The organism is Lachnospiraceae bacterium JLR.KK008 (genome assembly GCA_037015955.1).
GTDB lineage: Bacteria > Bacillota > Clostridia > Lachnospirales > Lachnospiraceae > VSOB01.
In genome coordinates, this window is record CP143548.1 from 578872 (window position 1) to 634477 (window position 55606).

65 protein-coding genes (2 of these 65 running past the window's edge) are annotated in these 55606 nt (G+C 49.3%); 57 read left to right on the forward strand and 8 right to left on the reverse strand.

Features of this window, described 5'->3' with window-relative positions; all coding sequences use genetic code 11:
• The 4 genes from V1224_02835 to V1224_02850 all read left to right on the forward strand — a co-directional run.
• A protein-coding gene (locus V1224_02835; GenBank protein ID WWR16409.1) for a beta-galactosidase crosses the window boundary here: on the forward strand, positions 1 to 1153 show its 3' portion. 848 nt of this gene lie to the left of the window's left edge; 1153 of the gene's 2001 nt are visible here — the last part of the coding sequence; its start codon lies off the left edge, out of view; it ends in the stop codon at positions 1151 to 1153.
• 151 nt (positions 1154 to 1304) lie between these two features.
• Positions 1305 to 2438, forward strand: a complete 1134-nt coding sequence (locus tag V1224_02840; protein ID WWR16410.1) for an aldo/keto reductase — start codon at positions 1305 to 1307, stop codon at positions 2436 to 2438.
• A gap of 70 nt (positions 2439 to 2508) precedes the next feature.
• Positions 2509 to 3417 (forward strand): hypothetical protein, encoded by a 909-nt coding sequence (locus tag V1224_02845; protein ID WWR16411.1) that lies wholly within the window; start codon positions 2509 to 2511, stop codon positions 3415 to 3417.
• Positions 3418 to 3460: 43 nt separating this feature from the next.
• On the forward strand, positions 3461 to 4087 hold the full coding sequence (locus tag V1224_02850; GenBank protein WWR16412.1) for a hypothetical protein: 627 nt from the start codon (positions 3461 to 3463) through the stop codon (positions 4085 to 4087).
• A 205-nt stretch (positions 4088 to 4292) separates the two neighbouring features.
• Here the strand turns inward: V1224_02850 and V1224_02855 are convergent, their stop codons facing one another.
• On the reverse strand, positions 4293 to 4919 hold the full coding sequence (locus V1224_02855) for a Crp/Fnr family transcriptional regulator (protein WWR16413.1): 627 nt from the start codon (positions 4917 to 4919) through the stop codon (positions 4293 to 4295).
• Between the two features lie 130 nt (positions 4920 to 5049).
• Here V1224_02855 and nrdD point away from each other — a divergent pair, with 130 nt between their 5' ends.
• Positions 5050 to 7206, forward strand: a complete 2157-nt coding sequence (nrdD, locus tag V1224_02860) for an anaerobic ribonucleoside-triphosphate reductase (protein ID WWR16414.1) — start codon at positions 5050 to 5052, stop codon at positions 7204 to 7206.
• Between the two features lie 12 nt (positions 7207 to 7218).
• Entirely contained in the window at positions 7219 to 7752 is a 534-nt protein-coding gene (gene nrdG / locus V1224_02865; GenBank protein ID WWR16415.1) for an anaerobic ribonucleoside-triphosphate reductase activating protein, read from the forward strand.
• Here nrdG and V1224_02870 read toward each other — a convergent pair.
• Positions 7718 to 10459, reverse strand: a complete 2742-nt coding sequence (locus V1224_02870) for a cation-translocating P-type ATPase (protein WWR16416.1) — start codon at positions 10457 to 10459, stop codon at positions 7718 to 7720. The genes nrdG and V1224_02870 overlap by 35 nt on opposite strands.
• A 153-nt stretch (positions 10460 to 10612) precedes the next feature.
• Here V1224_02870 and V1224_02875 point away from each other — a divergent pair, with 153 nt between their 5' ends.
• From V1224_02875 to V1224_02885, 3 genes are all read left to right on the forward strand, one after another.
• Positions 10613 to 11272 carry a hypothetical protein gene (locus V1224_02875; protein ID WWR16417.1) on the forward strand — a complete coding sequence of 220 codons (660 nt, stop codon included), beginning with the start codon at positions 10613 to 10615 and terminating at the stop codon, positions 11270 to 11272.
• Positions 11269 to 11760 (forward strand): DUF2752 domain-containing protein, encoded by a 492-nt coding sequence (locus V1224_02880; protein ID WWR16418.1) that lies wholly within the window; start codon positions 11269 to 11271, stop codon positions 11758 to 11760. The genes V1224_02875 and V1224_02880 overlap by 4 nt, the downstream gene beginning before the upstream one ends.
• Before the next feature lie 73 nt (positions 11761 to 11833).
• Positions 11834 to 12193 carry a hypothetical protein gene (locus tag V1224_02885; GenBank protein ID WWR16419.1) on the forward strand — a complete coding sequence of 120 codons (360 nt, stop codon included), beginning with the start codon at positions 11834 to 11836 and terminating at the stop codon, positions 12191 to 12193.
• Between the two features lie 11 nt (positions 12194 to 12204).
• On the opposite strand, the gene V1224_02890 is transcribed toward V1224_02885, so the two are convergent.
• Positions 12205 to 13065, reverse strand: a complete 861-nt coding sequence (locus V1224_02890) for a class I SAM-dependent methyltransferase (GenBank protein ID WWR16420.1) — start codon at positions 13063 to 13065, stop codon at positions 12205 to 12207.
• Positions 13066 to 13256: 191 nt separating this feature from the next.
• On the opposite strand from V1224_02890, the gene putP reads away from it, so the two are divergent.
• The 35 genes from putP (at position 13257) to V1224_03065 (ending at position 37566) form a co-directional block, all read left to right on the forward strand.
• A complete protein-coding gene (gene putP / locus V1224_02895) occupies positions 13257 to 14798 on the forward strand; it encodes a sodium/proline symporter PutP (GenBank protein ID WWR16421.1) in 1542 nt (513 codons plus the stop codon).
• 405 nt (positions 14799 to 15203) lie between these two features.
• Positions 15204 to 15521 (forward strand): 30S ribosomal protein S10, encoded by a 318-nt coding sequence (gene rpsJ / locus V1224_02900; GenBank protein ID WWR16422.1) that lies wholly within the window; start codon positions 15204 to 15206, stop codon positions 15519 to 15521.
• 61 nt (positions 15522 to 15582) lie between these two features.
• The gene (gene rplC, locus V1224_02905) at positions 15583 to 16266 is read left to right on the forward strand and encodes a 50S ribosomal protein L3 (protein WWR16423.1); all 684 of its coding nucleotides are present in this window, start codon (positions 15583 to 15585) and stop codon (positions 16264 to 16266) included.
• A 26-nt stretch (positions 16267 to 16292) separates the two neighbouring features.
• Positions 16293 to 16913, forward strand: a complete 621-nt coding sequence (rplD, locus tag V1224_02910) for a 50S ribosomal protein L4 (protein WWR16424.1) — start codon at positions 16293 to 16295, stop codon at positions 16911 to 16913.
• The gene (gene rplW, locus V1224_02915; GenBank protein WWR16425.1) at positions 16913 to 17212 is read left to right on the forward strand and encodes a 50S ribosomal protein L23; all 300 of its coding nucleotides are present in this window, start codon (positions 16913 to 16915) and stop codon (positions 17210 to 17212) included. The genes rplD and rplW overlap by 1 nt, the downstream gene beginning before the upstream one ends.
• Positions 17213 to 17488: 276 nt before the next feature.
• Positions 17489 to 18331 carry a 50S ribosomal protein L2 gene (rplB, locus tag V1224_02920; protein ID WWR16426.1) on the forward strand — a complete coding sequence of 281 codons (843 nt, stop codon included), beginning with the start codon at positions 17489 to 17491 and terminating at the stop codon, positions 18329 to 18331.
• Positions 18332 to 18356: 25 nt separating this feature from the next.
• Positions 18357 to 18638: a 30S ribosomal protein S19 gene (rpsS, locus tag V1224_02925; protein ID WWR16427.1), complete on the forward strand. Its 282-nt coding sequence runs from the start codon at positions 18357 to 18359 to the stop codon at positions 18636 to 18638.
• Between the two features lie 22 nt (positions 18639 to 18660).
• Positions 18661 to 19047 carry a 50S ribosomal protein L22 gene (rplV, locus tag V1224_02930; GenBank protein ID WWR16428.1) on the forward strand — a complete coding sequence of 129 codons (387 nt, stop codon included), beginning with the start codon at positions 18661 to 18663 and terminating at the stop codon, positions 19045 to 19047.
• Between the two features lie 11 nt (positions 19048 to 19058).
• Positions 19059 to 19718, forward strand: a complete 660-nt coding sequence (gene rpsC, locus V1224_02935; protein ID WWR16429.1) for a 30S ribosomal protein S3 — start codon at positions 19059 to 19061, stop codon at positions 19716 to 19718.
• Positions 19718 to 20158: a 50S ribosomal protein L16 gene (gene rplP, locus V1224_02940; protein ID WWR16430.1), complete on the forward strand. Its 441-nt coding sequence runs from the start codon at positions 19718 to 19720 to the stop codon at positions 20156 to 20158. The genes rpsC and rplP overlap by 1 nt, the downstream gene beginning before the upstream one ends.
• Positions 20145 to 20354 carry a 50S ribosomal protein L29 gene (gene rpmC, locus V1224_02945; protein WWR16431.1) on the forward strand — a complete coding sequence of 70 codons (210 nt, stop codon included), beginning with the start codon at positions 20145 to 20147 and terminating at the stop codon, positions 20352 to 20354. The genes rplP and rpmC overlap by 14 nt, the downstream gene beginning before the upstream one ends.
• Positions 20355 to 20391: 37 nt before the next feature.
• The gene (rpsQ, locus tag V1224_02950; protein ID WWR16432.1) at positions 20392 to 20646 is read left to right on the forward strand and encodes a 30S ribosomal protein S17; all 255 of its coding nucleotides are present in this window, start codon (positions 20392 to 20394) and stop codon (positions 20644 to 20646) included.
• A 38-nt stretch (positions 20647 to 20684) separates the two neighbouring features.
• The gene (gene rplN / locus V1224_02955; GenBank protein WWR16433.1) at positions 20685 to 21053 is read left to right on the forward strand and encodes a 50S ribosomal protein L14; all 369 of its coding nucleotides are present in this window, start codon (positions 20685 to 20687) and stop codon (positions 21051 to 21053) included.
• A gap of 12 nt (positions 21054 to 21065) precedes the next feature.
• Entirely contained in the window at positions 21066 to 21377 is a 312-nt protein-coding gene (gene rplX / locus V1224_02960; protein ID WWR16434.1) for a 50S ribosomal protein L24, read from the forward strand.
• Between the two features lie 24 nt (positions 21378 to 21401).
• On the forward strand, positions 21402 to 21941 hold the full coding sequence (gene rplE, locus V1224_02965; GenBank protein ID WWR16435.1) for a 50S ribosomal protein L5: 540 nt from the start codon (positions 21402 to 21404) through the stop codon (positions 21939 to 21941).
• Positions 21942 to 21955: 14 nt separating this feature from the next.
• Positions 21956 to 22141, forward strand: coding sequence for a type Z 30S ribosomal protein S14 (locus V1224_02970; GenBank protein WWR16436.1), 186 nt, complete (start codon positions 21956 to 21958; stop codon positions 22139 to 22141).
• Positions 22142 to 22529: 388 nt separating this feature from the next.
• On the forward strand, positions 22530 to 22931 hold the full coding sequence (gene rpsH, locus V1224_02975) for a 30S ribosomal protein S8 (GenBank protein WWR16437.1): 402 nt from the start codon (positions 22530 to 22532) through the stop codon (positions 22929 to 22931).
• 220 nt (positions 22932 to 23151) lie between these two features.
• Complete coding sequence (gene rplF / locus V1224_02980) at positions 23152 to 23694, forward strand: 50S ribosomal protein L6 (protein WWR16438.1); 543 nt, start codon at positions 23152 to 23154, stop codon at positions 23692 to 23694.
• Positions 23695 to 23714: 20 nt separating this feature from the next.
• Positions 23715 to 24083: a 50S ribosomal protein L18 gene (gene rplR, locus V1224_02985; protein WWR16439.1), complete on the forward strand. Its 369-nt coding sequence runs from the start codon at positions 23715 to 23717 to the stop codon at positions 24081 to 24083.
• Positions 24084 to 24100: 17 nt separating this feature from the next.
• Positions 24101 to 24610, forward strand: a complete 510-nt coding sequence (rpsE, locus tag V1224_02990; protein WWR16440.1) for a 30S ribosomal protein S5 — start codon at positions 24101 to 24103, stop codon at positions 24608 to 24610.
• Positions 24611 to 24623: 13 nt separating this feature from the next.
• Positions 24624 to 24806: a 50S ribosomal protein L30 gene (rpmD, locus tag V1224_02995; protein WWR16441.1), complete on the forward strand. Its 183-nt coding sequence runs from the start codon at positions 24624 to 24626 to the stop codon at positions 24804 to 24806.
• A 22-nt stretch (positions 24807 to 24828) separates the two neighbouring features.
• Positions 24829 to 25269, forward strand: a complete 441-nt coding sequence (gene rplO, locus V1224_03000) for a 50S ribosomal protein L15 (protein WWR16442.1) — start codon at positions 24829 to 24831, stop codon at positions 25267 to 25269.
• The gene (secY, locus tag V1224_03005; protein ID WWR16443.1) at positions 25269 to 26588 is read left to right on the forward strand and encodes a preprotein translocase subunit SecY; all 1320 of its coding nucleotides are present in this window, start codon (positions 25269 to 25271) and stop codon (positions 26586 to 26588) included. Before rplO ends, secY begins: the two co-directional genes overlap by 1 nt.
• 75 nt (positions 26589 to 26663) lie before the next feature.
• Positions 26664 to 27308 (forward strand): adenylate kinase, encoded by a 645-nt coding sequence (locus tag V1224_03010; protein ID WWR16444.1) that lies wholly within the window; start codon positions 26664 to 26666, stop codon positions 27306 to 27308.
• 2 nt (positions 27309 to 27310) lie between these two features.
• Positions 27311 to 28075 (forward strand): type I methionyl aminopeptidase, encoded by a 765-nt coding sequence (gene map / locus V1224_03015; protein WWR16445.1) that lies wholly within the window; start codon positions 27311 to 27313, stop codon positions 28073 to 28075.
• An 11-nt stretch (positions 28076 to 28086) separates the two neighbouring features.
• Positions 28087 to 28347, forward strand: a complete 261-nt coding sequence (locus V1224_03020; GenBank protein WWR16446.1) for a hypothetical protein — start codon at positions 28087 to 28089, stop codon at positions 28345 to 28347.
• Positions 28348 to 28357: 10 nt separating this feature from the next.
• A complete protein-coding gene (infA, locus tag V1224_03025) occupies positions 28358 to 28576 on the forward strand; it encodes a translation initiation factor IF-1 (GenBank protein ID WWR16447.1) in 219 nt (72 codons plus the stop codon).
• A 335-nt stretch (positions 28577 to 28911) separates the two neighbouring features.
• Entirely contained in the window at positions 28912 to 29025 is a 114-nt protein-coding gene (rpmJ, locus tag V1224_03030) for a 50S ribosomal protein L36 (GenBank protein ID WWR16448.1), read from the forward strand.
• Between the two features lie 333 nt (positions 29026 to 29358).
• A complete protein-coding gene (gene rpsM, locus V1224_03035) occupies positions 29359 to 29727 on the forward strand; it encodes a 30S ribosomal protein S13 (GenBank protein WWR16449.1) in 369 nt (122 codons plus the stop codon).
• Between the two features lie 394 nt (positions 29728 to 30121).
• Positions 30122 to 30517 carry a 30S ribosomal protein S11 gene (gene rpsK, locus V1224_03040; GenBank protein WWR16450.1) on the forward strand — a complete coding sequence of 132 codons (396 nt, stop codon included), beginning with the start codon at positions 30122 to 30124 and terminating at the stop codon, positions 30515 to 30517.
• A 263-nt stretch (positions 30518 to 30780) separates the two neighbouring features.
• Entirely contained in the window at positions 30781 to 31374 is a 594-nt protein-coding gene (gene rpsD, locus V1224_03045; GenBank protein ID WWR16451.1) for a 30S ribosomal protein S4, read from the forward strand.
• A gap of 34 nt (positions 31375 to 31408) precedes the next feature.
• Positions 31409 to 32368 (forward strand): DNA-directed RNA polymerase subunit alpha, encoded by a 960-nt coding sequence (locus V1224_03050; protein WWR16452.1) that lies wholly within the window; start codon positions 31409 to 31411, stop codon positions 32366 to 32368.
• Between the two features lie 132 nt (positions 32369 to 32500).
• Complete coding sequence (locus V1224_03055; protein WWR16453.1) at positions 32501 to 33037, forward strand: bL17 family ribosomal protein; 537 nt, start codon at positions 32501 to 32503, stop codon at positions 33035 to 33037.
• A 209-nt stretch (positions 33038 to 33246) separates the two neighbouring features.
• On the forward strand, positions 33247 to 35016 hold the full coding sequence (locus V1224_03060; GenBank protein ID WWR16454.1) for an LTA synthase family protein: 1770 nt from the start codon (positions 33247 to 33249) through the stop codon (positions 35014 to 35016).
• A gap of 72 nt (positions 35017 to 35088) precedes the next feature.
• Positions 35089 to 37566 (forward strand): YfhO family protein, encoded by a 2478-nt coding sequence (locus tag V1224_03065; protein ID WWR16455.1) that lies wholly within the window; start codon positions 35089 to 35091, stop codon positions 37564 to 37566.
• Here the strand turns inward: V1224_03065 and V1224_03070 are convergent.
• The gene (locus tag V1224_03070; protein WWR16456.1) at positions 37502 to 39295 is read right to left on the reverse strand and encodes a DUF6020 family protein; all 1794 of its coding nucleotides are present in this window, start codon (positions 39293 to 39295) and stop codon (positions 37502 to 37504) included. The two genes, V1224_03065 and V1224_03070, sit on opposite strands and share 65 nt — an antisense overlap.
• Before the next feature lie 204 nt (positions 39296 to 39499).
• On the opposite strand from V1224_03070, the gene hisC reads away from it, so the two are divergent.
• The 5 genes from hisC to V1224_03095 are packed head-to-tail and all read left to right on the forward strand — an operon-like array spanning position 39500 to position 44638.
• Positions 39500 to 40561 carry a histidinol-phosphate transaminase gene (gene hisC, locus V1224_03075; protein ID WWR16457.1) on the forward strand — a complete coding sequence of 354 codons (1062 nt, stop codon included), beginning with the start codon at positions 39500 to 39502 and terminating at the stop codon, positions 40559 to 40561.
• 9 nt (positions 40562 to 40570) lie between these two features.
• Entirely contained in the window at positions 40571 to 41071 is a 501-nt protein-coding gene (locus V1224_03080; GenBank protein ID WWR16458.1) for a small multi-drug export protein, read from the forward strand.
• Positions 41071 to 41850: a class I SAM-dependent methyltransferase gene (locus V1224_03085; GenBank protein ID WWR16459.1), complete on the forward strand. Its 780-nt coding sequence runs from the start codon at positions 41071 to 41073 to the stop codon at positions 41848 to 41850. Before V1224_03080 ends, V1224_03085 begins: the two co-directional genes overlap by 1 nt.
• Positions 41847 to 42728, forward strand: coding sequence for an Hsp33 family molecular chaperone HslO (gene hslO, locus V1224_03090; GenBank protein ID WWR16460.1), 882 nt, complete (start codon positions 41847 to 41849; stop codon positions 42726 to 42728). Before V1224_03085 ends, hslO begins: the two co-directional genes overlap by 4 nt.
• A complete protein-coding gene (locus V1224_03095) occupies positions 42728 to 44638 on the forward strand; it encodes an NAD(+) synthase (GenBank protein WWR16461.1) in 1911 nt (636 codons plus the stop codon). Before hslO ends, V1224_03095 begins: the two co-directional genes overlap by 1 nt.
• A 7-nt stretch (positions 44639 to 44645) precedes the next feature.
• On the opposite strand, the gene V1224_03100 is transcribed toward V1224_03095, so the two are convergent.
• Positions 44646 to 45116, reverse strand: coding sequence for a hypothetical protein (locus V1224_03100; protein WWR16462.1), 471 nt, complete (start codon positions 45114 to 45116; stop codon positions 44646 to 44648).
• Positions 45117 to 45405: 289 nt separating this feature from the next.
• On the opposite strand from V1224_03100, the gene glnA reads away from it, so the two are divergent.
• From glnA to V1224_03120, 4 genes are all read left to right on the forward strand, one after another.
• Positions 45406 to 46689, forward strand: a complete 1284-nt coding sequence (glnA, locus tag V1224_03105; protein ID WWR16463.1) for a type I glutamate--ammonia ligase — start codon at positions 45406 to 45408, stop codon at positions 46687 to 46689.
• Positions 46690 to 46771: 82 nt separating this feature from the next.
• Entirely contained in the window at positions 46772 to 47317 is a 546-nt protein-coding gene (locus V1224_03110; GenBank protein ID WWR16464.1) for an ANTAR domain-containing protein, read from the forward strand.
• 20 nt (positions 47318 to 47337) lie between these two features.
• Entirely contained in the window at positions 47338 to 48192 is an 855-nt protein-coding gene (dapF, locus tag V1224_03115) for a diaminopimelate epimerase (GenBank protein WWR16465.1), read from the forward strand.
• Between the two features lie 43 nt (positions 48193 to 48235).
• Positions 48236 to 49450, forward strand: a complete 1215-nt coding sequence (locus tag V1224_03120) for an LL-diaminopimelate aminotransferase (protein WWR16466.1) — start codon at positions 48236 to 48238, stop codon at positions 49448 to 49450.
• A 21-nt stretch (positions 49451 to 49471) separates the two neighbouring features.
• Here the strand turns inward: V1224_03120 and V1224_03125 are convergent, their stop codons facing one another.
• Genes V1224_03125 through V1224_03135 form a run of 3 tightly spaced genes read right to left on the reverse strand, consistent with a single transcriptional unit; the run spans position 49472 to position 51173 of the window.
• Positions 49472 to 50197, reverse strand: coding sequence for a DUF975 family protein (locus tag V1224_03125; protein WWR16467.1), 726 nt, complete (start codon positions 50195 to 50197; stop codon positions 49472 to 49474).
• Positions 50198 to 50242: 45 nt separating this feature from the next.
• Entirely contained in the window at positions 50243 to 50689 is a 447-nt protein-coding gene (locus V1224_03130; GenBank protein WWR16468.1) for a hypothetical protein, read from the reverse strand.
• Between the two features lie 49 nt (positions 50690 to 50738).
• Positions 50739 to 51173, reverse strand: a complete 435-nt coding sequence (locus tag V1224_03135) for a hypothetical protein (GenBank protein ID WWR16469.1) — start codon at positions 51171 to 51173, stop codon at positions 50739 to 50741.
• A gap of 205 nt (positions 51174 to 51378) precedes the next feature.
• Between V1224_03135 and V1224_03140 the strand changes: the two genes are divergently transcribed.
• The 4 genes in view from V1224_03140 to V1224_03155 are tightly spaced (at most 41 nt apart) and all read left to right on the forward strand, a layout consistent with a single transcriptional unit that may run on beyond the window.
• The gene (locus V1224_03140; protein WWR16470.1) at positions 51379 to 53757 is read left to right on the forward strand and encodes a Tex family protein; all 2379 of its coding nucleotides are present in this window, start codon (positions 51379 to 51381) and stop codon (positions 53755 to 53757) included.
• A gap of 41 nt (positions 53758 to 53798) precedes the next feature.
• On the forward strand, positions 53799 to 54545 hold the full coding sequence (locus V1224_03145; protein WWR16471.1) for an ECF transporter S component: 747 nt from the start codon (positions 53799 to 53801) through the stop codon (positions 54543 to 54545).
• A gap of 20 nt (positions 54546 to 54565) precedes the next feature.
• Positions 54566 to 55594, forward strand: coding sequence for an aldo/keto reductase (locus V1224_03150; GenBank protein WWR16472.1), 1029 nt, complete (start codon positions 54566 to 54568; stop codon positions 55592 to 55594).
• Positions 55591 to 55606, forward strand: partial view of an oxaloacetate decarboxylase gene (locus tag V1224_03155; protein ID WWR16473.1) — the 5' end (the start) only. It continues 197 nt past the right edge of the window; 16 of the gene's 213 nt are visible here — the first part of the coding sequence; the start codon lies at positions 55591 to 55593; its stop codon lies beyond the right edge, outside the window. Before V1224_03150 ends, V1224_03155 begins: the two co-directional genes overlap by 4 nt.

A 55606-nucleotide genomic window follows, 5' to 3' on the forward strand; every position in this document is an offset into this window, starting at 1 on the left:
CGGCTTCCATTATGATCTGACAAGGGGATATGATGACAGGAAACCGTTCTGGATTCTGGAACAGCAGAGCGGTCCCTGTGGCTGGAATGTGCTGGGGCGGACGCCAAGAAGGGGACAGCTTGCACTTTGGAGCGTTCAGGGGACGGCGCGCGGTGCACAGGCACTCGTCTATTTCCGCTGGCGTAGCTGCCTGTTTGGTGCGGAACAGTTCTGGTATGGGATTCTCGACCATGACGGACTGCCCGGCAGACGTTATGAGGAGCTGCAGTCCGCCGTTGCCGGAATCAAGGCCCATGAGTCTGTTCTCAGTATGAAAGGGCAAAAGCAGGCACTTGTTCTGTATGACTATTACAATAAATTCAGTCTGGAGTTCCAGCCTCATGCGAGAAACTTTGTGTACAAGGAGGAAGTGATCGGCTATTATGAGGCACTGATGAATCTGCATCTCTCAGTGGATGTGGGAGGGTTAGAGAGCGACTTCTCTTCTTATCCGCTGGTCGTATTTCCGTATGCCTGTATGACAGATGTGGGAATCGCGGAAAGGCTGGAGGCTTATGTGAGGAACGGCGGGATTCTCATCCTCACAGCATTGTGCGGCCGAAAAGAAAGAAACAACCAGATGTCGCAGCAGACGCAGCCCGGTGTATTCCGGGAGCTGGCAGGCGTTTGCGTGGAGGAGTTTGACAGTCTCGAGGAGCAGAAAGAGCGGATCGTGTGGCCGGACGGACAGGGTGGCCGGACATTTATGAGCGCGCGTCTGTGGTGTGAAACGCTGCGTATGGAAGGGGCAGAGCCGCTTGCTTACTATGAAGCCGGACAGGGCGAAGAGTGCCGGGAGTATCCGGCGGCGGCAGTCCATACCTGGCAGGAAGGAAGGGTGTACTATATCGGAGCCGTACTCGAAGACACGGAGAAAGCGCTGAGAAAGATCTGTGACAGAGAGAGATTGGAACGGCCTGATCTGCCGACAGAGATCGAATGCGTGACAAAGGAGGGCGGCGAGTACCGGATTCTTCTGAATCACAGCAGCGGGAAAAAAACGGTGCGGATGGAAGGCTATGAGCTTCTGGGAGAGATCTGCGGCGGCTGTAAGGCCGGCAGAGAAGGTACAGAGCTGGACGGCTTTGCCAGTGCAGTGTTTCGGAAGGCCTGAAGACAGGGTGGCTGCGGCCACGGCAGAGAGCGAAAGGAAGCGGCAAAATTAAGTTGTCGCTTCTTTTTTCCTGTGATAGAATATATGCAGCGAATGATCGTTAGGATCATACATAAATTGGATTTCTACAGGGAAAAAGGAGGGGTATGGATTGGTCTGTAACGAGTACCAGAATCTGCAGCTGTCTGCGCTTGGCCTGGGTGCAATGCGTCTGCCTGTCATAGATAAGGACGATGCCCGGATCGACGAAGAAAAGACCGCGGAAATGATCGCTTATGCGATGGCGCATGGGATCAATTATTATGACACCGCATGGGGGTATCACGGTGGCAACTCTGAAACAGTCATCGGCAAAATATTACAGCAGTATCCGCGGGAGTCATTTTATCTGGCGACGAAATTTCCCGGATATGATCTGGCTAACATGGATCAGGTGGAAAAGATCTTTGAAGAACAGTTAAAAAAATGCCGTGTGGAGTATTTTGATTTCTATCTGTTCCATAACGTATGTGAGATGAATATCGACGCCTATCTGGATGAGAAATATGGGATTTATGACCACCTGATGAAACAGAAAGAAAACGGCCGGATCCGTCATCTCGGGTTTTCCGCTCATGGAAGTTATGCCGTCATGAAACGTTTTCTTGACAGATATGGAAAAGATATGGAGTTTTGCCAGATTCAGCTTAACTGGCTCGACTGGTCGTTCCAGGATGCGAAAGGGAAGGTAGAGCTGTTAAAGGAATATGGGATTCCGGTCTGGGTTATGGAGCCGCTGCGCGGCGGACGGCTGGCTTCTCTGGCGCAGGAAGATGAGAAAAAGCTGAAAGCCTGCAGACCGGACGAAAAGACGGCTGCCTGGGCATTTCGGTTTCTGCAGAGTCTGCCGGAAGTGAAGATGGTTCTCTCCGGGATGTCAGACCTCACACAATTACAGGAGAATATCGAAACGTTTGAGACAGAAAAACCGCTGGATGAGCAAGAGATGGCTTTACTGCTTGGCATTGCACAGGAGATGTGCAAACAGAGCAGTCTGCCCTGTACGGCCTGCCATTACTGTGTCAGCCATTGTCCGCAGGGGCTTGCCATACCGGAGCTGATTTCGCTGTATAATGAGCACTGCTTTACCGGCGGAGGCTTTCTGGCGCCGATGGCAATCGGCGTCATGCCGGAGGACAAGCGGCCTGCGGCCTGTGTTGGCTGTCGGAGCTGTGAGGCAGTATGCCCACAGCAGATCAAAATATCAGAAGCCATGTCTGACTTTGCCGCTAAGCTGAACGGATGACGACAACGCTGACGGGATCGAGCAGTGAACTTCAGCGGAGAATGAATGATGACGAGGGGAGTGACGGCAAATGAGAGGAAAGATGCCCGCAGTGGGGAAACGGGCAGGTAAGCTGTGTGGGTTTTTGCTGCTGACACTGCTGCTCACAGCCTGTGGGAGCGGTACGGCAAACGAGACGGAGACGGAAGCGGCAGTCACATCCGAATCGGAGGCTGATTCGGACAATGCCGGAGACGATGAGGAGCCGCAGTCAGAGGCAGACGATGACGCCAGTCAGCAGTCGGATGCTGTGACTGCGCTGGAAGGTTGGGCGGAAGCCTTTGCCAGCCGGGACGGAGAAGCGATCGCGGTCATGAGTTCTCAGGGCGTGACAGATACTTTCAGAGAGCACGGGCTTATCATAGAGGAGGGCGGCGGATTCGGCTGGTCCAGTCCCTGGCCCTGGGGAGGCGCGGACGATTACCGGATCACAGAACAGACGGATACGACAGCGGTTATCCTTTACTATGCCTGGGTTTCCGATCCTCATGTCACCGTATGGAGGGAGACACTGACCTATCATATGGAGGAGGCCGGGATTGTCGTGGAGGAAGAAGAGCTGTACATGATGGATGCCATCTGTACGGGGGAAGAGTATGCCAACGCTTATCCGGCCGGCATCAATGGGACCCGGATGGATTATCTGTACAATGACGCCGGACAGGCGCTCAATGACAATGCAAAAGACAGTCGTGACAAGCAAAGCGGAGGACCTTATGAGAAACTGTTTGAGCCGGACACGGCGGCGGTCCGGCTGCTGAATCTGCTGGACAATCCGGGCAAGGTGGAAGCAACGGTTTTATCGGATACGGAGAGCGGCGAGGCGACAGTGGACATCCATTTCACGGAGGATGGCAGTACATTACAGGTGAAGATGATCAGGCCATTTGGAGAGGATAGCATCTGGATTCCGCAGGATTTTTTGGCAGAGATGGAGTAATCCACAGCAAATATAAATAATGACAAAAAGGAGAATGAGTAACATGAAAAAAGCAATCAAGTATTTATTTCTGACATTTTTGCTGGCAGCTTTTCTGACAGGCTGCGGCAGCTCGGCGGAGGAAGAGGCAGCGGAGGCAACGCCGCAGCAGGAACTGTATCCGGTGACGATCGATGGAACAGAAGTGCGGCTGGGTGAGACGACGGTTCAGGCATTGCTTGACAAAGGGCTGAAACTGACTGTGTCCGAGGCAGACGAGAACATGAACATTACGGAGTATGAGATTGATCCGGAGATGGAGCTGGAGCCGAATTCCTATTATTCCGGAGGTTCGATTTCCATAACGGATAATATGTTTGCCCATATCTCGCTTGTGACCGATGAGAAAGCGGTGCGGATGGGCGACGCGGTTATCGCATACATGGAGTTCTATTTCCAGAGTGAAGATAAGAGCGAGCTGGAAAAGATCATGTTTAACGGCGTGCCTGTGACCGAGATATCCAGAGAAAAAGCAGGAGAGATGTTCCCGGATTTCACAGGAGACGATAATATGTGGTTACAGTATGGACCGGACTATGACTATACGCTCAGCTTTGACTCTGACAAAATGCTGGTCAAACTCTCACTCTCGAAAAATTATGACGTAGACTGGAGCAGCGGCGCACAGTAAATAATAATGGAGAAATATTACGGAATGAACGCCGTCACAGAGAATGTTTTCTGTGGCGGCGTTTTTGTATGGCCGGGATTTGTAGCAACCTAATTCCTGCGTATTCCACAGATTTTGATTTTGAGGGGTAATTCTCGATGCAAATATCATTACGAAATGTCCCCTTGTCCACTGAGGGTTTCCAAGCAGTATAAGAGCGTTTATTTCAGTTCACCCGTATGTCCCGCCCCCTCTTTTCAATTACCCCGTCTGCGTGCATCCTGCTTAGTTCTGTCATCAGGGAGCTGCGGTCTATGGCCAGATAGTCTGCCAGATCGGAGTAGGGGACAGGAATGCGGACGAGCGTGTTCTCCTGCCGGATCACCTGTTCGTGCAGGAAAGCCAGCAGCTTACCGCGGATCGTCTTTTGCTGCAAAATGTGGCAGTGCTCGTTTCTGGCGGCAGTCATGGAAAACAACAGGTCAAAAAGAAGCTCTGCCAGACCGGAGGAAGGATTGCCGTACAGATAAGCCATCAGATCATGACGATCGAGGCAGGCGACAGTGCAGGGGTATTTTGCGTACAGATAACAATGTCCGCTGTCCGCTGCAGGCAGCATCTCATGAAACAGAATCTGGCCTTTAAAGAAGAAGTCAAGAAGCTGTCTGCCGCCATATTTATTTTCCACGCACAAATAGGAGGTGCCTTTTAAGAGAAGCAGGAGTCTGCTGTCAGGGGTATCTTTCTGTAAGATTGTCTCTCCTTTTTTCAATTCTTTTGTTTTGGGCTCGAACCACTTCAGCAGGGAATGTACGGTTTTATCACTGAGGATAAGGCTGCTTGAGAATTCCATATATAGATACTCCTTTATTCGACAATACTATATCTAGTATTATAAATGAAAAGTGTGGGCTGTGCAACAGTATTTGCGCAGACATCGTGTTATAGTAGGAGATACGAGAAAGGGTTGGAGGAGAGGCATTATGAAAGTGATTAAACGCAATGGTTCGGAAGTGGATTTTCATATCGAGAAGATTCAGGCGGCCATTTCAAAGGCAAATAAGGCGGCCATTCGTCAGGAGTTGACGCAGGAGCAGATCAATGAGATCGCGGAATACATAAATTTTAAATGCAGCAGAATGAATCGGGCAGTCTCTGTGGAAGAGATGCAGGATATGGTGGAAAACCAGATCATGTCTCAGGGGGCGTTCAATGTGGCCAGGTGTTATGTGCGCTACCGCTATACCCGTTCTCTTGTGAGAAAGAGCAATACGACGGACGACAGGATACTTTCTCTGATTGAGTGCAATAACGAAGAAGTGCTTCAGGAGAATTCCAATAAAGACCCGGTAATCAACAGTGTACAGAGAGACTATATGGCCGGGGAGGTGAGCCGTGATCTGACAAAGAGACTGCTCCTTCCGCCGGAGATCGTGAAAGCGGACAGGGAGGGGCTGATCCATTTCCATGATTCTGACTATTTTGCACAGCATATGCACAACTGTGATCTCGTCAACCTGGAGGACATGCTGCAAAATGGGACGGTGATCAGTGAGACATTTATCGACAAGCCGCACAGCTTTTCCACGGCCTGCAATATCGCCATGCAGATCGTGGCCCAGGTGGCGAGCAGCCAGTATGGCGGACAGAGCATTTCTCTGACACATCTGGCGCCCTTCGTGCAGATCTCGAGGGAAAAGATCAGAAAAGAGGTTGAGGAAGATATGGCGCTGACAGGCGCCGCACCTTCGGAGGACGTGATCAGCCGGATCGTGGAAAAACGTCTGTTAAAGGAGATCGAAAAAGGAGTACAGACGATACAGTATCAGGTCATCACGCTGATGACGACAAATGGACAGGCTCCGTTTCTGACCGTATTTATGTATCTCAACGAGGCAAAAGACGAGAGGGAAAAATATGATCTGGCGCTCATTATTGAGGAGACATTGCGCCAGCGCATTCAGGGCGTGAAAAATGAGCGGGGTGTCTGGATCACGCCGGCGTTTCCGAAGCTGATCTATGTGCTGGAAGAAGATAATATCCGGGAAGGATGCCAGTATTATTATCTGACGGAGCTGGCAGCCAGATGCACGGCGAAACGGATGGTTCCCGATTATATCTCCGAAAAGATCATGAAAGAATTGAAAGAGGGAAACTGTTTTCCGGTGATGGGATGCCGCAGCGCGCTCTCGGCCTGGAAGGACGAGAAGGGAACCTATCAATTTTATGGCAGGTTTAATCAGGGAGTCGTCACGATCAATCTTGTGGATGTGGCCTTATCCTCCGGCGGCGATATGGAAAAATTCTGGAGAATATTTGACGAAAGACTCGACCTGTGCTATCAGGGACTGATGTGCCGGCACAACAGACTGAAGGGGACATTGTCCGACGCGGCGCCGATTCTGTGGCAGTATGGCGCGCTGGCAAGACTGAACAGGGGAGAGACGATCGACAGACTGTTATATGGAGGATATTCCACGATCTCCCTCGGCTACGCCGGACTGTGCGAATGTGTGAAATATATGACAGGGAAATCCCATACCGATCCGGAGGCAAAGCCGTTTGCACTGGAAGTGATGCGGTATATGAATAAGGCCTGTGACAGATGGCGCGAGGAGACGAACATCGGCTTTAGCATTTACGGTTCGCCGATCGAAAGCACGACGTATAAGTTTGCCAAGTGTCTGCAGCAGCGGTTCGGCATCATAGAGGGTGTGACGGATAAAGGATATATTACGAACAGCTATCATGTAAATGTAACGGAAAACATTGACGCTTTTTCCAAGCTGAAATTTGAGTCGGAGTTTCAGGCGTTGTCTATGGGCGGCGCCGTGAGCTATGTGGAAGTGCCGGATATGCAGAATAATATTCCGGCGGTTATCAGTGTTATTCAGTTTATTTATGACAATATCATGTATGCGGAGCTGAATACGAAGAGCGACTATTGTCAGGAATGTGGCTTTGACGGAGAGATAGCGATTGTGGAAGACGACGGCAAGCTGATGTGGGAATGCCCGAACTGCGGCAACCGCAATCAGGAATCGCTGAATGTGGCCAGAAGGACCTGTGGCTATATCGGTACGCAGTTCTGGAATCAGGGCAGGACACAGGAGATCAGAGAGAGAGTGCTGCATCTGTAGGAAGGGGAAGTCATGTATTACGGAAATATCAAGCCATTTTCCATTGAGAATGGACCGGGTGTGCGGGTATCTCTGTTTGTCTCCGGCTGTACGCACAAGTGCGAGGGGTGCTTCAGCGCCGACACCTGGGATTTCCGGTACGGTGAACCCTATACGGAGGAAACGGAAGAAGCAGTGATCGGGATGCTGCGCCCCGCCTATATTCAGGGTTTGACGCTGCTTGGCGGCGATCCCGGCGAGCCGGTGAATCAGCGGGCGCTGCTGCCGTTGCTTCGGCGGATCAGAAGAGAACTGCCGGGAAAAGATGTGTGGGTCTACAGCGGTTATCTGTATGAGGAATTCCGCTCCGGCGGTCCGGCCGCCTGCGAGGTCACAGAGGAGTTTCTCTCACTCTGTGATGTGATGGTGGACGGACCATTTGTCAGAGAACAGAAAAATCAGATGCTCAGTTTTCGCGGTTCGGAAAACCAGCGTATTATCGCTCTGAGAGAGACGGAGCGATTGGGCCGGGTCACGGAGCTGTCCTGTGACCGGCAGCAGGTGTGAGACAGGTACGCTCTTTCGCAGCCGCCTGTGCAGCCTCTTTTTTATTTGCCGGCCGCAGCAGAAGCATAATCTCATGCGCGAGAAGCGGAAAAGCGGCCAGTATGAGCAGGAATCCCCACTCTACCGGCAGCAGGTGTACGGTACCGAATGCACGGATAAAAAGAGGAATCTCTGTCACGGCAAATTGCAGGCCGAGTCCGATGACCAGGGCGGCAAGCATCAGTTTATTGCGCAGATGGTGCATACGGAAGACGGAGGTATGGATGCTGCGCATACCGACGGCATGAAACAGCTGAGACATGCCGAGCACGGTGAATGCATATGTCTGGGCGCGCATCCGGATTTCCTCCCGTCCAAGCAGCGCGGCAAGATAAGAAAACGTCACAGGAAGTCCGCGCTTTGCCAGAATCGTATAGGGAAAGGTGAAAAAGGCGGTCAGGCTGATCGCTGCTATGAGAATGCCATAGAAGCAGGTACAGGCCAGCGCGCCGCCGGCAAACAGACTTTCCCCATGCTTTCTCGGGGGCATCTGCATCAGCGCCTGACCGTCGTTGTCGTCGACACCAAGTGCAAGTGCGGGCAGTGAGTCGGTGATCAGATTGATCCAGAGAATATGGCTGGATTTCAGTGGGGAGGCGAGCCCGGCCGTCACGGCCAGAAACATCGTCATGATCTCTCCCAGGTTGGAGGAGAGCAGGAAGATGACGGATTTCTTTATGTTTTCATAAACACCGCGCCCTTCTTCGATCGCTTTTTCGATCGTCGCAAAGTTATCGTCTGTCAGGATCACATCTGCCGCCTGTTTGGCCACATCGGTACCATTTAATCCCATGGCAATGCCAATATCGGCAGCTTTCAGAGAAGGGGCGTCATTGACGCCGTCTCCGGTCATGGCTACGATGTTATTTTTAGCCTGAAATCCTTTAACGATCTGTACTTTCTGTGCGGGCGAGATGCGGGCAAAGACACGGACCGTGTCAAGCCGTCTGACAAAGGCCTCCGGAGAGAGCCGTGATATTTCGCTGCCTGACAGGCACTGGTTTCTGTGCTGGACGATGTTGAGCTGCCTGGCGATGGCGTATGCGGTATCGATATGATCTCCGGTGATCATGACCGTGCTTACGCCGGCGCTGCGACATGCCTGCACTGCGGCGGCAGCCTCCGGTCTGGCCGGGTCCTGCATTCCGACAAGTCCGACGAAGGTGAGATCAGTTTCCATCGGGCCGCGGCCATCTGTTTTCATGGCGATCGCCAGAGTGCGCAGCGCCTGCGATGACATGAGTTTCAGGTTTTCCCTGATCTTTGTCAGATGATCTGCAGTGATCGGGCAGGGCTTGCCATAGAGAAGGACCTTGGTACATTTTCTGAGAATTTCATCAGGGGCGCCTTTTGTATAACTGACACTTCCGCTGCCGAGACGATGAAAGGTCGTCATCATTTTGCGGTTCGAGTCGAAGGGCAGTTCCTGCAGGCGTGGCATACGCTGTTCGAGCACTGTGCGCGTGAGGCCTTGTGTGTCTGCCAGTTCAAGCAGAGCCAGTTCCGTGGGGTCGCCGATCTTTTGCCCCGGTTCCAGCACGGCATCATTGCATAAAGTCATGCCGGTCAGAAACTCCAGGCAGTCTCTTTTCTGTAATGCGTCGGCTGAGATCAGGCTCTGGTTACAAAAGCAGGTCACGACGTGCATCCGGTTTTGGGTCAGCGTTCCTGTCTTGTCGGAGCAGATTACGCTGACAGCGCCGAGCGTCTCCACGGAAGGCAGCCTGCGGATAATTGTATGGACGCGCACCATGCGCGTGACACTGAGCGCGAGACAGATGGTGACAATGGCAGGCAGCCCCTCCGGCACGGCGGCGACGGCAAGAGAGATTGCGGTAATGAGCATATCAAAGAGATTTCTGTGCTGCAGGACACTGATCAGAAAGAGAAGGGCACATAAAATCAGAGAGAGAATGCTCAGCACGGTTCCCAGTTCTCCCAGACGCTTTTGCAGAGGCGTCAGCTCTTCCCGGGCTTCCTGGATCATGGAGGCGATCTTTCCGATCTCTGTGTTCACTCCGGTGGCTGTGACGATGCCCGTTCCTCTTCCGTATGTGACGATTGTCGACATATATGCCATATTGAGCCGGTCTCCGAGAGGAATTTCCGGGCCGGCATTCTCTCTGACACGGACAAAGGCCGCCGCGTCTTTTTCTACAGGGACGGATTCTCCCGTGAGTGCGGATTCTTCCGTTTTCAGGCTTTCCGATTCAATCAGGCGCAGATCGGCAGGAACCTGACAGCCAGCCTCCAGACAAACGACATCGCCAATGACGAGAGAGGAGGCTGGAATTTCCGCTTTTCTGCCGTCCCGGATAACGACGGCATGAGGACTGGTCAGCTTCTTCAGGGAGTCAAGCGCTCTCTGCGCTTTTCCCTCCTGGATAAGACCGATCAGTGCATTCATGATGACGACGAACAATATGATGATGGTATCGCTCACCTCATCAAGCAGAAGAGAAATAGCGGCGGCAGCCAGCAGCACATAGATCAGGGGGTCCTGAAGCTGTCCGAGAAACCGGACGAGCGGATTCTTTTTTCCGGCAGCGGGCAGCTCGTTTTTTCCGTCCGTGCGCAGCCTCCTTCCTGCTTCCATTTCCGTGAGGCCTTTTTGCATATCGCTTTTCAGTATCGTGCATGTTTCTTTGATGCTTTTTGATTCAAACATAGGTCACTCCTGTGTACCGCCGTGCGGCCAGTCCGCAGGCGGATTTTTTTATACAAGCATATGGCGTGTTGGGACAAAATATGTTGCCGTTTATGACATGACGGTTAAGAAATCCGGTGATCAGCCGATAACTGATACAGGAGGTGGATGACAATGATAAACAGTAATATAGAACAGGGAAGCTGGACAGATTCTTTTCATCAATATCGGGCGGATATTATGAACAAAATTAAAAGAGGAGAAACGGAGGACTCGATTGCGATCGGCGGTTCTTCCTTTACCCAGACCGAGTGGAAGCGGGCGCTGAAGAGCGTGGATAAACAACTGGAGGACATAAAAGAAGAGCAGCGGATTCGTTTCGAGAAGGAAGGGGATCGGGCGGAAGCCGTACGGGCCTATGAGGCGGCCGTTGCCGGCAAGGGAAGCGCGATGGATTCTCTTCATCAGGTGTCGGATGTTCCTTATGGATATATGGCCAAAGACGGTGTGATCGAATATAACGGGGTTGTCTTTGTCTGCGACTCCCTGACGAACAGTATCTGTCTGGGAGATGTGAGCGATAAGGAAAATACGCTGACGATCCCGCTGGAAGCCGGCGGCTGTCTGAAAGTAAACAGGAATAATCTGGATGAGCTGCAAAAGGCGATCGGCATGTTTTCGCCGGAAGATGTGAACCGCATTCTGCGTGCGATCACCAAGGACAGAAAGACAAGGGAGATGGCACAGGAGCTGGAAGAGACGGAGTCGACAGTGACGGATCTGGGAGCGGAAGATGCGGCGCAGGTGTCTGAGTCGTCTAAGAGTAAAAAATGAATCGGATCAGCAGGAGAGAGATTAGAAAGATGCCGGGCAGGATTGTTGCAGACCTGAAAGAGTATCGCTTTGCAATCGCGGGTCTGCTCGTCTATAGTATGATTACCAGACTGATATTTCATGCGTTTTGTCCGATGGTGATCGTGACGGGGCTGCCCTGTCCGGGCTGCGGCCTGAACAGGGCGGTCCTGTTTCTGCTGCGGGGAGAGTTTGCACGTTCCTTTGCTCTCCATCCTCTGGCAGCGCTGTGGCTGGCGCTGATCTTCTGGTTTCTGGCCGGCCGTTATGTGGCAGGGCGCCGGGTGTCGAGGGGCTTTATGGTCTGCCTGGGCATTGTGGCGGCTGCCACGTTAGTGTTATACGGTTATCGTATGTTATGGCTGTTTCCTGATTATCCGCCTGCGTCCTATACGGGCGGCAGTCTGTGCGAACGGCTTTTCCCCGAATATCGTCAGGAAGTTCTTGCGTTTTTTCGGTTGTTTCGATAAAAAATGTGTGCTATACTGGATAAAACAAACGGCGAGTGAAAAACTCAGGGATTGACAGATAAGGGGTAAGTAAATGGACAACAATAATATGTATGGACAGAATCAAAATGGTTATGGTCAAAATCAGAATGGCACACAGAGCGGACAGCAGTATTCTTCTTATTATGAAGCGCCTGCCCAGCCGCAGGTGCAGGTACCAATCGGGCAGGATCTGGAAGAGCCGGTTACGATGGGAGAATGGCTGATCACGATGCTGCTCATGTGCATTCCGTGTGTCAACATTGTTTTGATGTTTGTGTGGGCGTTTGGCAGCTCCACGAAAAAGAGCAAATCAAACTATTTCAAGGCATCGTTGATCTGCTCTGCAATCGGTATCGGACTCTGGTTTATTATGATGATTCTGATGTCTGCCGGAATGGTGGCAGCTCTGTAAGCGGACAGATGCTACCGGCTCCATCTGCCGGAGGCTCCGCATGGCAGTACGAGACCGCTGTCCGTGACGGGCAGGCCGATCTCGCCGGCCTCCACATGACCGCCGAATTTTTTGACGATCACGCTGTTGATCATGTAAGACAGGACAGCGGGCTGCAGCCCTGTTGTATAAGAGTTGATCAGGTAAAAGACAGCGTCCGGCGATAAGATCTGTGCGGTCAGTTCCAGAAAAGGATAGACAGATTGTTCTATTTTCCAAATTTCACCTTTTGGTCCCCGTCCATAGGAGGGCGGGTCCAGAAGGATACCGTCATATTGACTGCCGCGCCGGATTTCGCGCTGCACGAACTTTACGCAGTCGTCTACGAGCCAGCGGATCGGAGCATCCGCCAGACCCGAAGAGGCGGCGTTTTCTTTTGCCCAGCCGACCATGCCTTTGGAGGCATCGACGTGAGTCACCGCTGCTCCCGCTTTCGCGGCGGCGAGGGTGGCGCCGCCTGTATAGGCGAACAGATTTAGTATTTTCAGCGGCCGCCCGGCGGTCCTGATCTTTTCTGAAAACCAGTTCCAGTTTACCGCCTGTTCGGGGAAAAGTCCGGTGTGCTTGAATTTAAACGGTTTCAGATGGAAAGTCAGATCCCTGTAGTGGATTGACCATTCGTCAGGCAGATGGGCGCCTTTCCATTCTCCGCCGCCATTGCTGCTGCGATAGTAGTGCCCGTCGGGATGTTTCCAGGCGGGATTTTTTCTTTCTGTATTCCAGATGACCTGGGGGTCCGGCCTGACGAGGATATAATCTCCCCAGCGTTCCAGCTTTTCTCCGTCCGAGGTATCCAGCACTTCATATTCTTTCCAGGTATCGGCAATCCACATGATAACAGTCTCCTTTTTCTTTCTATCATACTATACGATCAGCGACAAGGCAATTTATTACATTAAAAAATTACCGTGGTGAATGGATGCAACGGAAGTTGTTGACGTCATGCACTTTTCTATATTATAATGATACCCGATGTCATATGGGATGTAGTATTACAGGAATGGAATGAGAGGAAGAGGAGAATATGCAGGGATCGATCATATGGATTTTAGCGGCCTTTGTGATATATCTGTTGTTGATGATAGTCATCGGGCTTATGTATGCGAAAAAAAATGAAAATGCAGAAGATTATTTTCTGGGCGGCAGGAAGCTGAGCGGTGCGGTGGCGGCGCTCTCCGCACAGGCGTCCGATATGAGCGGCTGGCTGCTCATGGGACTGCCTGGATCCGTCTATGCGCTGGGGACAGGACAGTCGTGGATCGCCATCGGTCTGTTTATCGGCACTGTTTGCAACTGGCTGTTTATTTCCAAACGGCTTCGCAGATATACGATCCGTGCAGGCAACGCACTGACACTCCCTACATACTTTGAAAACAGATTTCATGACCGGAAGCGGGTACTGCTGTTTATCTCTTCCGTGACAATCGTCATCTTTTTCCTTGTATATACGGCTTCAGCGCTGGCAGCGGGAGGGAAGCTCTTTACTTCCGTGTTTGGAGTGGAGTATAAGATCGCGCTGACGATCGGGGCAGCCGTTATTTTGATCTATACGTTTCTGGGCGGATTTCTTGCGGTCTGTACGACAGACTTCATTCAGGGAATGCTGATGCTGGTGGCGCTTCTGATTGTGCCGCTTGTCGCTTATATCACCATGAGCGGCGATATAGTGTCCGCTCTGGAGGCAAGCGGTGTGGCCGGAGGCGCGCCGGCTTATATGAGCCTGATGAGCAACGGCGGCAAAGCGTATGGAGCTGTCGATATTATCTCACAGATTGCCTGGGGGCTTGGCTACTGCGGTATGCCGCATATCCTGGTCCGTTTTATGGCGGTAAAGAATGAAAAAGAACTGAACAAGTCCAAAGGGATCGCTATCATATGGGTGGCATTGTCACTGATATTTGCCTGTATGATCGGTGTGCTCGGAAGAGCCTATCTGTATCCGGGACTTCTGACAGACGGAGCGGAAGAGAAAGTATTTATTGAGATGATTATTAAGATGTTCACGGTAGACTATCGTCTTCCGATCGTGGGCGGGCTGTTTCTGTGCGGGATACTAGCGGCGATTATGTCCACAGCAGATTCCCAGCTTCTTGTCAGCGCCTCCAGTGTGGCGGAAGATATTTACCGGGGTGTGATTAAAAAAGAGGCGGACGACAAGGCGGTGCTGCGCATGAGCCGGGTGACCGTGCTTGTCATCGCGGTGCTGGCCTATATCATCGCGCTTGATCCGAACAGCTCCATTATGGGGCTGGTGTCCAATGCCTGGGCAGGCCTGGGAGCGGCTTTCGGGCCTACGGTACTTCTGTCTCTGTTCTGGAGACGCACTAATTTTCAGGGGGCGGTGGCAGGTATCGTCACAGGAGCTCTGACGGTCATCATCTGGGATTACATCCCGCTGGTGGGCGGACAGACGCCGGGAAGCGCCACTGGTCTGTATTCGCTTGTAATTGGCTTTGCCCTGAGTCTTCTGGCGATCGTTGTCGTCAGTCTGGCAACACCGGCGCCTTCGGCGGAAATGATGCAGGAATTTGACGATGTGGTCAATAACCGGAACATCGAAGGGTAAGGAAACCATAACTGCAGATAACTTTATGCGCCGGGAACCGGACACGGTTCCCGGCAGAGAAATGATGTACAGGTGTTGGGGAATCGCGGATGCGCGATTTTTTTCTTTCATTAAAAAATTATTAAATTTTTTCCAAAAACGCTTGCAATCTTCTGAAACACCCGTTATACTAGTCTATGCTGTGACATGATAGCGATGAAACGTGAGGTTGCTGCCCATTGTGGCAGGTTTTCCGTGGAGCGAATGTCAAGTTAGGAAACTGACGACAAGTCACTGTACAGGCAACAGAGGTCTACCATAAGAGTAGAAACGACGTGTGAGTATTTATGACACACACGGGAGAGTGTACAGTCACCGCTTGTCGTACTTAAGATCAGAAAGTGCGAAAAGGAGGCGACTTTTTTTATGGCAAGTCAGGTAATGAGAATTACATTAAAAGCTTATGAGCATCAGCTGGTTGATGCTTCTGCCAAAAAAATCATCGAAACAGTTAAGAAAAACGGATCTCAGGTGAGCGGGCCGGTACCCCTTCCCACGAAAAAGGAAGTGGTTACAATTCTCAGGGCAGTTCACAAATATAAAGATTCCCGTGAGCAGTTCGAGCAGAGAACTCATAAGAGACTGATTGACATCATTTCACCGACGCCAAAGACGGTGGATGCGCTGCAGAGACTGGAAATGCCGGCGGGCGTGTACATCGATATTAAAATGAAGAACAAATAACCCCTACTAGTATGAACGGTCTGTCCGTTCCGCTGTAGAACAAACAGGAGGTAAAAAGGAAATGAAGAAAGCGATTTTAGCAACTAAAGTCGGCATGACACAGATCTTTGATGAAGACGGCACCCTGATTCCGGTAACCGTGCTTCAGGCAGGACCCTGTGTGGTGACACAGATAAAGACGCTGGAAAACGATGGCTACAGCGCAGTACAGGTCGGTTTTGTGGATAAGAAAGACAGGATCGTCAACAGAGACAAAGGCGGCAAAAAAGAAGTCATCCACAGACATGGCGTGAACAAAGCGCAGAAGGGACATTTTGAAAAAGCAGGTGTTTCTTCCAAGAGATATGTGAGAGAGCTGAAGCTGGAGAATGCACAGGATTATGCGCTTGGCAATGAGATCAAGGCAGATATTTTCGCAGCAGGCGACAGAGTGGATGCGACGGCTATTTCCAAAGGAAAAGGGTTCCAGGGCGCCATCAAGAGACATGGACAGCACAGAGGGCCTATGGCTCACGGTTCCAAATTCCATCGTCATCAGGGTTCCAACGGTGCATGTTCTTCTCCGAGCAAAGTATTTAAGGGAAAAGGAATGCCGGGTCATATGGGCTGTGTGAGAGTCACTGTCCAGAATTTAAGCATCGTGAGAGCAGACGCAGAGAAGAATCTGCTTCTCGTAAAAGGTGCGGTGCCAGGACCGAAAAAAGCTCTGGTAACAATTAAAGAGACTACGAGAGTAGAAGCTTAATTCAGGATGAAAGGAGGACTACACAGATGGCAAACATATCTGTTTATAATATGGAAGGCAAGGAAGTTGAAACAATGGAATTGAGCGATGCGGTGTTCGGTGTTGCAGTCAACGAGCATCTCGTACACATGGCAGTTGTTCAGCAGCTTGCAAATAAGCGTCAGGGAACGCAGAAAGCGAAGACGCGTTCTGAGGTTTCCGGCGGCGGAAGAAAACCGTGGAGACAGAAAGGAACCGGTCATGCAAGACAGGGTTCCACAAGAGCACCGCAGTGGAAAGGCGGCGGCGTTGTATTCGCTCCGGTTCCGAGAGATTATTCCTTTAAGATGAATAAAAAAGAAAAGAGGCTGGCACTCAAGTCGGCATTGACAAGCAGAGTACAGGAAAACAAACTGATCGTTGTCAACGAGTTGAAGCTGGATGAGATCAAGACAAAGAACTTTAAAAAGGTCATGGACAATCTGCATGTGACTAAAGGGCTTGTCGTACTTGCGGAGAATGATGAAAACGTGGTTATGTCCGCAAAGAATATTTATGGAATCAACACTACACTTACAAATGCGATCAGTGTTTATGACATTCTCAAGGGCGATACCCTTGTATTGACAAAGGATGCCGTAAAGAAAATTGAGGAGGTGTATGCATAATGGCAGCATTACAGTATTATGATGTGATCCTCAAACCGGTTATCACAGAGAAGAGCATGGCTGGCATGAGTGAGAAGAAATATACGTTCCTTGTTCATACGGAGGCAAACAAGGCTCAGATCAAAGAAGCCGTGGAAAAAATGTTTGAGGGAACGAAGGTAAAGAGCGTCAATACCATGAATCAGGATGGAAAGAAGAAAAGACGCGGCATGGTAGTCGGCAGAACGGCAAAGACGAAGAAGGCGATCGTACAGCTCACAGAGGACAGCAAGGAGATCGAAATCTTTACAGGCTTATAAGCACTTGACGAGGTATCTCACGAGTCTAGTGCGGAGCCGTTCCGGGAGCTTGGCGAGGTGCTTTCGAGCTTAGCGAGCGGAACATACCCGAAAGAGCACTTGACGAGGTATCTCACGAGTCTAGTGCGGAGCCGTTCCGGGAGCTTGGCGAGGTGCTTTCGAGCTTAGCGAGCGGAACATACCCGAAAGAGCACTTGACGAGGTATCTCACGAGTCAAACATCACTAAGCACAGAAAAGTGCGATAATAAATCGAGAATCGAAAGGAGAAACAACAATGGGAATCAAGACATACAACCCATATACACCTTCCAGAAGAAATATGACCGGTTCTGATTTTGCAGAGATCACAAAGAAGACTCCTGAAAAGAGTCTGGTCGTATCTCTGAAGAAGAACGCAGGTCGTAATAACCAGGGAAAGATCACAGTAAGGCACCGCGGCGGCGGAAGCAGAAGAAAATACAGACTGATTGATTTTAAGAGAAATAAAGACGGCGTACCGGCAACGGTAATCGGTGTGGAATATGATCCGAACAGGACGGCAAACATCGCGCTGATCTGCTATGCGGACGGAGAAAAGGCATACATTCTTGCTCCGGAAGGTCTGACAGACGGAATGAAAGTAATGAACGGACCGGAAGCTGAAGTAAGAGTCGGCAACTGCCTGCCTTTATCGGAAATTCCGGTAGGTACGCAGCTGCATAACATAGAGCTGTACCCGGGAAAAGGCGGCCAGATGGTACGCAGCGCGGGAAACAGTGCACAGTTAATGGCAAAGGAAGGAAAATATGCGACACTCAGACTTCCTTCCGGTGAGATGAGAATGGTTCCCATCGTATGCCGCGCTACGGTCGGCGTCGTTGGAAACGGTGATCACAGCCTGATTAATATCGGTAAAGCAGGTCGTAAGCGTCATATGGGCATCAGACCTACGGTCCGCGGTTCTGTTATGAACCCCAATGACCATCCGCACGGCGGCGGCGAGGGCAAGACCGGAATCGGACGTCCGGGTCCCTGCACACCATGGGGAAAACCGGCACTCGGCCTGAAGACGAGAAAGAAAAAGAAACAGTCTAACAAGCTGATCGTAAGAAGACGTGACGGCAGAGCGATTAAGTAATCGATATTAATAGGAGGAATCAAAAATGGCTAGATCATTAAAAAAAGGACCATTTGCAGATGAGAGCCTGCTGAAAAAAGTAGATGCTCTGAATGCATCAGGACAGAAACAGGTTATTAAGACCTGGTCCCGCCGTTCTACAATCTTCCCATCTTTCGTGGGACACACGATTGCAGTGCATGACGGAAGAAAACATGTACCGGTATATGTAACAGAGGATATGGTTGGTCATAAACTCGGTGAGTTCGTTGCGACAAGAACTTACAGAGGACATGGAAAAGACGAAAAGAAATCGAAAGTAAGATAATTTTGAAAGGAGGTTTCCATTCATGGCAAAAGGACATAGAAGTCAGATTAAGAGAGAAAGAAATGCGAACAAGGATACCAGACCATCAGCAAAGTTATCTTATGCCAGAGTATCCGTTCAGAAAGCATGTTTTGTTTTAGACGCCATCAGAGGCAAAGACGTACAGACTGCACTTGGTATTTTGGAATACAATCCGAGATACGCATCAAGCCTGATCAAGAAGCTGCTGGAATCAGCCATTGCGAATGCTGAGAACAACAATGGCATGAACAGGGACAATCTTTATGTTGCAGAGTGCTATGCGAACAAAGGACCTACAATGAAAAGGATCAGACCGAGGGCGCAGGGCAGAGCTTACAGGATTGAAAAGAGAATGAGCCACATAACAGTTGTGCTTGATGAGAGATAGGAGGAAAAATAATGGGACAGAAAGTTAATCCTCACGGTTTGAGAGTCGGCATTATTAAGGACTGGGATTCCAGATGGTATGCTTCTGATGCTGAGTTTTCGGATCTTCTGGTGGAAGATTATAATATCAGAAAATATCTGAAGAAGAAATTATACAGTGCAGGTATTTCCAAGATTGAGATAGAGAGAGCTTCTGACCGCGTGAAGGTGATCATCTACACGGCAAAACCGGGCGTTGTCATCGGTAAGGGCGGTGCAGAGATCGAACTGACAAAGAAGGAACTCACAAAACTGACAGATAAAAAAGTTCTGGTTGATATTAAAGAGATCAAGAGACCTGACAAAGACGCACAGCTCGTTGCTGAAAACATCGCGCAGCAGCTTGAAAACCGTGTGTCCTTCAGACGCGCTATGAAGTCCTGTATGGGCAGAACGATGAAAGCAGGCGCAATGGGTATCAAGACTTCCGTTTCCGGCCGTCTGGGCGGCGCTGATATGGCTCGTACGGAGTTCTACAGCGACGGTACGATCCCGCTTCAGACGCTTCGTGCAGATATTGAGTATGGATTTGCAGAAGCAGATACCACATATGGCAAAGTCGGTGTTAAGGTATGGATTTACAAGGGCGAGGTACTTCCTACCAAGGGAAACAAGGAAGGGAGCGATAAATAATGTTAATGCCAAAAAGAGTAAAACGTCGTAAACAGTTCCGTGGTTCTATGGCAGGCAAGGCTACAAGAGGCAATACGATCACGTATGGTGAGTACGGTATCATTGCCACAGAGCCATGTTGGATTAAATCAAATCAGATCGAAGCAGCCCGTATCGCGATGACGCGTTATATCAAGCGTGGCGGCCAGGTCTGGATCAAGATCTTTCCGGATAAGCCGGTAACTACGAAGCCGGCAGAGACACGTATGGGTTCCGGTAAAGGTACGCTTGAATACTGGGTAGCAGTTGTAAAGCCGGGCCGTGTCATGTTCGAGATCTCCGGCGTGCCGGAAGAAACCGCAAAAGAAGCGTTACGTCTTGCGACACATAAGCTTCCATGCAAATGTAAAATTGTTTCTAAAGCAGACTTGGAAGGCGGTGTATCAAATGAAAACGAATAAGTATGTAGAAGATTTAAAGACCAAATCAGCTGCGGAACTGGAGCAGGAATTGGTAGCTGCAAAAAAAGAACTTTTCAATTTGAGATTCCAGAATGCGACAAATCAGTTGGATAACACAGCGAGAATCCGTGAAGTAAGAAAAAATATTGCCAGAATTCAGACTGTTATCACTGAGAAAAAGAAAGCGCAGGCATAGGACTTAATTTATTTTAAGTGCAGAAAGGAGAATCACAGTGGAAAGAAATTTGAGGAAAACCCGTACTGGTAAAGTTACCAGTAATAAAATGGATAAAACGATTGTTGTGGCAGTGGAAGATCATGTAAAACATCCGCTTTACAACAAGATTATCAAGAGAACTTATAAGTTGAAAGCTCACGACGAGAACAATGAGTGCAATATCGGCGACACCGTAAAGGTCATGGAAACAAGGCCGCTGTCTAAGGACAAACGTTGGAGACTTGTGGAAATCGTAGAAAAGGTTAAATAGTTTTCAGTTGACAGAGAAGAAGTAAAAGGAGAATTAGCATGATACAACAGGAAAGCAGACTGAAGGTCGCTGATAACACAGGTGCAAAAGAGCTTTTATGTATCAGGGTTATGGGCGGATCTACAAGAAGATATGCAAACATTGGCGATGTGATTGTTGCTACTGTTAAAGATGCAACACCCGGCGGTGTTGTTAAAAAGGGCGATGTCGTAAAAGCTGTCGTTGTACGTACTGTAAAAGGCGCCCGCCGTAAAGACGGTTCTTATATCAAATTTGACGAGAATGCTGCTGTTATCATCAAAGAAGATAAGACCCCGAGGGGAACTCGTATTTTTGGACCAGTAGCAAGAGAGCTTCGTGAAAAACAGTTTATGAAAATTGTTTCCCTGGCTCCGGAAGTATTATAAGGAGGTGCCGGAATGTCTACAATGAAAATCAAAAAGGGCGACACGGTGAAAGTGATCGCCGGTAAAGATAGCGGAAAAGAAGGAAAAGTTATATCTGTTGACCCCAAAAAGAACAGAGTGCTTGTAGAAGGCGTAAACATGATCTCGAAACATACAAAACCTTCGGCGGCCAATCAGAATGGCGGAATCGTTCAGAGAGAAGCAGCGATCGACATTTCCAATGTTATGTATGTTCACAAAGGAAAGGCAACGAGAGTTGGCTTTAAAGTTGAGAACGGCAAAAAAGTACGTTTCGCAAAATCTACAGGCGACGTGATCGATTGATTCTAAGGAAGGAGGTCTTAACAGGTGAGTAGACTGAAAGATATGTATAAAAACCAGATCATAGACGCTATGGTCAAAAAGTTTGGATATAAAAATATCATGGAAGTGCCGAAGCTCGAGAAAATCGTAGTTAATATGGGCGTTGGCGAGGCAAAAGAAAACGCAAAAGTCTTAGAGTCTGCAATGGCAGACATGGAAAAGATCACAGGACAGAAGGCGATCGTTACAAAGGCGAAAAATTCGATTGCTAACTTTAAGATCAGAGAAGGCATGGCGATCGGCTGTAAGGTAACTCTGCGCGGCGAGAAAATGTATGAGTTTGCAGATCGTCTGATCAATCTTGCATTGCCCCGTGTGCGTGACTTCAGAGGTGTAAATCCCAATGCGTTTGACGGAAGAGGAAACTATGCGCTGGGCATCAAAGAGCAGCTTATCTTCCCTGAGATCGAGTACGATAAAATAGACAAGGTAAGAGGTATGGACGTTGTCTTTGTGACAACAGCCAAAACGGACGAAGAAGCTCGTGAATTGTTGACATTGTTCAATATGCCGTTTGCAAAATAGAAGGAGGGTAATTCATGGCTAAGACAGCAATGAAGATCAAACAGCAGCGCAAACCGAAATTTTCCACAAGACAGTACAGCCGTTGCAAAATCTGTGGTCGTCCACATGCGTACCTGCGTAAATACGGAATTTGCAGAATTTGCTTCCGTGAATTAGCATATAAAGGCCAGATCCCGGGCGTGAAAAAAGCAAGCTGGTGACATTGAGCACTTGACGAGGTATTGTCGAGTCTAGTGCGAAAGTCGTTCTCTGAGATAGGCGAGGTACTGCACGAGCCGTAGCGAAGAGAACATCGACAGCCCGCTTGACGAGGTATTGTCGAGTCTAGTGCGAGGTCGTTCTCTGAGATAGGCGAGGTATTATACGAGCCGTAGCGAAGAGAACATCGACAGCCCGCTTGACGAGGTATTGTCGAGTCTAGTGCGAAAGTCGTTCTCTGAGATAGGCGAGGTATTATACGAGCCATAGCGAAGAGAACATCGACAGCCCGCTTGACGAGGGATGTCGGGTCCGGTGTGAAAGCAGTTCTTTGAGCTTGGCGAAAAGAACTTCCACGACACAGATATAAATTCAAGGAGGTAAATCGAAATGACAATGAGCGATCCTATTGCAGATATGCTTACGAGAATCCGTAATGCAAATACTGCAAAACATGATACCGTAGATGTTCCTTCTTCTAAAATGAAACTTGCGATTGCACAGATTCTTTTGGAGGAGGGTTATATAAAAAAATTCGATGTTGTAGAAGATGGTAATTTCAAGACGATCCGTATCGCATTGAAATATGGCGCAGATAAAAATGAGAAGATTATCACAGGACTGAAGAGAATCTCCAAACCGGGTCTGCGTGTCTATGCAGGCAAGGATGATATGCCGAAGGTACTGGGCGGACTTGGTGTGGCAATCGTTTCCACGAACCAGGGCGTAATCACTGATAAGAAAGCAAGAGAACTCCAGGTCGGCGGAGAAGTATTAGCTTTTGTATGGTAGGAGCGAAAAATCAAGCATGAGCGAAGCGAGTATTTGATTTTTGCGACCCATACAGCGAAAGAATCGGAAGCGGCGTGAGCCGCGGAAAATGCGCAGCATTTTGATTCTTGAGCGGAAGTGGTGGAAGTTTCGCGAGGTGTTTACGAGCTTAGCGAAAGGAACTTCCCTGAAAATAACTGATAACAACGTTTCAACATAGAAATTCACAGGAGGTACGGGCATGTCACGTATAGGAAGAATGCCAATCGCGATTCCTGCAGGCGTTACTGTAGAAGTTGCAGAAAATAATAAAGTGACTGTAAAAGGTCCTAAAGGGACTCTGGAAAGAGTATTGCCATCCGAGATGGAGATTAAGGCAGAAGGTGCCGAAGTCGTTGTTTCCAGACCGAACGATTTGAAGAAAATGAAGTCCTTACATGGACTGACAAGAACATTGATCCATAACATGGTTGTGGGTGTAACAGACGGCTTCGAGAAGAAGCTGGAAGTAAACGGAGTAGGTTACAGAGCAGCGAAATCCGGTAAGAAATTAACCTTATCTTTAGGATATTCCCACCCGGTGGAAATGGAAGATCCGGAGGGCATCGAGACTGTTCTCGAAGGTCAGAATGTGATCATCGTGAAAGGGATCGATAAAGAAAAAGTTGGCCAGTTCGCAGCGGAAATCAGAGACAAGAGAAGACCGGAACCTTACAAGGGCAAAGGTATCAAGTATGCTGATGAAGTGATCAGACGCAAAGTAGGTAAGACTGGTAAGAAATAAAAGATAAGGAGTGTGTGAAAATGGTCAACAAAGAGTCAAGATCGAAAGTTCGTGTAAAAAAACATAAAAAGATACGTAACCGATTCAGTGGCACGTCGCAGAGACCTCGTCTGTCTGTGTTCAGAAGCAATAATCACATGTACGCACAGATTATCGACGATACCGTTGGCAACACTCTGGTATCTGCCTCTACACTTGAAAAAGATGTAAAAGCAGAGCTGGAAAAAACCAACAACGTTGATGCAGCGGCATATCTTGGAACAGTGATCGGAAAGAGAGCAGTCGAAAAAGGCATCAAAGAGGTTGTCTTTGACAGAGGCGGCTTTATCTATCAGGGAAAAATCGCAGCATTAGCTGACGCAGCCAGAGAAGCTGGCCTGGAATTCTAGGAAAGGAAGAAGGAAGCATGAAGAATACGATCATAGATGTAAGCCAGTTAGAGTTGAACGACAAGGTTGTTGCCATCAAGCGTGTAACAAAAACCGTAAAGGGTGGACGTAACATGCGGTTTACGGCTCTCGTAGTCGTTGGAGATGGTAACGGGCATGTAGGCGCTGGACTTGGCAAGGCTGTAGAAATTCCTGAGGCAATTCGTAAAGGAAAAGAAGATGCGATGAAGCATATCATTACCGTTGCTCTCGACGAGAACAATTCCATTACTCATGATTTCATCGGCAAATACGGCGCTGCAAGCGTTCTTCTCAAGAGAGCTGCAGCCGGTACCGGTATTATTGCAGGCGGTCCTGCGCGTAATGTGTGCGAGCTTGCAGGCATTAAAAATATCCGTACGAAATGTCTTGGTTCCAATAACAAGCAGAATGTTGTACTTGCAACGATCGAAGGTCTGCGCCAGTTGAAAACTCCTGAAGAGGTAGCAAGGAACCGTGGAAAATCTGTCGAAGAGATTTTAGGCTAAGGAGGGAACCGAAATGGCAAAAACGTTAAAAGTTACTTTGGTAAAATCTCCGATCGGTGCAGTTCCCAAGCATAAGAAAACGGTGATAGCAATGGGACTTCGGAAACTGAACAAGACTGTAGAGCTTCCGGACAATGATGCAACGAGAGGCATGATTAAACAAGTTGGATATATGGTTAAAGTTGAAGAAGCATAAATAAGTATAAGGAGGTGTCAGCATGGATTTATCTAATTTAAAGCCGGCGGAAGGTTCAAAACACAGCGACAGTTTCAGACGCGGCCGTGGCCACGGTTCAGGAAACGGAAAGACTGCCGGAAAAGGACACAAAGGTCAGAAGGCCCGTTCCGGAGCGACAAGACCGGGATTTGAAGGCGGTCAGATGCCGTTATACAGACGAATTCCCAAGAGAGGTTTTACAAACAGGAACACGAAGGAGATCGTTGGCATCAATTTAACAGTGTTAGAGAGATTTGATGATGGTGCAACCGTTGACGTAGAGGCATTAATTGCAGCAGGCATTGTAAAAAATCCAAGAGATGGAGTGAAGATTCTCGGGAATGGAGAATTTACCAAGAAGCTCAATGTGAAGGCAAATGCGTTCAGCGCATCTGCCAAAGAAAAGATTGAGGCGCTTGGTGGAACAGCAGAGGTGATTTAATGCTTAAAACACTGAAAAATGCGTTTAAAGTCAAAGAGATCAGGAACAAGGTCTTGTATACACTGGTAATGTTAGTTGTGATCCGTCTGGGATCACAGCTTCCCATACCGGGGGTAAACAGACATTATTTCCGTGATTGGTTTGCAATGCAGACCGGGGACAGTTTTAATTTCTTTGATGCTTTTACAGGTGGTTCTTTTTTAAACATGTCAGTGTTTGCACTGAATATTACACCGTATATCACATCTTCCATTATTATCCAGCTTTTGACGATTGCAATTCCGAAGCTGGAGGAGATGCAGAAGGACGGTGAAGACGGCAGAAAGAAACTGGCGTCTATTACTCGTTATGTAACGATAGCCCTGGCATTGATCGAGTCTGTTGCGATGGCAGTGGGATTTGGCAGATCAGGGCTGCTTGAGGAGTTCAATGCACTGAATATTATTTCTGTTGTCTGTGCTCTTGTAGCAGGCAGTGCTTTACTCATGTGGATCGGAGAGAGAATCACGGAAAATGGCATTGGAAACGGCATTTCCATTGTGCTCGTAATCAATATTATTTCCAGACTTCCTCAGGATTTCACAGGCTTGTATCAGCAGTTTATCAAAAATAAACCAATCGCGATCGGCGTCGTCTCTGCAGTCGTTATTCTGGCGATTGTAGTCGGCATGGTAGTCCTTGTTATCTTATTGAATGACGGTACCCGGAAAATACCGGTGCAGTATTCCAAGAAGATTCAGGGCCGGAAAGCGACCGGCGGACAGTCCGGTAATATTCCGTTGAAGATCAATACGGCAGGCGTGATTCCGATCATCTTTGCCTCTTCTCTGATGCAGTTTCCGATCATTATCTGTTCCTTTGCCGGATATAAAGGAGAAGGTTTCTGGGGAGAGATCCTGCGCGGATTGAATTCCGGCAACTGGTGTAATCCCAGTCCCGGTCAGCTTAAATATTCTATCGGGTTGATCGTGTATGTTGCCTTGGTTATCTTTTTTGCCTACTTCTATACATCGATTACTTTTAATCCGTTGGAAGTCGCCAACAATATGAAAAAAAATGGCGGGTTTATTCCGGGTATCAGACCGGGCAGACCGACAAGCGATTATTTGACCAAAATTTTGAACTATATTATTTTTATTGGTGCGTGCGGACTGACGATCGTTGCCGTGATTCCATTTTTCTTTAATGGGGTATTTCACGCGAGCGTTTCTTTTGGAGGGACAAGTCTGATTATTATCGTCAGTGTTGTTCTGGAGACGATCAAGCAGATAGAGTCACAGATGCTTGTCCGCAATTATAAAGGTTTTTTGAATGACTGATCAGAAGGTTTATAAGGTTTTGGGACAGGACGGGAACGCACTGTCCCTGAACCTGCCCTATTGGAGGATATGGATATGAAAGTTGTTATGTTGGGCGCTCCCGGTGCAGGGAAGGGAACACAGGCAGAGATGATTGCCGATAAATACAATGTGCCTCATGTGTCTACGGGAGATATTTTCAGAGCTAATATTAAAGAAGGTACGGAGCTTGGGAAAGAAGCACAGGCGTATATGAACAAGGGTCTTCTTGTACCTGATGAACTGACTGTGAAGATTCTGCTTGACAGAGTGGCGAAAGATGACTGTAAAAACGGATATGTGCTGGATGGATTTCCGCGTACGATCGCTCAGGCAGAGACGCTTGACAAGGCGCTGCATGAGCTGGGAGATGCGATCGACTTTGCAATCAATGTGGATGTGCCTGACGAAAATATCGTGAGCAGAATGTCCGGCAGACGTGCCTGTGTGGACTGCGGCGCAACTTATCATATTGTACATATTCCGCCGAAAGCAGAAGGAATATGCGATAAATGCGGAAAAGAGCTTATACTTCGGGACGATGACAGACCGGAGACAATAAGCAGGCGTCTTGATGTCTATCATGAGCAGACGCAGCCTTTGATCGAGTTCTATGACCGGAAAGGTGTTTTGAAGACAATCAACGGAACTGTGGATATGAAAGAGGTATTTGCGGCGATTGTTACTATTTTGGGAGAGTGAAGATGGCTGTATCAATTAAGTCCGCGAGGGAAATAGAACTGATGCGTCAGTCTGCCAGACTGTTGGAGGATGTTTTTTCCAAACTGGAACAGGCTGTCAAACCGGGAATTTCCACAAAGGAGATCGACAGACTAGGTGAGAAACTGATCAGAGCACACGGATGTGAACCTAATTTTCTGAATTATAACGGGTATCCGGCGTCTGTCTGTGTTTCTGTCAATGATGAAGTGGTACATGGCATCCCTCACAGTGCGCATATTCTGCAGGAAGGCGATATTGTCAGTCTGGACGCCGGACTGATCTACAAAGGCTATCATTCTGATATGGCAAGAACATTTGGCGTCGGAGAAATATCGGAGGAAGCCAGGAAGCTGATTGCAGTAACCCGGCAGAGCTTTTTTGAGGGTATCCGGATGGCGAAAGCCGGAAATCACCTGTATGATATTTCTAACGCCATCGATGCCTATGTAACACCGCATGGATATGGCATTGTCAGAGACCTGGTGGGCCACGGGATCGGTACGAAACTTCATGAGGACCCTCAGGTTCCCAATTTCGCACAGAGAAAAAAGGGATTATTGTTACAGGCCGGCATGACACTTGCCATTGAACCTATGATCAATATGGGACGTGCGGATGTGGAGTGGCTGGATGATGACTGGACAGTCGTGACTGAGGACGGTTCTATCTCGGCACATTATGAGAATACGATATTGATCACTGACGGAGAGCCGGAGATTCTGACAATGAGCGGAATATGTGAATAGGAGTCTGAGATATGCGGGGAATGTATGCCATATCGAGAGCCGGACATGACAAAGGGAAATTATATATCATAATCATGGAAGAGGAAGAATATGTATACTTGTCAGACGGTCGGTTAAAACCGGTGGAAGCGCCGAAAAAGAAAAAAAAGAAACATATTCAGATCATAAAAAAGACAGAGGAACAGATCTATCTGACGATAGATGAAAATAAGCAGATCAGTAACGAAGAAATAAAGCGTGCCATTAAAGAATATATGCGCAAACTGATTTAGGAGGGAAAATATGTCGAAAGCCGATGTTATTGAAATCGAAGGTACAGTCGTGGAGAAACTGCCAAATACCATGTTTCAGGTAGAACTGGAAAACGGGCATAAGGTACTTGCTCATATCAGTGGAAAACTCAGACAGAATTTCATTCGTATCTTGCCGGGTGATAAAGTGACTTTGGAACTGTCTCCTTACGACCTCACAAAAGGCAGAATCATTTGGAGAGATAAGTGAGCACTTAGCGAAAACGAGTGCGTAGCACGAAGTTTGAGCTTAGTGCGAACTTAGTTCTGCGGAGCTTAGTGATGCTTTGAGCACTTGATGAGGTATTTTCGAATCTAGTGCGAAAGTATGCGAAGCGGTGTTTTCGAACTTAGCGAGCAGAACATCCCGAACCATAGCAAGAAGTGTATAAACTCAGTCTGAACTGTTTAGTACGAACTGGTTCAGCGGGCAGAAAAACCCCGGAAAATCCCCAAAATAAAGTATTTTGCAGGCATAACCCACTTGCAAATTGCTATATAGCATGATATAATACACAATGGTCTTTTTTGAAAGGAGGGTTTTAAGTGAAGGTCAGATCATCAGTAAAGCCTATTTGCGAAAAGTGCAAAGTAATTAAAAGAAAAGGAACGATCAGAATTATCTGTGAAAATCCGAAACACAAACAGAGACAAGGATAATATCAGTTCTTGTCACATTTTTATGTACGGCTACAGGATGCTTTGCAGGTATCCTGATTAAATAATTGAACGTAGATGAGCCTACGGGAGATTACATTTGATACTATTTCGCGTCGCTCAATCAGATCAGATGCGCGCTGGTACAGGGGAAAGCTGTGTCAGGGCGGAATTTTGTGGGTGGATTTTTATTTGGTTCACTCAACTGCATCGGAGCGGTCAGCGTGATAGAGGCCGGACAGAAGTCTGGTGGTGCAGGTTATCTGTGCCCAATCAAACAGTAACTGTAACGTGTCGGCATCGATACCGGCATGAAGAAAATGGAGGAAACAAAGAATGGCTCGTATCGCAGGTGTTGATTTACCAAGAGACAAACGTGTGGAGATCGGTTTGACTTACATCTACGGAATTGGCAGAGTAAGCGCAAACAAGATTCTGGCAGAAGCGAAAGTCAATCCTGACACTCGTGTCAGAGAACTGACGGATGATGAAGTAAAGAAATTAAGTGAGATCATTTCCGAACACTATATCGTGGAAGGTGATCTCAGAAGAGAAGTTGCACTCAACATTAAGAGACTGCAGGAGATTGGATGCTACAGAGGCATTCGCCACAGGAAAGGACTTCCTGTACGCGGTCAGAATACAAAGACAAATGCAAGAACAAGAAAAGGCCCTAAGAGAACAGTTGCTAATAAGAAAAAGTGAGCACTTAATGAAAACAAGTGCGTAGCACGAAGTTTGAATTTAGTGCGAACTTTGTTCTGCGCTGCTTAGAGAGGTGGTATCGAGCTTAGCAAGCAGAACGACCAAAAGGACACTTAATGAAAACAAGTGCGTAGCACGAAGTTTGAATTTAGTGCGAACTTTGTTCTGCGCTGCTTAGAGAGGTGGTATCGAGCTTAGCAAGCAGAACGACCAAAAGGACACTTAATGAAAACAAGTGCGTAGCACGAAGTTTGAATTTAGTGCGAACTTTGTTCTGCGCTGCTTAGTGAGGTAGTATCGAGCTTAGCAAGCAGAACGACCAAAGGATACTTAATGAAAGTGAGCGTATAGCGCAAAGGTTGTATGTAGAAAGGTGAAAGTAGGTTAGTTTAAAATGGCTAAAAAAGTTGCAAAGAAAGTAACAAAAAAGCGTGTAAAGAAAAACGTTGAACGTGGACAGGCACATATTCAGTCTTCCTTTAATAACACAATTGTCACATTGACGGATACGGAAGGAAATGCTCTGAGCTGGGCAAGTGCCGGTGGTCTTGGATTTAGAGGTTCAAAGAAATCTACTCCTTATGCTGCACAGATGGCGGCAGAGACAGCGACAAAAGCTGCTCTTATCCATGGATTAAAGACAGTAGATGTAATGGTGAAAGGTCCCGGTTCCGGACGTGAAGCGGCGATTCGTGCACTGCAGGCATGTGGTCTGGAAGTGACCAGCATTAAAGACGTGACACCGGTGCCTCACAATGGCTGCCGTCCGCCGAAACGCCGTAGAGTATAGTAACTATTGACCGTTGGAAGAAGATACTATCGTATTGTAAACAACATGTGAGGAGGAAACGAAAACAAGCGGCTGCGTAGCAGACATTTGTTTTCGTCCGACGAAACAACGAGAAAATCAGGAGCACGAAGTGCGGGCACTGCGAGCGTCAGCGAAGCAGAGTGATTTTCGAGGTGCTTAAGCAGCATACCGAAGCTGCTTACTTGAGAGGTGCGCGGCAGAGTGCAGAGATTTTCCAGGTTAGAAAGAGAGGAAACAGAAAAATGGCAGTAAACAGAGTTCCGGTTTTAAAAAGATGCAGAGCGCTTGGATTGGAACCGGCATATCTTGGCTATGACAAGAAATCTAACAGAACCAACGCAAGAGCAGGAAAGAAAGTAAGTGAATATGGCCTTCAGCTCAGAGAGAAGCAGAAAGCAAAATTCATTTATGGTGTGTTGGAAAAACCTTTCCGCAATTATTATAAGAAAGCAGACAGGGCCAAAGGAATGACAGGTGAGAACCTGATGATTCTTTTGGAGAGAAGACTTGACAATGTAATTTTCAGACTTGGATTTGCAAGAACCCGCAGAGAGGCAAGACAGGTTGTCGGACATAAGCATGTACTTGTAAACGGAAAATGTGTAAATATCCCTTCCTATAGTATAAGCGCCGGTGATGTGATCGAAATCAAAGAGAAAGCCAGAAGTATGCAGAGATATAAAGATATTGCAGAAGTAACGGCAGGCAGACTGGTTCCGGAGTGGCTTGATGCAGATTTAGAAGGATTCAAGGGAACGATAAAGATGCTTCCTACGAGAGAGATCATCGATGTTCCTGTAAATGAAATGCTTATCGTCGAGTTGTATTCTAAATAATAAATGTGTCGGCTTATAGCAAGGAGGGTATTGCATGTTTGATTTTGAAAGACCAAACATTGAAGTTGCAGAAATTTCAGAAGACAGAAAGTATGGAAAGTTCGTTGTAGAGCCTTTGGAAAGAGGTTATGGCATTACATTAGGAAATTCTCTGAGAAGAATTATGCTCTCTTCCTTACCAGGTGCAGCGGTAAGCCAGGTAAAAATTGACGGTGTTTTACATGAATTCAGTTCGATTCCGGCAGTAAAGGAAGATGTAACTGAGATTATTATGAATATCAAAAGCCTTGCGATCAGAAATGACAGTCTGGGAAACGAACCAAAGACGGCATACATTGAGTTTGAGGGTGAAGGCGAGGTAAAGGCATCTGATATTCAGGTAGACCAGGACATTGAGATATTGAATCCTGACTTGACAATCGCTACATTGAGCGGCGGCAAAGACAGCAGATTAAACATGGAACTTACCATAACAAAAGGCAGAGGCTACGTAAGCGCTGATAAAAACAAAGGCGAGGATCTGCCGATTGGTGTGATTGCGGTTGATTCTATCTACACCCCTGTAGAGAGAGTGAATCTTACAGTAGAAAATACCCGTGTTGGACAAATTACAGACTTCGATAAGCTAACATTAGATGTTTATACAAACGGAGCGCTTGCTCCGGATGAGGCAGTCAGTCTGGCTGCAAAAGTATTGAGCGAGCATTTGAGTCTCTTCATCGATCTGTCCGAAAACGCCAGAAGTGCGGAAGTGATGATTGAGAAAGAAGACGACGAGAAAGAAAAGGTGTTGGAGATGAGCATTGATGAGCTGGAGCTGTCGGTGCGTTCTTACAACTGCCTGAAACGTGCAGGAATCAATACGGTAGAGGAATTGACGAACAAGACTTCTGAGGATATGATGAAGGTCCGCAATCTGGGACGTAAATCTCTGGAGGAAGTGCTTGCAAAGTTAAAGGAACTTGGATTGCAGTTGAATCCGAGTGACGAATAAAAGGTTTGATGCTTCGGAAGGTAAGACCGACGGGCGCATCTGAGGCTGACTCATCATTGGAACGATTGACACATATTTGGCCAGTAAGACCGAAGAGCGTGGCCGAATATCCCATGAATGGAGGGTTTAAAAATGGCAAAGTACAGAAAACTTGGAAGAACATCTTCTCAGAGAAAGGCACTGCTCAGAAATCAGGTGACAAATCTTCTGTATCACGGAAAGATTGTGACAACGCAGGCAAAAGCAAAAGAAGTGCAGAAAATTGCAGAAGGTCTTGTTGCGCTTGCAATCAAAGAGAAAGACAATTTTGAGACAGTGAAGGTAACTGCCAAAGTTGCGAGAAAAGATAAAGATGGCAAGAGAGTGAAAGAAGTAAAAGACGGCAAGAAAGTAACGGTCTACGATGAGGTAGAGAAAGAGATCAAAAAGGATCTTCCGAGCAGACTTCATGCGAGAAGACAGATGCTGCGTGTTCTTTATCCGATCACGGAAGTTCCTGTAAAAAATGCAGGTAAGAAGAGAAACACAAAGAGGATTGATTTGCCGGCAAAACTGTTTGATGAGATCGCTCCTAAATATACAGACCGCAAAGGTGGTTATACAAGAATCATCAAGATCGGTCAGCGTAAAGGTGACGGTGCGATGGAAGTTGTTCTTGAGCTGGTATAATGTCGAAAAGGTAATAAACAGAGAGACAGACTGCCGCATACGGAAGTATGCGGCAGTTTTTTATCGTTTTTTATCATATCGTAATTTTCTATACGATAAAAATCAAAATGCACAGCTCACTTATTTCGATTGTCTTAATAAATTCCTAAATTTTCAGGGCTTTCTTTTTCTCAAAAACATGCTATAATCTTGCAGTGGAAGAGGAGATTATGATGAAAGAGAAGCTGCGGGCAAGTATGCCCTTATTGGGATTTCTTCTCTGTCCGGTCGTGACGATGATTCTGACAGAGCTGTATACCCACGATCCTTTTCAGGATATGAAGAAGACTCCCTGGATATTGAATATTATATTATATTGGCTTTTGGCGGCATTTCTCGTTATGGCGACCGGGAGATTGCGGGCGGCGCTGCGTATACAGACATTATTTTTCATGCTCGCCGGTCTGGCCAATTATTATGTGATCGCATTTCGTTCCTCGCCGATCTTGCCATGGGATATTTATTCTGCCGGTACGGCGGCGTCTGTGGCGGATAACTTCAGCTATACCCTTCCTGCAAGGGTGTGGATGGTGCTTTTGGGCTTTTGTTTTTTACTTGGGGCGGAGCAGTTGTTTGCTTATCGATTATACCGCAAGCGCGTCCGACTGGCGGGATTGCTCGTCTGCACAGCGCTGCTCACCGCATTTACCACATTCCTTCATCAGGAGTCTGTCGTGACGCGGCTGCGTCTGTATGATAAGATGTTTACGCCGGGCGTGGTGCAAAAGCGCAATGGCTGCGCAGTGGCCTTTGCCATGGAACTGAAATATCTGCTGCCGGACAGACCGGAGGGATACAGCGAGGAGGAGAGCAGAGAACTGCTGGAGTCTTATCGAAGTGATGCGCCTTTGCCGGAGACAGAGGAACTGCCAAATATTATCGTTATTATGGACGAGGCGTTTGCAGACATGTCGTATGTGGGGGACTTTACATGTGACCGGGAAGTCATGCCTTTTGTACAGAGCCTTACGGGAGCGGATAACGTAATTTCGGGGCGGCTGCATGTTTCTGTACTGGGCGGTAATACTGCCAATACGGAGTTTGAATTTCTGACAGGGAATACGATGGCATTTCTGCCGGAAGGGAGCATACCTTATCAGCAATATATGCGGGGAACGGTGCCTTCGCTTGTCTCCGAGCTGAAGAGGTTTGGTTACGAAGCGGTTGCCATGCACCCGTATTATGCGTCCGGCTGGAGACGGGACAAGGTATATTCCTGGATGGGATTTGATTCGATGCGTTTCCTGGAAGATTTTGAGGACGTGGAGTATGTGCGTAAGTATGCGAGCGATCATTGGGACTTTGCACAGATCATTCGGGAATATGAACAGAGAGAGAAAGACAGACCCTTCTTTTTGTTTAATGTGACGATGCAGAATCACGGCGGTTATGATCAGGCTTATGACAATTTTGAGGCGGATATAAAAGCAGAAGGAATAGAATCACAATCGTTATCGAATTATCTTTCCCTGATCAATCTGACAGATCAGGCGCTTCAGGAGTTGATTGCTTATTTTGAGCAGGAGGAGGAGCCTGTGCTACTTGTGTTCTTTGGGGATCACCAGCCGAATGACACCGTGGCAAGGCCAATTCGTACCTTTAATGGTGTCCGGCAGCAAAATATCACATGGGAACAGGAGATGGATCGGTATCAGGTGCCGTTTTTTATCTGGGCCAATTATGAGATTGAGGAGAAACAGCAGGTAGACATCAGTGCCAATTTCCTGGCGCTGGAGGTGCTGAAACAGGCAGACATTCCGGCCGAGGGCTACTACGGATACTTGAATGAGCTGCGGGAGAGCTGCCCGGTAGTCAGTGGAAAGCAGGTTATTCTGGCAGACGGGAGCAGTCTGGACAGCGGCGCGGGGAAAGAGCTGGAGGAGATGAAACGTTACCGTAAGTTACAGTATTATCGGATGTTTGAGGCATACAAAGAGTAACAGATAATGATGAAAAAAGTGGTAAAAAATAGTTAAATCTATAATTAATATTTATTCAGGAGTTTTCAGGCAATGAAACGAAAGAGAAGACCATTGCTGACCGCGTTTTGTATTCCGGTGGCAATTATGATTGCGGCTGTTATTTATAAAGAGATCTATCCTTTTGGGGATCGTTGTTTTTTGCGTGTGGATCTGTACAATCAATACCTGCCTTTTTTTACGGAATTACAGAGAAAGTTACAGGAGGGCGGCAGTCTGTTTTTTTCCTGGCGTGCCGGTCTGGGCGCTAACTTTCTGGCGCTGTATGCCTATTATCTTGCCAGTCCCATGAACTGGCTGCTTGTCCTCTGTCCTCGCGGACTGATGATAGAATTTATGACGCTGCTTATCATTGTTAAAATTGGTCTCTGCGGGCTCAGCTTTGCCTGGTATCTGAAGCGGCATTATCGCACGGACCGCTATGCGGTCGCACTGTTCGCGGTATTTTATGCGCTGTCCGGTTATCTGTGTGCGTACAACTGGAACATTATGTGGCTGGACTGCATTATTCTCGCACCGATCATCATTTTGGGACTGGAAGAGCTTGTGTATGGCGGAAAGCCTGTGCGTTATTGTCTGTCGCTTGGCCTGTCTGTGCTCACGAATTATTATATCTCTATTTTTATCTGCATTTTTCTTATACTGTACTATACAGTGCTGATTCTTCCGCTTTCTGTGAAAGAAAAATTGAGAAGTCTGAAGCAGTTTGTCCTGTATTCCCTTCTGGCAGGCGGTCTATCCGGTGCAGTCCTGCTGCCGGGGACACTGGCGCTGCGGGCCACCCGCTTTGATCATGCCGACTTTCCGGACCGTTTTCGATTTTATTTTCATAGTCTGAACGTGGTGGCAAGGCATTGTGTCAATGTGATGCCGGAGATCCGCAATGCACACTGGCCGAACTTATACTGCGGTGTGGCAGTTTTCCTGCTGCTTCCGGTTTATCTGTGCAGCAGGCGGATCAGCTGGAAAGAAAAGCTGCCAAGGATCGCACTGCTTGTGATTTTTCTGTTGAGTTTTTCCATAAATATTCTGGAATTTTTGTGGCATGGGCTGAATTTTCCGGACAGCCTTCCGGCAAGGCAGTCTTTTCTCTATATTTTTCTCGTGCTTACGCTTAGCTTTGAAGGATATTTACACATTTGGGAAATTTCCCGCAGACAGTTGATCGGAATTGTGTCAGGTGTGATATTTTTTCTGCTCCTGTGCCGGCAGTTGGCGGACGGAGATGATTTTTTAAAAGGCAGTTTTCGCTTCACGATGCTGTATGTGGTGCTCTATGCGCTGCTCCTCTACTGGCGGGAACGGGGCAGTTTGAAGAGGACTCTGGCGGCGGGACTGCTATCGGCTCTCGTGATTACGGAAGCATCAATGAATACGGTGGAGACCAGTGTCTTTACGACAAGCCGTTCCCAATATCTGGCGCACCAGCAGGCGTTTCAGGCACTTTCAACTGCTGCGCCGCTACAGGATTTGGAGGAAGCGGTGTTTCCGCGGATGGAACAATATGATTACATGACGAAAAATGACGGGATGCTGGCCGGAGTGGCGACAGCCACATTCTTTTCTTCTACGGTCAATGAGGACACGGCGCATCTGTACCGGAGACTGGGCATGAGTACGAGCAAAGTATTTTACAGTTATGAGGGAGCGACGCCGCTGACATCCGCTCTGCTTTCCGTCGGCTATCTGTTTTCGCAGGAACTGGAGAGCGCCGATGCCTTTCATGAGCTTCTGGCGGAAGGGGAGGGCGGTTATCTGTACCGCAAACAGTATACGCTGCCGCCGGGGTTTGTCGTTGCCGCTGATCTGGAGCAGCGCTGGGAGCTGGAGGAAGGCAGTCCCATTGAAGTGCAGAACAGTCTGGCCGGGGCGCTTGGCCTGGAAAAGCCTCTCTTTGAAGAGATTGAAGCTTTGGAGGAAGATGGAGAAGTGCGCATTATTGTGGAGGAGAGCGGTTATCTTTATGTCTACCCTCAGGAGTGCAGCACGAAAAATATAACGGTCAATATCGACGACCGGGAGAAGACATTTCCGAAAGTCTATTATCCGCATATTCTTGACTTAGGCTGGTGCAGGAAGGGCAGTGCGATTCTGCTGACGCAGAGCGGTGACAAGAGAAATGAGAAACATGAACTGGCGTTGTCGGCATACCGTATGAATGTCGACGTTCTGGAAGCGATGATTGGCATTCTGGAGCGGTATCCGCTGGAGATCAATGCAGTCAGCGACACTTCCGTGGAGGGAGTCGTGGAAGCGGAGGCGGCGGGACTGCTTGTCACCTCCATTCCCAATGAGGCCGGATGGCGTCTGTCCATAGACGGAGCGGCGGTTCCCATTCATCCGTTTGCAGGAGCAATGATCAGCGCTCCGCTTACTGCGGGTACACACAGTGTCGTACTCACATATGAACCGCCGGGCGCATCAGCCGGACTGCTGCTGAGCGCGGTCAGCGCCCTGCTTCTGTTCCTTTTCCGCTATAGAGCGCGCAGAGCGCAAACAGAGGAATCGTGAGCAGCATCGGATAACCGTAACGGAATTCATTGTAAACCGGCGTTGCCAGAAAGAGAGTGGCGAAGATCGCTCCATTTGGCAGGAAGACGATCAGGCAGTTTCTCCTGCCGGAGAGAACTGTTTTGCCGGCCAGTGCCAGAGAGAGCCAGAACATGGCGCCAAGGCTGAAGAGCAGCCCATAGACAGGGATCATGTCGGGCAGCTTAAACACGATTTCTTTGATCTTGATTGTCACGGGATTGTGCAGCAGCGGTTTTGCCGAGAGTCCGTAAGGATTGTCAGCGATCCGCTCGTCGGAGCCAATCACGTTAGGAACATCAGGGTACCAGTAGCCTTTTGTGGCATCAATATAGCCCCGGACATAAGCGCCGGGGTGTTTTCGTCCAAAGGAAACCCACAGCTTCAGATAATCGGCCTTGTGGGCCTCCAGATATGCCTGATCACCCTGGCGGATCAGGTTTTTCATATGATCGGAACAGAAGGACTCATAGGTCTCCGGGATTCGGGAAGTGTCTACGATCCGGTTCCACATTTCATCGTCCGCAGGATCTGTTTCTTCCTGATCCACATAGACTCTGGCGGCAAGCTGGATGGGAATCGAGAGGGATTCCACAAAATCCGGGGAGGCCACATGACAGGCATTCATAAGCGGTCCTTTGATTAACAGCACGGGCAGCAGGATCAGAAGATTCAAAAGCAGATGCCGTTTCCACTGCCGCCGGAAACAAAGGAGCAGGAAGGGCACTGTGAGCAGGAAAGCACAAAACCCATTGGAGCGCAGCAGGCACAGACCGAGCCCGGAGAGCAGGTACAGCAGGTAAGTGCGCCTTGTGAGCGGGAAGGCTTCCTGCCTGGAATGTATGAGAAAACGCAACAATACGACAGAAAAGAGCAGTGTCATACCGGAAAACAGAATGTCTTTCCACATTGTTATCATATAGATGGCATTATAGGGCAGAAGCGCATAGAAAGCGATCACGATCAGGCAGAGCCGCTTTTTTATGCACAGTCTGACGAACAGGTCGATCAGATAAGCGAAGATACCAGCCATGACTGCCATCTGAAAGAGTGTATACAGCCCAAGGCCTGTGAGCGGATTTTTCGTGAGGACGATGCCGATCTCGTAAAAGAGACGGATCAGCTGCGTATGTACCCAGGGGTGATGATTGCTCATGGGGAGCGCGCCGATAATCTGCCCATACTGGTTCAGGCTGTCCACAGTCATGACGCCCGGATAATTGGTCGCCAGATAAGGCAGCCAGCAGAGCAGGCAAAAGAAAAAGGCAAACAGAGGCAACCTGTTATAAAATCTGTCGCTCTTTTGCGTGGCATCTGCGAATGGAGAGCAGTCATTCAGCCATTGGAAGAAGCAAAAGAGCATCACATAAAAAATACAGAACAGACCGGCGCCGATAATGATCAGATGGCCCAGGCGAAAGAGGCTGCTGCTCAGTCCTCCGAGAAGCGCTTCGTAGTCGGCGCACAGATAAAAGAAGACGAAGAGAGCGGCCAGAGCGGCGGAAACGATCTTATGTAAGGCGGAAGCGGCGGCTGTCTTTGACCATTGCCGGAACTGCCTGACCAGCAGCAGATAGATGACGAACAGCAGTCCGCCAAACAGGTGAAAAGTGCTGATGCCACATGCCCGCACTGTAGCCCAGGTGGCAAGAAACGCGCAGACGGCGCATATAAGATGAGAATTTACCCGTATCATATCTTTTGTTTTCATAAATAACTCCTGTTATGTAAAATAGAGACAAAATAATGCCTTTTAAAAAGTGTAAGGGAAGCAAACAATGATGTCAACGAAAACCTTTGATTGCAATAGAAGGAAAAATTTGTTAGTATGTAACGGGAATCAAGGATTTGCTGTCTGAATCAGGAGTGATGACGACGGCAATACAACGGTAAAAGCCAGAAAGAGGAGAGTCGGATGAGCTGGGAAGAGAATGTGAGAAAGGTAATTCCTTATACACCAGGGGAGCAGCCTGGGCAGCGCAATATCATTAAACTGAATACGAATGAGAATCCTTATCCGCCGGCGCCGGGGGTTATGGAGGCCATAAGATCGGTCAAAGCGGAAGAATACAGTCTCTATCCGGACCCGGATGCATCGGCTCTGCGCCGAAGCCTTGCCGAATATCATCGTCTGAAGCCGCAGCAGGTTTTTGTCGGCGTTGGCTCCGACGATGTGCTGGCGATGTCTTTTCTGACCTTTTTTAACGGTGCCAGTCCGATTCTGTTTCCGGACATTACCTATTCTTTTTATGACGTCTGGGCGGAACTGTTTCGGATTCCTTATGCGATAAGGCCGCTGCGGGATGACTTTTCCATTGATCCGGATGACTATCTCTGTGACAACGGGGGAATCATTTTCCCCAATCCGAACGCGCCGACCGGAGTGCTGGAGTCCATAGATATGGTAGAGCGGATTGTGGCGGGAAACCCGGATGTAGTCGTGATTGTCGATGAGGCATATATCGATTTTGGCGGCGAGAGCGCGCTGCCGCTGATTGAAAAGTATGAGAATCTGCTGATCGTGCGCACATTTTCCAAGTCCCGCTCTCTGGCGGGTCTGCGAATCGGATATGCGCTTGGCAGTGAAAGACTGCTTTCTTATCTGAATGACGCAAAATTTTCCTTTAATTCCTATACGATGAATCTTCCGTCTCTGCGCGCCGGAGTGGCAAGTGTGGAAGACGACGCATATTTCAGAGCGAATGTGGAAAAGGTCATTGCGACACGGGAACGGACCAAGCGGGAACTGAAAGCGCTGGGATTTTCCTTTCCGGATTCCGGAAGCAATTTTATTTTTGCCACTCACAGTCAGATACCTGCCAGGGAGCTGTTCGCAGCCTTGAAGGAAGTCGGTATTTACGTGCGTTACTTTGACCGGCCGCGCATTGACAACTATCTGCGGATCAGCATCGGCACGGACGAGGAAATGAATGTATTGCTGACATTTTTGCAACAATATAGTAAAGATAGAAAATAGGAGACAATTATGGAAAGTTTGGTAGCATGGTTTACGGAAACATTGGGGGCATATATTTCGAGAGAGCTTGTCATTTTTATCATCTCGATGATTCCGATTCTGGAACTGAGAGGCGGTCTGGTCGCAGCATCGCTCTTAAAAGTGCCGATTACGACGGCGGTGCCGATCTGTATCATCGGTAATGTGATCCCGGTGCCATTTATCTTATTGTTTATTCGCCAGATATTTAAGTGGATGCGGGGTGTGCCGGTGATCGGGCCGATCATCCGGAAGCTGGAGAAACGGGCGATGGGCAAGAGCGACAGCATCAGAAAGTATGAGTTTTGGGGACTGGTACTTTTTGTCGGCATTCCGCTTCCCGGCACAGGGGCGTGGACCGGTTCACTGATCGCGGCGCTTCTGGAAGTGGACTTTAAGAAGGCGATTCTCGCGGTGCTGCTCGGAGTTGCCATGGCGACGATTATTATGTCGATTGTGTCTTACGGACTGTTGGGGGCGATCATCAGCTAATGGAAGCGTATACGGATTTTGCGTCGGTCTATGATATTTTCATGGATGAGACACCTTACGAGGCGTGGAGCGCCAATGTGCAGGCAGCGCTGGAACGCCATCAGATTGTAAAAGGACTCGTGCTCGACCTTGGGTGCGGCACGGGTACATTGACAGAGCTGTTGTCAGCTGCCGGCTTCGATATGATTGGCATCGACAGTTCGCCGGAGATGCTTGGACGCGCCATCGAAAAGCGTGACCGTTCGGAACATGATATTTTGTATCTCTGCCAGGATATGCGGGAATTCGAACTGTACGGGACGGTACAGGCGGTCGTCAGTCTGTGTGACAGTGTCAATTATATTTTGGAACCTTCTGAGCTGGAGACGGTATTTTGTCTTGTGAACAACTATCTGGACCCCGGCGGAATCTTTTTCTTTGATTTTAATACGGACTGGAAATACCAGATGATCGGCGATGCGGTGATCGCGGAGAACCGGGAGACGTGCAGCTTTATCTGGGAAAATGAATATGACAGGGAGAGCCGCATCAACGAATACGAAGTGACGGTGTTTACGGAGGAAGCGGACGGAAGATACCGCAAATTTACGGAGACGCATGAACAGCGCGGCTACACGCTTTCTGAGATCAGGGAGCTGCTGGAGGCAGCGGGAATGTCTGTTCTGGAAACAGCGGATGCGGATACGAACGGTCCGGTGCGGGAGACGAGCGAGAGAATCTATGTGACGGCCCGGGAATCCGGGAAAACGGCAGCGGCAGAAAATGGAGACAGAGGATGAATGACTATATTGTGAGGGCAGCGGCGGCAGACGCTCAGATCCGTGCGTTTGCGGCTACGACGAGAGAGCAGGTGGAGACGGCCAGACAGCGGCACCAGACGAGTCCGGTGGCGACGGCAGCTCTGGGACGGCTGCTGACGGCAGGCGGCATGATGGGCAGTATGCTCAAGAACGAGAGTGATCTGCTGACGCTTCAGATCAGCGGAGACGGGCCGATCGGCGGGATCACGGTGACGGCAGACGGAAAGGCGGACGTAAAGGGATATGTGAACAATCCGGGTGTAATGCTTCCACCAAGCGCAGCAGGGAAACTTGATGTTGGCGGAAGTGTCGGCAAAGGAGTGCTGCGCGTGATCAGGGATATGGGATTAAAAGAGCCTTATGCGGGGCAGACTGCATTACAGACAGGGGAGATTGCGGAAGATCTGACTTACTATTTTGCCGTCTCGGAGCAGGTTCCTTCGAGTGTCGGGCTGGGTGTATTGATGAATAAAAACAATACGGTGAGACAGGCCGGCGGTTTTATTGTCCAGTTGATGCCGTTTGCAGAGGAAGCCGTTCTTGGCAGGCTGGAGGAGAATCTGCTGCAGATTCCGTCCGTGACGGCGATGCTTGACAGTGGAGATGGACCGGAACAGATGCTGGAGCGGATTCTGGACGGTCTGCAGCCAGAAATTACAGACCGGATACCAACGCGGTTCTACTGTGGCTGTGACAAAAAGCGGGTGGAAAAGGCGATTATCAGCATTGGCAGGAAAGAGATCGAAGAGATGATCGCGGAAGAGAAACCGGTAACAGTCAACTGTCATTTTTGTAATACGGATCATACATTTGCGGTCAGCGAGTTGAAGGATATTTTGAAGAAGGCGGTGCGGTAATGATACATGGTTTTGTGAAAGCAGCGGCAGTAACGCCGAAGATCAAAGTGGCAGACCCGGAATATAACAGGAAGGTGATCTGCGAAGGGATGGAAAAGGCGCGGAAAGAGGGAGCAAAGCTGATTGTATTTCCGGAGCTCTGTCTCACAGGATATACATGCGGCGACCTGTTTTTACAGGACCGGCTGTTACAGGAGGCGAGACGTCAGCTTCAGGCGGTCATCGAGAGCACACGCGGCTGTGACGCGCTTGTCTTTGTCGGCGTTCCTCTTGAGAAAGCGGGTAAGCTGTACAATGCGGCGGCAGTGATGACGGACGGAAGGCTGCTTGCCGTCATTCCCAAGCGCAATATCCCTGCGTACGGAGAGTTTTATGAGACGAGACATTTCACACCGGGGAACAGACAGGCGGAGGACTATCTGTGGGAAGGGAGCCAGGTTCCTTTCGGGACGGATATTCTCTTTCGTGCGGATGGGATGCCGGAGCTTGTAGTCGGTTGTGAAATCTGTGAGGACTTGTGGGCGGTCGACACGCCGGGTACCTCACACGCGGTGGCAGGGGCAAAAGTGCTGGTCAATCTCTCTGCTTCCGACGAGACGATCGGAAAAGACGCTTACAGGAAGATGCTTGTGAAATCGTGCAGCGCCAGACTGGTGGCGGGCTATGTCTATTGCAGCGCCGGAGAGGGAGAATCGACGCAGGATATTGTCTTTGGCGGTCACAATATGATTGTGGAAAATGGCACAATTCTCGCGGAGACGAAAAAGTTTTCCTGTGAGATCTTGTACAGTGAACTGGACATCAGCCGTCTTTGTTTTGAACGCCGGCGGATGAACACGTTCCCGGCGGCAGAGACGGAAGGGTATCGCATTGTGCCGTTTCGTTTGCAACAAGAGCAGACGCAGCTTTCACGAACCTTTTATCATAAGCCTTTTGTGCCTTCCGTGCAGGCGGAGAGAGAGAAGCGGTGTGAAGAGATTTTATCCATTCAGTCTTATGGATTAAAGAAGCGGTATGAGCATACGGGCTGTAAGACGGCGGTAATCGGTGTCTCCGGAGGGCTGGATTCCACACTTGCCCTGCTTGTGACAGTGCGGACATTTGATCTGCTCTCTCTTGACCGCAAGGGGATCGTCGCGGTCACGATGCCCTGTTTTGGCACGACCGGCAGGACATACGACAATGCCTGCAAGCTGGCGCGGACGCTCGGTCTGACGCTCGAGGAAGTGGACATCAAAGAGGCAGTCCGCACCCATTTCAGAGACATCGGCCAGGAGGAAGAGGAACATGATGTGACGTATGAGAACAGCCAGGCAAGGGAGCGGACGCAGGTGTTGATGGACATTGCCAACAGACAGGGCGGTCTTGTGATCGGTACCGGCGATCTGTCGGAGCTTGCCCTTGGATGGGCGACTTACAATGGCGATCATATGTCGATGTACGGTGTCAATGCGGGCATCCCGAAGACACTTGTGCGTCACCTTGTACAATATTATGCGGATACATGTGGAGAGCCTGAGCTGAGAGCGGTGCTCGGAGATGTGCTGGATACGCCGGTGAGCCCGGAACTCCTGCCTCCCGTGGAAGGAAAGATCTCACAGAAGACAGAAGATCTGGTGGGGCCTTATGAGCTGCATGATTTTTTCCTGTATTATATGCTGCGCTTTGGTTTTTCTCCCGGAAAGATATACCGGATTGCCTGTGAGGCGTTTGCCGATCTGTACGAACAGGCGGACATTCTCAAGTGGCTGCGTATTTTTTACCGCAGATTCTTTGCCCAGCAGTTCAAACGGTCCTGTCTTCCGGACGGCCCGAAGGTCGGCAGTGTGGCGGTGTCTCCCCGGGGAGATCTGCGGATGCCGTCCGATGCGTGTATGACGGCATGGAGCAGAGAGCTTGACAGCCTGTGAGCTGTCGTTACTGCGGGTCTGTTTCCGGTACGGTATCTATGGCGGACGCCGCTTTTTCCAGCGACTTGGAGATGGCATCTAAAAGCAGCATGGATGTGTATCGGTTGTCATCGGAATATGTAATGCCTTCCAGAGACTGATTGGCTTCGATCTGTTGTGCCAATTCATCAAAGGACGGCTCGATGAGCGGATACATGGTAGCCACTGCTTCGTCCAGCGTATTCAGGCGCAGGGAGTTGATGTGATTTTCATCCACTACCACTTCGATATCCACAGTGCTTCCCCCAAGCTGTATGGACGTGGTATAGATACCCGGTACGTAGGCGTTTTCAGTCTGTGCGGTTTCCTTTGTCTGCTTTTTGTCGGGCAGGAACATGATGATAAGCAGGACGATGAACAGAATGCCAAGCACAAGGAAAATGCCGGTATACAGCAATTCCTTCAGATGAAGGACAATGATTTTGGTTCTGGAACTCATAACGATATCCCCGTTTTCATTTATTTATACAGTGTATTAACTGTCAGTTGTGAATATGCCTGAATGCGGGAGACATTATGACGTCACGATAGACTTTACATTTTGGTTGTGGTATAATCGCAGAGGACAAAGGCGTTCTTACGGAAGGGTAAGTGCGTCTTTTTTTCATCGTATCGGAAATTCCCATACGATAAAATTATAACCGCGCAGCTCGCGGAGTGGGAACTACTGCGGAGGCAGTTCACTCGCGCTGCCTGCAAAGGTTCTGTGATCAGAAAGGAAGAGTGGTATGAAAAAATATACGAGAGAAGATATTGTAAGGCTTGTACAGGATGAGGATGTGGAGTTTATCCGTCTGCAGTTTACGGATATTCCGGGCATGTTCAAGAATGTGGCGGTTACTGCCAGCCAGCTTAAGAAAGCGCTTGACAACAGGTGTGCGTTTGACAGCGCGTCGATTACCGGTTTTCACAATGAGGGAGAGGCGCAGCTCTTTCTGCATCCTGATTGTGATACGTTCGAGATTTTTCCATGGAGACCGCAGCAGGGCAAAGTGGCAAGGCTGATCTGTGACGTCTGTCATGAGGATGGGGCTCCGTTTGCGGCCGATCCCCGCCATATTTTAAAGAAAGCGGCGTCGGAAGCCCGCGGGCTGGGATACACGATGGAGGTGAGCCCGGAGTGCGAGTTCTTTTTGTTTCATTCGGATGAGAAGGGGCTTCCGACGACATTGACGCATGAACAGGCCGGGTATTTTGATATGAGTCCGCTTGATCTGGGAGAAAATGCAAGAAGAGATATTGTCATGATGCTGGAAGACATGGGGTTTGAAATCGAATCGTCTCATCATGAGTCTGCGCCTGCCCAGCATGAAGTGGATTTCCGGCGCGATGAGGCGCTGAAGACGGCAGATAATATTATGACGTTTAAACTGGCTGTGAAGACGATCGCCAAAAGACATGGTCTCCATGCGACTTTTATGCCAAAGCCCAAAAATGGGGTGGAAGGATCCGGGATGCATCTGCGGATGGCACTGTTAAAGGACGGAAAAAATATTTTCACAGACGAGAACAAAGCAAATGGTCTGAGCAGAGAAGGGCTTTTCTTTGTCGGTGGACTGATGAAACATATCAAGGGTATGACCGCTGTCACCAATCCGATTGTAAACTCGTATAAGCGTCTCGTATCAGGCTATGAGGCGCCGGTCTGTCTGTCCTGGGATACGGCGGCCGCGAGTCCGCTTGTGCGGGTTATTCGTGATCGGGAAGAGGGGACAAGAATTGAGCTGCGTTCTCCCGACTCTGCGGCAAATCCTTATCTGGCGCTGGCGCTCTGCCTGCGTGCGGGACTGGACGGTATCAGAGAGCAGATCATGCCGTCCCAGGAGCCGGAAAGCAGACTTCCATCGACGCTGCGGGAAGCACTGCATGAGATGGAGCGGGATTCGCTGATCGGAGAGACGCTTGGCAGGACCGCATATGAAAATTACCTTATGATAAAAGGGAGTGAGTGGGAGACATATCAGGCGCAGGTCAGTGAGTGGGAAATCCGACAATATTTGAACCGATATTAGATTGCGGCGGACCAACGCGTGGTGAGACACTTCATACTTTGCATCACTGTACTGTAAAACAACGGGAGAGGAGGTGTATCTGATGACAGGGATTATAGTCGCATTTTCTAAGACAGAGGGTGCCAGAAGCATTAAAAATATATTGGTGCGCAGCGGGTATCCGGTGGCGGCAGTCTGTTCCACAGGAGCGCAGGCGCTCAGTCAGGCGGACTGTCTGGATGGCGGCATTGTTATCTGTGGCCATCGGATGCCGGATATGATCTTTTCCCGGCTGCGGGACGACCTTCCGGAAGGATTTGAGATGCTCCTGATCGCTTCCGGGAGTGTATTGGAGGAATGTGATGGCAGCGTGATGTCACTGGCGATGCCTCTGAAAGTTCACGAGCTCATTGACACCGTGGGCATGATGGTTCATAATATTGAGAGTCGGCGCAGGAGATACAGAGAAGCCCCGAAAAAGCGCAGCCAGCAGGAAGCGGCATGGATCAGGGAAGCCAAGGAGCTTCTGATGGTGCGCAATCGTATGACGGAGCAGGAGGCCCACCGCTATATCCAGAAGTGCAGTATGGACAGCGGTACGAATCTGGCGGAGACAGCGCAGATGATACTTGCAATGATGAGGACATGAAAGAGAAAGGGGAAAGCCGGATGAAATTTACAAAAATGCACGGCTGTGGGAATGATTATATTTATATTGATGGAAACAGGGAGCGGATACCCGAGGATAAAAGGCCGGCAGCCGTCCGCTTTCTGAGTGACCGGCATTTTGGCGCTGGCGGGGACGGCGTGATCTTTATCAATCCGTCTTCCGAAGCAGATTTTGAGATGGAGATGTACAATGCGGATGGCAGCAGGGCAGAGATGTGCGGCAACGGCATTCGCTGTGTGGCCAAGTATGTATATGATAAAGGACTGACAGACAACAAAGAATTTACTATCGTCAGCGCCGGCATGTGCAAGAAGATCAGCCTGACGACAAGAGAGGGAAAGGCTGTGACAGCCAGAGTTGATATGGGACGGCCGGAGCTGAAAGCGGAGAAGATTCCTGTCATTGCTTCCGGCGGGCAGGTGATCGATGAGGAGATCACCGTACAGGGGGAGACATACCGGATGACCTGCGTATCTATGGGGAATCCCCATGCAGTCGTGTTTATGGAAGACATCAAACAGATGCAGATCGAAACGATTGGGCCGCAATTTGAAAATCATCCACGCTTTCCGAAGCGGATCAATACGGAATTTGTGCATGTTATCGACAGGCAAAATGTGGAGATGCGTGTGTGGGAGAGAGGCACGGGGGAAACGCTGGCCTGTGGGACGGGCTGCTGTGCCGTGGCGGCTGCCTGTGTGTTGAATGGTTTTACGGACCGGAATGTGACCGTACATGTACTCGGCGGCAGCCTGTCGATCGAATGGGACGAGAGAGAGGACACGATCTATATGACAGGGCCGGCGGAGACGGTATATGAAGGCGAGATTGACATGGCTCTGCTGACCGATTGAAATTCTGCGAATAACAATAATCAACATAAGGAGAGATACGAGTATGGTGAAAGTAAATGACAACTATTTGAAGCTGCCGGGAAGCTATCTGTTCTCGACGATTGGCAAAAAGGTCAATGCCTTTGCGGCCGCCAATCCGGAGACAAAGATCATCCGCCTTGGCATCGGCGATGTGACGCAGCCGCTGGCGCCGGCAATCATTTCCGCCCTTCACAGCGCGGTGGATGAGATGGCGGATGCCGCTACGTTTAAAGGCTATGCACCGGATCTGGGTTATGAGTTCCTGCGCAGTGCGATCGCCGGGAATGATTACAGGGCACGGGGCTGCGACATCGCCGAGGATGAGATCTTTGTATCGGACGGGGCGAAATGTGATTCCGGCAATATCCAGGAAATCTTCAGTGTGGACAACAAGATCGCAGTCTGTGATCCGGTCTATCCGGTCTACGTTGATACGAATGTGATGGCAGGCAGGACAGGCAGTTATGATGCGGCGACGGAGACATGGAGCGATGTGATCTATATGCCATGTGTTGCCGGAAACGGATTCGTGCCGGAGATTCCCAGCGAGAAACCGGATCTCATCTATCTGTGCTTCCCGAACAATCCTACTGGCTGTACGGTCACGAAAGACCAGCTTCAGGACTGGGTCGATTATGCCAATCAGGTGGGGGCAGTCATCATTTATGATGCTGCTTATGAAGCATATATTTCCGAGGAAAATGTTCCCCACAGCATTTATGAGTGCGAGGGAGCGAGGACTTGTGCGATCGAACTGCATTCCTTCTCTAAAAATGCGGGCTTTACCGGGGTGCGGCTTGGCTATACGGTAGTGCCGAAAGATCTGAAAATCGGAGATGTGGCGCTGCACGGACTCTGGGCGAGACGGCATGGGACCAAATACAACGGTGCGCCTTATATTGTGCAGCGCGCAGGGGAAGCAGTCTATTCTCCCGAGGGAAAAGCGCAGTTGAAGAAACAGGTCGCTTATTATATGAACAATGCCAGATACATTCTGGAAGGACTGAAAGATGCCGGCTACACAGTATATGGCGGCGTCAATGCGCCTTATATCTGGCTGAAAGCCCCGAATGGCATGACAAGCTGGGAATTTTTTGACCATCTGCTGGAAAAAGCGAATGTGGTGGGAACGCCGGGCAGTGGTTTCGGACCGAGCGGGGAGACGTATTTCCGCCTCACGGCATTTGGAAGCTATGAGAATACGGTGGAAGCAATCGACAGAATAAAAAAGCTGTAATGAAAACAGAGAGTACCCGTCTTACACGGTGTACTCTCTGTGCATAATGTCGAGATAGAAATTTGTGAGCAATGTCCGCATGAAAGGAATGACCCAGAGAAAGGCAATTCCGCAGGAAAGAAAGCTCGAGAGATAATAGGGGATGAGGGTGACGCAAATATAAAAGAGACGGCCCTTATGCCCTTTCATAATCTTGCAGCTTGTAGAGAAAATCTGCCGTACCGTATAGTTTGGGAAGTCCAGCATCACGTAATATACCTGTGCAAAGCGCAGGGAAAAGAAAATCCGCACAGCCATACCGGCCACTGCCGTGAGGCAACAGACGAGAAACATGACGGCAGTCTTGCTTTGGTTCAGATAGAAATACCTGCATATATAAAACGGGGTCATGCACAAAAGCTGCATGAGCAGCAACAGAAACCTCACGGCGATGGCTCTGTCGGCATGGGAAGAAAAACCACAGAAAATATCGTTCGTCCGGTAAGGACGACTACAAACCAGGTTTAAATAAAAACGGGTCAGACCAACCTGGAAGATTCCGGCCAGAATGCTGATCAGCAGGGCAATCAGCCAGGTAATGACAAGTCCTGCCAATGTGGAAGGGTCCGAGATCCACAGGCAAAGCACAAGGGCCACTCCCGTGATTGAGGCAGCCAGCACTTCCACTGAGATCGCATTTCCATATTTCCCAAGAAGCTGTCCTCTGGAAATGGATTTCAACTGAGCAGATGTTAAACTGGTATTCATAAAAAAATAGTCTCCATTCTATAATGCGGTTCTTCTCTCGATATGTTATACGGCTTTATCAAAGTTCATACCCGCATAGATAGAAGAATCTGCTGATTTTTTGCTTTTTTGGTAAGGATTTGATTCGTTAACATATTTGATCTGCGTTCTTGTCTCACCGCCTGCAACATAAGTGCGTCCACACTCCGGACAGACAGCAGTCTGAATCGATACATTGGCTGCCACGACTTTTCCGCCGCTCTTTGCCGCCTTTTTGTATGCGTTGCTGACATGTTCCTGCTCATGCGCTCTCACCCGTGAAGCGGAAGCCTGCGGCGAAACATGGGCCGCCGACTTGAAAGAGACCATCTCGTCGGAACCGTCCTGATATTTGCGGTTTTTACATGTCTGACAGTCCTCAGGAGAGGATTTGCGTCCGGGCGATTTGACACTGTCGCCTGCCGCTCCTGAAAGATCATAACTGTTTCTGCTGTATCCCGTATTGATCATCATATCGATTTCCTCCCTTATATAATAATGATATGATATAAAATAAAATCTTCTAATCCCAGAATGTGTCTTCCATCATGTCATCGAAAGATTCCCCATACATCTGTTCATAGAGCTGATTGAACTGCTGCTGATATTCCGGCACCGCCATCAGAAGGTACATGGCGAATACAAAAAGAATGGCATTGAGGGTAAAGCTGCACAGAGTGACGATAAAGCCGATCTTCGCGTGCGGCGAGAGTCTGCTCTGACTGCCCTTGGAGAGAAGAGCCAGCACAATGCTGATACCTCCAAAAATGCAGGGCAGATAAAAAGGCAGAAAGATAATGGAGGCGGCACCGACAAGACCGGTGATCATCGCCGCATTTGCCATGATGTTTTCCTGCTGCCTGACGGGAGGCATCGGATATGGCATCTGATTCTGCATACCAGGTCCGCCCGGCATATTGTATGGCATCTGGTTTGGTGAGTTGTTTTGAAAGTCCATGGAATACTCCTTCATTGTCTGCAAGGCCCTGAAAATACAGGTTTATATATATAATGTAATAGTAACACTTTTTTTGCCAGATTACAAACCCATTCCTCAGCAAAATCTTTCCCAGGTTCTGCCTTGTTGTGAAATCGCGCCGATTATGCTACAATAGATAGCGCCCGGAGGGCGAATGAAAGAAAAGGACATAGGATAGTTTGGGATGGATATTATTGTAAAACTGACAGAAGAATTAAAGGTGGAAAAGTGGCAGGTGGAGGCGGCAGTCGCTCTCATCGACGAGGGCAATACGATACCGTTTATTTCCAGATACCGGAAGGAAGCCACAGGAGCGCTGAATGACGAGACGCTGCGTGATCTGAACGAACGGCTTGGTTACTTGCGCAATCTGGAAGAGAAAAAGGCGCAGGCGCTCAGCAGTATTGAGGAGCAGGGAAAGCTGACGGATGAACTGCGGGCGAAGATAGGCGCTGCGGAGACATTGGTGGCGGTGGAAGATCTCTACCGTCCGTATCGGCCGAAGCGCAAGACAAGGGCGAGCGTGGCAAAGGAGAAGGGGCTGGAACCTCTGGCCCAGCTGATTCTTGCACAGGAGATGACGCAGCCCGCCCTGGAAGCGGCAGCGCAGTATGTAGACGAAGAGAAGGGTGTGAAGACGGCGCAGGAAGCGCTGCAGGGCGCGAAGGACATCATCGCGGAGAGTATATCCGACGAGGCGGATTACCGCGCTTATATCCGGGAGGCGACTTTTGCGGAAGGCGTTCTCACAAGTACGGCAAAGGACGAGAAGGCGCAGAGTGTCTATGAGATGTATTACAATTACTCCGAGGCGGTGAGCAAGGCCGCAGGACACAGGATTCTGGCGCTGAACCGGGGAGAGAGTGAGAAGTTCCTGACGGTGAAAATAGAAGCGCCGACAGAGCGGATTCTTCGTTTCCTGGAGAAAAAGATCGTTTTGAATGATAATCCGGTGACAACGCCGATATTGAAGGAGACGATTACGGACAGTTATGATCGTCTGATCGCACCCGCTATTGAGCGGGATATTCGCAGCGAGCTGACAGAGCGCGCGGAGGACGGGGCGATCTCGGTTTTTGGCAAGAATCTGGAGCAGCTTCTTTTGCAGCCGCCGATTGCGGGAAAGACGGTTATGGGCTGGGACCCGGCGTTTCGCACCGGCTGTAAACTGGCGGTCGTAGACAGAACAGGGAAAGTGCTTGACACGAAGGTGATCTATCCGACGGCGCCGCAAAATAAAGTCGAGCAGTCAAAGAGAGAGCTGAAAAAACTGATTGACAAATATGAAGTCGATCTGATTTCTGTCGGGAACGGAACGGCCTCCCGGGAGTCGGAACAGGTGATCGTCGAACTGCTCAAAGAACTGGAACGACCGGTACAGTATGTGATCGTTAGCGAGGCCGGGGCTTCTGTGTATTCCGCGAGCAAGCTGGCCACAGAGGAATTTCCCGAGTTTGACGTGGGACAGCGGAGTGCGGCATCCATCGCGCGGCGTCTGCAGGACCCGCTTGCAGAGCTGGTAAAGATCGACCCCAAGTCGATTGGCGTCGGACAGTATCAGCACGATATGAATCAGAAAAAACTGGGCGAGGCGCTGAACGGCGTGGTGGAAAATTGTGTCAACCGGGTCGGCGTAGACCTCAATACGGCGTCGGCGCCGCTGCTCTCTTATATTTCCGGGATCACGAAAACAATCGCCAAAAACATTGTCGACTACCGGGAAAACAACGGCAGGTTTACGAACAGAAAGCAGCTTTTGAAGGTGGCGAAGCTGGGACCGAAAGCCTTTGAGCAGTGCGCGGGATTTATGCGAATAACGGATGGCGATCATCCGCTCGACGCTACAAGTGTTCATCCGGAGTCATATGAAGCGGCGGAAAAACTGATGCAGAAGCTGGGACTGACGATAGAGGATGTGCGGGCGGCACAGAAAGCTGCGGCGGCATCTAAGAGCACGAAAGCTAGGAAAGAGTCTGCGGCCAAACCCAGACAGAAGCAGAATAAGATTGTCATCCGCAATACGAATACGGCTATGGGCAAGGCGCTGGCGGCGGCAATGAACGGGATGACGCTGGAGCAGGGCGGCCGGAGTGCGGAGAAGGGGCAGACGACAGACAGAGAGCGGACCGCAGAGAAGGGACAGGCAGCAGAGAGACTTATCGGCAATCTGGAACGGCGCGCCGGGGATAAAAAGAAGCTGGCGGAGGAGATTGGCATCGGTGAGCTGACGCTGACAGATATTCTGAAAGAGCTGGAAAAGCCTGCCAGAGACCCGAGGGATAATATGCCGGCACCGATCCTTCGAAGTGATGTGCTTGATATGAAAGATCTGAAACCGGGAATGGTACTGAAAGGAACGGTCCGCAATGTCATAGACTTTGGTGCATTTGTGGATATTGGCGTCCATCAGGACGGGCTTGTACATATCTCGCAGATCACAGATAAGTTTATCCGTCATCCGCTCGAGGCAGTCAGTGTGGGTGACGTTGTGGAAGTGCAGGTATTGTCGGTCGACGCCGCGAAAAAGCGGATCTCTCTGACGATGAAGATCGGACGCGGCTGATGACAAATGAAAGTTCGCCGGGTAAAGGAGCGTTTTGATTGATGGAAGAAAATCATCTGTTACAGACAGTTACGGACAATGCCGTATTTGTGGCACAGTTTATCGGCATTGTCGTGATATTGGTTCTTGCGGCCTATGGGATGGAAAAGGCGGCCAGGAAGAGAGAAAACGGTGCGGAGCGCATTTTAAGTACGAGGAAGGTAGCCGTCTGCGGAATGTTTGCGGCGATCGCCGTTGTGCTGATGCTGTTTGAGGTGCCGGTGCCCTTTGCGCCGCCCTTTTACGGACTCGACCTGAGCGAGCTTCCGGTGCTGATCGGCGCTTATGCGTTCGGGCCGGTGGCTGGTGTGCTGATCGAGTTTTGCAAGATTGTGTTAAAAGTGTTTTTTAAGCCTACCTCCACGGCATTTGTCGGGGAGCTGGCTAATTTTGTGATCGGCTGTAGCTTTTTACTGCCGGCCTCGGGCATCTATCTGTTTCGTAAGACAAGAAAAAATGCGGTCATCGGCGCGGCTGCGGGTACGTTTTGCATGACGGTATTTGGTACGGCATTTAACGCGGTCTATCTGCTGCCAAAGTTTGCGCAGTTGTTCGGAATGCCGCTCGATGCGATCATCGCTATGGGGGCGGAGATCAATCCGGCGATCGACAGTATCGCGACACTTGTCGTGCTGGCAGTGGCGCCGCTCAATCTGCTGAAAGGCGGTCTCGTGTCGCTGATCACGATACTGATCTATAAAAAGATCAGTCCCATAATCAAAGAAGGAACGAAACATCGGCAAAAATAAGAGATCAGGGAGGGAAAAGGATGGAAACAGTAACACTTGGCATTACTGGCATTACGGTAAACAAAAATGGTTTTGGTGCGCTTCCGATCCAGAGGATTCCGGCGGCGGAGGCGGTAAAGCTGGCACGCAGGGCTTATGAGGCAGGCATTCATTTCTTTGACACGGCCAGATTTTATACGGACAGTGAAGAGAAACTGGGAGAGGCTTTCGCCGGTATGCGGGAAAAGGTCTATATCGCGACTAAAACAGCGGCGCAGGACGCGGAGGCTTTCTGGAAAGATCTGCACACGTCATTACATAATCTGCGGACGGAATATGTCGATATTTATCAGTTCCACAATCCGTCCTTCTGCCCGAAACCAGGAGATGGCAGCGGCCTGTATGAGGCAATGCTGGAAGCCAGAGAGAAAGGAATGATCCGGCATATCGGAATTACCAACCATCGTCTCTCGGTCGCGGAGGAAGCGATTGCCTCCGGCCTTTACGAGACATTGCAGTTTCCATTCTGTTATCTGAGCGGAGAGCAGGAATTGCGGCTCGTGAGACTGTGCAAAGAACAGGAAATCGGCTTTATTGCCATGAAGGCGCTGTCCGGCGGGCTGATTAACAATTCTGCCGCCGCCTACGCATTTATGGCGCAGTATGACAATGTATTGCCGATCTGGGGCGTCCAGAGAGAACAGGAGCTGGAGGAATTTATCTCTTATATTGACCAGCCGCCGAAGATGACGGAAGAGATGCAGTCTGTCATAGGAAAGGACCGGCAGGAACTGAAAGAAGACTTTTGCCGGGGCTGTGGTTATTGTATGCCCTGTCCGGCGGGAATCGAGATCAATAACTGCGCGAGGATGTCTCTGCTGCTGCGCCGCTCTCCATCGGAGCTTCAGCTCACGGAGGAAGTGCAGGCAAAAATGAAGAAGATCGAAAACTGCCTGCACTGCAATCAGTGCAAAAATCAATGTCCATACGGGCTTGATACACCGGCGCTGCTAAAAAAAAATTATGAGGATTACAAACGGGTACTGGCAGGGGAGGTCAGCGTAAGATGAGAAAGCTCGGGA

Excerpts from the sequence above, each read along its gene's own strand:
- V1224_02845 (WWR16411.1), top strand. The coding sequence starts at position 2,509 with ATGAGAGGAAAGATGCCCGCAGTGGGGAAACGGGCAGGTAAGCTGTGT.
- V1224_02850 (WWR16412.1), top strand. The coding sequence starts at position 3,461 with ATGAAAAAAGCAATCAAGTATTTATTTCTGACATTTTTGCTGGCAGCT.
- V1224_02855 (WWR16413.1), bottom strand. The coding sequence starts at position 4,919 with ATGGAATTCTCAAGCAGCCTTATCCTCAGTGATAAAACCGTACATTCC.
- nrdD (WWR16414.1), top strand. The coding sequence starts at position 5,050 with ATGAAAGTGATTAAACGCAATGGTTCGGAAGTGGATTTTCATATCGAG.
- nrdG (WWR16415.1), top strand. The coding sequence starts at position 7,219 with ATGTATTACGGAAATATCAAGCCATTTTCCATTGAGAATGGACCGGGT.
- V1224_02870 (WWR16416.1), bottom strand. The coding sequence starts at position 10,459 with ATGTTTGAATCAAAAAGCATCAAAGAAACATGCACGATACTGAAAAGC.
- V1224_02875 (WWR16417.1), top strand. The coding sequence starts at position 10,613 with ATGATAAACAGTAATATAGAACAGGGAAGCTGGACAGATTCTTTTCAT.
- V1224_02880 (WWR16418.1), top strand. The coding sequence starts at position 11,269 with ATGAATCGGATCAGCAGGAGAGAGATTAGAAAGATGCCGGGCAGGATT.
- V1224_02885 (WWR16419.1), top strand. The coding sequence starts at position 11,834 with ATGGACAACAATAATATGTATGGACAGAATCAAAATGGTTATGGTCAA.
- V1224_02890 (WWR16420.1), bottom strand. The coding sequence starts at position 13,065 with ATGTGGATTGCCGATACCTGGAAAGAATATGAAGTGCTGGATACCTCG.
- putP (WWR16421.1), top strand. The coding sequence starts at position 13,257 with ATGCAGGGATCGATCATATGGATTTTAGCGGCCTTTGTGATATATCTG.
- rpsJ (WWR16422.1), top strand. The coding sequence starts at position 15,204 with ATGGCAAGTCAGGTAATGAGAATTACATTAAAAGCTTATGAGCATCAG.
- rplC (WWR16423.1), top strand. The coding sequence starts at position 15,583 with ATGAAGAAAGCGATTTTAGCAACTAAAGTCGGCATGACACAGATCTTT.
- rplD (WWR16424.1), top strand. The coding sequence starts at position 16,293 with ATGGCAAACATATCTGTTTATAATATGGAAGGCAAGGAAGTTGAAACA.
- rplW (WWR16425.1), top strand. The coding sequence starts at position 16,913 with ATGGCAGCATTACAGTATTATGATGTGATCCTCAAACCGGTTATCACA.
- rplB (WWR16426.1), top strand. The coding sequence starts at position 17,489 with ATGGGAATCAAGACATACAACCCATATACACCTTCCAGAAGAAATATG.
- rpsS (WWR16427.1), top strand. The coding sequence starts at position 18,357 with ATGGCTAGATCATTAAAAAAAGGACCATTTGCAGATGAGAGCCTGCTG.
- rplV (WWR16428.1), top strand. The coding sequence starts at position 18,661 with ATGGCAAAAGGACATAGAAGTCAGATTAAGAGAGAAAGAAATGCGAAC.
- rpsC (WWR16429.1), top strand. The coding sequence starts at position 19,059 with ATGGGACAGAAAGTTAATCCTCACGGTTTGAGAGTCGGCATTATTAAG.
- rplP (WWR16430.1), top strand. The coding sequence starts at position 19,718 with ATGTTAATGCCAAAAAGAGTAAAACGTCGTAAACAGTTCCGTGGTTCT.
- rpmC (WWR16431.1), top strand. The coding sequence starts at position 20,145 with ATGAAAACGAATAAGTATGTAGAAGATTTAAAGACCAAATCAGCTGCG.
- rplN (WWR16433.1), top strand. The coding sequence starts at position 20,685 with ATGATACAACAGGAAAGCAGACTGAAGGTCGCTGATAACACAGGTGCA.
- rplX (WWR16434.1), top strand. The coding sequence starts at position 21,066 with ATGTCTACAATGAAAATCAAAAAGGGCGACACGGTGAAAGTGATCGCC.
- V1224_02970 (WWR16436.1), top strand. The coding sequence starts at position 21,956 with ATGGCTAAGACAGCAATGAAGATCAAACAGCAGCGCAAACCGAAATTT.
- rpsH (WWR16437.1), top strand. The coding sequence starts at position 22,530 with ATGACAATGAGCGATCCTATTGCAGATATGCTTACGAGAATCCGTAAT.
- rplF (WWR16438.1), top strand. The coding sequence starts at position 23,152 with ATGTCACGTATAGGAAGAATGCCAATCGCGATTCCTGCAGGCGTTACT.
- rplR (WWR16439.1), top strand. The coding sequence starts at position 23,715 with ATGGTCAACAAAGAGTCAAGATCGAAAGTTCGTGTAAAAAAACATAAA.
- rpsE (WWR16440.1), top strand. The coding sequence starts at position 24,101 with ATGAAGAATACGATCATAGATGTAAGCCAGTTAGAGTTGAACGACAAG.
- rpmD (WWR16441.1), top strand. The coding sequence starts at position 24,624 with ATGGCAAAAACGTTAAAAGTTACTTTGGTAAAATCTCCGATCGGTGCA.
- rplO (WWR16442.1), top strand. The coding sequence starts at position 24,829 with ATGGATTTATCTAATTTAAAGCCGGCGGAAGGTTCAAAACACAGCGAC.
- secY (WWR16443.1), top strand. The coding sequence starts at position 25,269 with ATGCTTAAAACACTGAAAAATGCGTTTAAAGTCAAAGAGATCAGGAAC.
- V1224_03010 (WWR16444.1), top strand. The coding sequence starts at position 26,664 with ATGAAAGTTGTTATGTTGGGCGCTCCCGGTGCAGGGAAGGGAACACAG.
- map (WWR16445.1), top strand. The coding sequence starts at position 27,311 with ATGGCTGTATCAATTAAGTCCGCGAGGGAAATAGAACTGATGCGTCAG.
- V1224_03020 (WWR16446.1), top strand. The coding sequence starts at position 28,087 with ATGCGGGGAATGTATGCCATATCGAGAGCCGGACATGACAAAGGGAAA.
- infA (WWR16447.1), top strand. The coding sequence starts at position 28,358 with ATGTCGAAAGCCGATGTTATTGAAATCGAAGGTACAGTCGTGGAGAAA.
- rpsM (WWR16449.1), top strand. The coding sequence starts at position 29,359 with ATGGCTCGTATCGCAGGTGTTGATTTACCAAGAGACAAACGTGTGGAG.
- rpsK (WWR16450.1), top strand. The coding sequence starts at position 30,122 with ATGGCTAAAAAAGTTGCAAAGAAAGTAACAAAAAAGCGTGTAAAGAAA.
- rpsD (WWR16451.1), top strand. The coding sequence starts at position 30,781 with ATGGCAGTAAACAGAGTTCCGGTTTTAAAAAGATGCAGAGCGCTTGGA.
- V1224_03050 (WWR16452.1), top strand. The coding sequence starts at position 31,409 with ATGTTTGATTTTGAAAGACCAAACATTGAAGTTGCAGAAATTTCAGAA.
- V1224_03055 (WWR16453.1), top strand. The coding sequence starts at position 32,501 with ATGGCAAAGTACAGAAAACTTGGAAGAACATCTTCTCAGAGAAAGGCA.
- V1224_03060 (WWR16454.1), top strand. The coding sequence starts at position 33,247 with ATGATGAAAGAGAAGCTGCGGGCAAGTATGCCCTTATTGGGATTTCTT.
- V1224_03065 (WWR16455.1), top strand. The coding sequence starts at position 35,089 with ATGAAACGAAAGAGAAGACCATTGCTGACCGCGTTTTGTATTCCGGTG.
- V1224_03070 (WWR16456.1), bottom strand. The coding sequence starts at position 39,295 with ATGAAAACAAAAGATATGATACGGGTAAATTCTCATCTTATATGCGCC.
- hisC (WWR16457.1), top strand. The coding sequence starts at position 39,500 with ATGAGCTGGGAAGAGAATGTGAGAAAGGTAATTCCTTATACACCAGGG.
- V1224_03080 (WWR16458.1), top strand. The coding sequence starts at position 40,571 with ATGGAAAGTTTGGTAGCATGGTTTACGGAAACATTGGGGGCATATATT.
- V1224_03085 (WWR16459.1), top strand. The coding sequence starts at position 41,071 with ATGGAAGCGTATACGGATTTTGCGTCGGTCTATGATATTTTCATGGAT.
- hslO (WWR16460.1), top strand. The coding sequence starts at position 41,847 with ATGAATGACTATATTGTGAGGGCAGCGGCGGCAGACGCTCAGATCCGT.
- V1224_03095 (WWR16461.1), top strand. The coding sequence starts at position 42,728 with ATGATACATGGTTTTGTGAAAGCAGCGGCAGTAACGCCGAAGATCAAA.
- V1224_03100 (WWR16462.1), bottom strand. The coding sequence starts at position 45,116 with ATGAGTTCCAGAACCAAAATCATTGTCCTTCATCTGAAGGAATTGCTG.
- glnA (WWR16463.1), top strand. The coding sequence starts at position 45,406 with ATGAAAAAATATACGAGAGAAGATATTGTAAGGCTTGTACAGGATGAG.
- V1224_03110 (WWR16464.1), top strand. The coding sequence starts at position 46,772 with ATGACAGGGATTATAGTCGCATTTTCTAAGACAGAGGGTGCCAGAAGC.
- dapF (WWR16465.1), top strand. The coding sequence starts at position 47,338 with ATGAAATTTACAAAAATGCACGGCTGTGGGAATGATTATATTTATATT.
- V1224_03120 (WWR16466.1), top strand. The coding sequence starts at position 48,236 with ATGGTGAAAGTAAATGACAACTATTTGAAGCTGCCGGGAAGCTATCTG.
- V1224_03125 (WWR16467.1), bottom strand. The coding sequence starts at position 50,197 with ATGAATACCAGTTTAACATCTGCTCAGTTGAAATCCATTTCCAGAGGA.
- V1224_03130 (WWR16468.1), bottom strand. The coding sequence starts at position 50,689 with ATGATGATCAATACGGGATACAGCAGAAACAGTTATGATCTTTCAGGA.
- V1224_03135 (WWR16469.1), bottom strand. The coding sequence starts at position 51,173 with ATGGACTTTCAAAACAACTCACCAAACCAGATGCCATACAATATGCCG.
- V1224_03140 (WWR16470.1), top strand. The coding sequence starts at position 51,379 with ATGGATATTATTGTAAAACTGACAGAAGAATTAAAGGTGGAAAAGTGG.
- V1224_03145 (WWR16471.1), top strand. The coding sequence starts at position 53,799 with ATGGAAGAAAATCATCTGTTACAGACAGTTACGGACAATGCCGTATTT.
- V1224_03150 (WWR16472.1), top strand. The coding sequence starts at position 54,566 with ATGGAAACAGTAACACTTGGCATTACTGGCATTACGGTAAACAAAAAT.